Source organism: Neorhizobium sp. JUb45, assembly GCF_004343585.1.
In the GTDB taxonomy this organism is placed as follows: domain Bacteria; phylum Pseudomonadota; class Alphaproteobacteria; order Rhizobiales; family Rhizobiaceae; genus Neorhizobium.
In genome coordinates, this window is the sequence record NZ_SLYW01000008.1 from 57,672 (window position 1) to 115,342 (window position 57,671).

Here is a 57,671-nt window from a genome sequence, read left to right on the forward strand (position 1 = left end):
CTTTGCTTCACTTCTGATGCAGCTTGCGGATATCTCTGTCGATTACCTTGTCGGTCAGTTGGACGCCGGTGCAGACGCAGTGCAGATTTTCGACTCCTGGGCCGGTGTGCTGGGCGAGGAAGAGTTTGCCGCTTTCGCCATCGCACCCGTTGCCCGGATCATCGAGGGTGTCCGTGCTCGCCGACCTGGCGCAAAGATAATCGCTTTCGCCAAGGGTGCTGGGTTCAACCTCAAGACCTATCGCCAGAAAACCGGCGCCGACGCCATTGGCCTTGATTGGTCCGTGCCGCTGAACTTTGCAGCTGAACTGCAAAAGGACGGGCCGGTGCAGGGCAATCTCGATCCGATGCGCGTGGTGGCCGGCGGTCAGTCTTTGGATGACGGAATTGACAGGATCCTTCAGACCCTCGGCAATGGCCCGCTAATTTTCAATCTCGGCCATGGGATCACCCCTGAAGCCAACCCGGATCATGTTACTGCCTTGGTGAAGCGTGTCCGGAGCTTTGGCTGATGAACGAACAGGAGTTACAGACGGACGAGAAGCCCGGTCGACGTGCCAGGCGGCGTGCCGCGGTAGCGCTCGCCATCTTCGTGCTTTTGCTTCTGGCAGTCGTCTCCTGGCGGCCGGATGACCTGTTTCTGTGGATCAAGGCACTGCATGTGATTGCCGTCATCTCCTGGATGGCAGGCTTACTCTATCTGCCGCGTCTTTTCATCTACCATACCGATGCGCCGGTTGGGTCCGTCCAGTCGGAAACCTTCAAGATGATGGAGCAGCGGCTTTACCGGGTGATCATGAACCCGGCGATGATGCTGTCCTGGATTTTGGGTTTGTATCTTGCCTGGACCGTTTATGAGTTTCAGGGCGGCTGGCTGCATGCCAAAATCGCAATGGTATTTTTATTGACGATCGTGCATGTGATGTTTGGACGCAGCATGCGGCGGTTTGCCCAGGACGGGCCACGCAGGACCGCGCGTTACTGGCGTCTGATCAATGAAATCCCGACGGTTTTGATGATTGTGATCGTGATTCTGGTGATCGTGAAACCGTTTTGATATCCGGGATAGAAATATTTGCGCTTGTCCCCCCCTTGCGGTAAGGGGCGGGAATCGCTATTTTCCCGGCCATCTCTTCTCTCGTGCATGTGTGCAGGTTCACAGTCTGCGGATTTTCTCCGCAGGAACGAATTCCACCGACACGGCTTCCCCTCGAAATTGAAATGGTCCTTCCTTCATGGCTGAAATGAAGCTTCAAGAACTCAAGAGCAAATCTCCGACCGATTTGCTTGCCTTCGCGGAAACGATGGAGGTTGAGAACGCCAGCACCATGCGCAAGCAGGAACTGATGTTCGCGATATTGAAGGTTCTTGCCAGCCAGGACGTTGAGATCATCGGTGAAGGCGTGGTCGAAGTTCTTCAAGACGGCTTCGGTTTTCTGCGGTCCGCCAATGCCAACTATTTGCCGGGTCCGGACGACATTTACATTTCGCCTTCTCAGATCCGTCGCTTTTCTCTGAAGACCGGCGATACCGTTGAGGGTCCGATCCGTGGACCGAAGGAAGGAGAGCGTTATTTTGCGCTTCTCAAGGTCAATACGATCAATTTCGACGATCCGGAAAAGATCCGTCACAAGGTCCATTTCGACAATCTGACGCCGCTCTACCCGAATGAGCGCTTCAAAATGGAACTCGACATCCCGACGTCGAAGGATAATTCGGCACGTGTTATCGATCTGGTCGCACCGCTCGGCAAAGGCCAGCGTGGTTTGATCGTGGCACCGCCGCGCACCGGTAAAACGGTTCTTCTCCAGAACATCGCTCATTCGATCACGGCCAATCATCCGGAATGCTATCTGATCGTTCTTCTTATCGATGAACGGCCTGAAGAAGTGACGGACATGCAGCGTTCGGTGAAGGGCGAGGTTGTGTCCTCGACCTTCGACGAGCCGGCCGTTCGTCACGTTCAGGTTGCGGAGATGGTCATCGAAAAGGCCAAGCGCCTCGTGGAACATGGCCGAGATGTCGTCATTCTTCTCGATTCGATCACTCGTCTTGGTCGCGCTTACAACACCGTGGTGCCCTCCTCCGGCAAGGTTCTGACCGGTGGTGTAGATGCCAACGCACTGCAGCGTCCGAAGCGTTTCTTCGGTGCTGCCCGTAATATCGAAGAAGGCGGTTCGCTGACGATCATCGCGACGGCGCTGATCGACACTGGCAGCCGTATGGACGAAGTCATCTTCGAAGAATTCAAGGGCACCGGTAACTCGGAAATCGTTCTTGATCGCAAGGTCGCCGACAAGCGTATCTTCCCTGCCATGGATATCCTCAAGTCCGGCACGCGTAAGGAAGACCTGTTGGTACCACGTCAGGATCTGCAGAAGATCTTTGTTCTACGTCGTATTCTGGCTCCGATGGGTACGACCGATGCGATCGAGTTCCTTATCGACAAGCTCAAGCAGACGAAGAACAACGGCGATTTCTTCGATTCCATGAACACCTGATCCTTAGCCGGATTCAATCACGCGTCCGAGGTTCTGAATAATGCGGGCCGATGATACGATTTTTGCCCTGTCGAGCGGTTCGCTGCCGGCAGGGCTTGCTGTTATTCGGTTGAGCGGATCGAGATCGATCTCCGTACTGCAAAAGCTGGCGGGACCCCTCCCCCAGGCTCGGCACGCGTATTTGCGAACAATCAGGCGAGCAGACGGCAGTGTCATCGACCGTGGCTTGGCAATCACCTTTCCGGGGCCGCATTCCTTCACAGGCGAGGATTGCGTCGAATTGCATCTGCATGGAAGTCGCGCTGTGGTCTCGGCGCTTTACGCCGAATTGCTGTCCGAAAATCTGCGACTTGCGGAGGCTGGTGAGTTTTCCAAACGTGCTTTGGAGAATGGAAAGCTCGATTTGGTCGAGGCTGAAGGATTGTCCGATCTGCTTCGGGCGGAAACTGAAATGCAGCGCCGTCTGGCTTTGGAGCAGAGCGATGGCGGTCTCTCAGCGATCTATGAGGGCTGGGCTCTTGAGTTGACAAGGGCACGCGCTCTTATCGAAGCCGAGCTCGACTTCGCCGATGAAGATGATGTGCCTGGGTCGATTTCCGATACGGTGTGGATGAATGTGAGGCGGCTGAAGGGTGAGATCGACGCCCAACGCGAAGCCACAAGGTCTGGGGAAATCATACGGGATGGTTTTCAGGTCGCTATCGTCGGCGCGCCCAATGTTGGAAAATCCAGTCTTTTAAATGCCTTGGCTAAGCGTGACATTGCCATTGTCACCGAAATTGCGGGCACAACGCGCGATGTTCTTCACGTTGACCTGGACCTGGATGGTTTTCTGGTTCGTTTCTTCGACACTGCAGGAATTCGTGAAACCGAGGATGTCGTTGAAAGAGAAGGGATACGCCGCGCGCATCTGGTTCTTGAACGTGCTGACCTGATACTGCTGCTTTGCGAGGCTGATCAGCCACTGCCGGAAATAGATCTGCCTGACACAATTCCGGTCTGGACGATCAGGACAAAATCCGACCTGCGGCCTGAGGTGGACGCCGACGTCATACGGATTTCCACCAAAACAGGCGACGGGCTCGACGAACTTAAATCGGCGATCGTCAATAGTGTGACGTCTCGTTGGGAGGCTATCGCCTCTTTAAAACCGGGACGCACACGACACGCGCTCCTATTAGAAAATACTTCCAATTTCATCGCGGAAGCATTAGAGGGTTCGCAACTGGATATGCAGGCGGAGTGCCTGCGCCTTGCCGCCGAAGAGCTAGGCCGGATTACCGGAAAGGTAGATGTTGAACATCTGCTGGATATCATTTTCTCGGAATTTTGCATTGGCAAGTGATTCACGTGAAACAATTCGATTCGGTTTCGAAATAAATGGAGCGCAGCGTGACGACCTATGATGTCATCGTTATCGGTGGCGGCCATGCCGGGTGTGAAGCAGCCAGCGCTGCTGCGCGTGCTGGTGCTCGGACGGCTCTTGTTACCCATCAGATCGCGACGATTGGCGCAATGTCATGCAATCCGGCGATTGGCGGTCTTGGAAAAGGTCATCTTGTTCGCGAAGTGGATGCTTTGGACGGATTGATGGGGCGAGTGGCCGACGCTGCCGGCATCCAATTTCGACTTCTGAACCGAAAAAAAGGACCTGCAGTTCGCGGTCCGAGGACGCAGGCTGACCGCAAGCTTTATCGAGCTGCGATGCAGGCCGAAATCTTAAGTCACGCCAATCTTGATGTCATTGAAGGTGATGTTTTCGACCTGGCGGTGATCGAGAACGTTGTCTCGGGCGTGATACTCAAGGACGGTAGGACGTTTGCCACCAAGTCCGTTGTCCTAACGACTGGCACTTTTTTGCGCGGATTGATCCACATCGGTGCGGATAAAACGCCTGCCGGTCGCATGGGTGAAGCACCGTCCTTGGGACTGTCAGATACACTGAACAGGTTCGGACTTGCACTGGGGCGTCTCAAGACGGGCACGCCTGCGAGACTGGATGGAAGAACGATCGATTGGGAAAGCCTCGACAAGCAGGAGGCTGACGAAATCCCAAGTCCTTTCTCCTTCATGACGGATTCGATCAAAAACCCGCAAATAGCTTGTGGTGTCACTCGGACGACCGCAGCAACCCATGCAATCATCGCCGAGAACATCGGCCTTTCAGCCATGTATTCGGGGGAAATTAAGGGTGTCGGCCCGCGTTATTGTCCATCGATCGAGGACAAGATAACCAGGTTTGGCGAGCGCGACGGCCATCAGATTTTCCTGGAGCCAGAGGGTTTGGACGATCCCACCGTCTACCCGAACGGCATTTCCACGTCCCTGCCTGCGTCAGTACAGGACGCCTTTATCCGCACGATACCGGGCTTGGAAAAGGTCGCTATCTTGCAGCCGGGATATGCGATCGAATACGACCACGTAGATCCGCGCGAATTGACACAAAGCCTTGAAGTTAAAAAGCTTCCTGGGTTGTTTCTGGCCGGCCAGATCAACGGAACAACAGGTTATGAAGAGGCCGCCGCACAGGGATTGGTAGCAGGCCTCAATGCAGCTTTGCTGGCAGGTGGCCGCTCATCTGCAGTTTTCAGCAGAACTGAAGCGTATATCGGCGTGATGATTGATGACCTGACATCGCGGGGTATTTCCGAGCCCTATCGAATGTTCACGTCACGGGCTGAATATAGACTATCGCTGCGTGCCGATAACGCCGATCTGCGCCTGACGCCGTTGGCAAACAGCCTGGGCATTACATCAATCCAACGTCGAGATCGTTTTGACAAATTCAAAAGCGAACTGGATGAGGCTCGGACCGGACTGAAGGCCATGAGCCTGACGCCGCAGGAAGCTGCTCGTCACAATATCAAGCTCAATCAGGACGGCCAACGCCGCACTGCTTATGAACTTCTAGCCTATCCTGATATTGATATTGCGGATTTGCGAAGAGTTTGGCCGGATCTGGAAAAGATAGCAGCTCCGGTTTGTGACGCGCTCGAGATCGAGGCGGGATATTCAGTGTATATGGATCGGCAAGAATCCGGTATCACTGCAACGCGCCGAGAAGAACAACGGGTCATTCCCGAAAGTTTCGACTTCAATGCACTCAGCGGATTATCCAACGAGCTCAAGCTGAAGCTATCCGGAAAACGACCCCAGAATATGGCGCAGGCAGCTGCTGTGGATGGCATGACCCCTGCAGCTTTGGCATTGCTTCTCGCAGTGCTACGTAAAACTGACACCCAACGCGTCCAGCGAGTCTCTTGATGCAGATTAACGGCAAAGATGTTTCACGTGAAACATGGCAAAGGCTCGAGCATTTTTGGGAGCTTTTCCGAAAGTGGGCGAAATCAATAAATCTCGTCGCCCCCTCTACTCTACCGGATCTCTGGAGCCGTCATGTTGCGGACAGTGCGCAGATTTTCCAGCTATCGCCAAAGCCACAAGTATGGGCCGATCTCGGCTCCGGTGGCGGCTTCCCCGGTATCATCACCGCGATTTTTCTAAAGGAATTGGGCGGCGGCTGGGTACATCTCGTCGAAAGCAATCAAAAGAAGGCAGCTTTTTTGCGTCAAGCCCTTCTTGAGACGGGCGGATCGGGAAGTGTCCATGTCCTGCGTATCGAAGATGCGCCGCAAATCTTGGACGAAGTCGATGTGATCTCGGCGAGAGCCTTGGCGGACCTGGATCTTCTGCTGACTTTTTCTGAGGCCTGGATGACTAGAAATCCCGAATGTCGCGCTTTTTTCCATAAAGGCCGGGATTACCGTCAGGAAACGGTGAAAGCGAATGGTCGCTGGAACTTTGATCTGATAGAACATCCCAGTGCCGTTGAAAAAGATTCCATCATTCTAGAAATCGCAGGCCTCCGGCGCAAGGTCGACTGATCATCCGGATAGCAGAATGAGCGAGCTCAATCGAATTATCACGATCGCTAACCAAAAAGGTGGCGTCGGCAAAACAACGACAGCAATCAATCTGGCGACAGCCCTAGCGGCCATCGGTGAACGGGTTCTGATTGTTGATCTTGATCCGCAAGGCAATGCCAGTACGGGTTTGGGCATAGATCGCCGTGATCGAAAGCTTTCTTCTTTCGATCTGATGATGGGCAGTCATACAGTAAACGAAACCGTCGTGGCGACGGCCGTTCCCAACCTCTTTATTGTTCCATCGACGATGGATCTTCTGGGGTTGGAAATGGAGATAGGTCAAGCCTCCGATCGCGCCTTTCGCTTGAAAAGAGCGCTGCAGACGGATGGAGCCCAATCCTTCTCCTATATCCTGCTGGATTGCCCGCCTTCGTTCAATCTCCTGACCATCAATGCCATGGCAGCTGCGCATTCGGTGCTTGTTCCGCTGCAATGCGAGTTTTTCGCGCTTGAAGGCCTTAGTCAGTTGCTTGAGACCGTTAATCAGGTCAAGCAGACGGTCAATCCGGCACTTGATATCCAGGGTATCGTGCTTACAATGTTTGATATCCGCAACAACTTGGCACAGCAGGTTGTCAATGATGTGCGAACATATCTTGGTGACAAGGTTTATCACACTCTGATTCCGCGAAATGTCAGGGTTTCAGAGGCGCCTTCTTATGGTAAGCCGGCCATTCTTTACGACTTGAAGTGCGCAGGTAGTCAGGCTTATTTGCAGTTGGCTTCCGAGGTAATTCAGCGTGAACGCCGCCGCAAAGCGGCCTGATCTGCCGTAGTAGGGCATTTGATATGAGTGAAGATATTTCGAAACGCCGCCTCGGACGCGGTTTGGCAGCTCTCATTGGGGAGATGGATCAGGCCACGCCGGTGGGCGAGGCTCCAAAAGCCGTGAGTGCTGACCGCCTGGTTCCCATTGAGCATATCAGCCGCAACCCGCGTAACCCTCGTCGCTATTTTGATGAGAGCGATCTTCAGGACCTCTCAAGCTCAATTCGTCAACACGGTATTGTTCAGCCGGTTGTTGTTCGGACCATTGGTGAAAATTACGAAATCATAGCCGGCGAAAGACGTTGGCGTGCGGCTCAATTGGCTGGCCTGGTCGAAATCCCGGTCATCGTCCGCGACGTGGATGATCGTACTGCGTTGGAGATCGCAATCGTCGAAAATGTGCAACGCGCAGATCTTAATCCGCTTGAAGAAGCATTGGGTTATGAATTGCTGGTGGCTGAGCACGGCTATACGCAGAACGATCTGGGCGATATTATCGGTAAAAGCCGAAGCCATGTTGCTAACAGCTTGAGATTGTTGAAACTTCCTAATCCAGTTCGTGAGATGCTTGCCGCAGGAGACCTCTCCGCCGGTCACGCGCGCGCTCTCGTGTCGACGTCGGATCCTGCAGGCCTGGCACGGACAATCGTGTCGAAGGGCATGTCTGTCCGTGATGCGGAACGTTTGGCGCAGAACGATATAAAGGCGCAGACACAGCCAGCTTCGATGCCGAAGATGGATCAGAAAGATTCCGATACCTTGGCGCTGGAGAGAACATTGTCCGATGCCTTGGGGCTTGATGTGACCATCAACCATCGCGGCAGCGGCGGGCAAGTTCGGATTTCCTATAAAACCCTAGATCAACTCGAGGAAATCTGCCGGCTTTTGGAAAAGCGCCTGTAAGGACTCTTGCCCGTACAGCTATCGACGCGCGGCTGCAGAAGCCTGCCGCGCGGATTGCAATGTAATCGACATCAAAAGATGAAATGCAATACTGTCCTCAAGACCCTGACGTTGGCGGGTCTGCAGGATAGTCGATTGGATACGGGCTGACTCACGCGCAATCGCTTGCGGTGCCCAGCGCCTCAGAGCACGCTCCACGATCGGTTTACGGCGAAAATGGATATGCCGACCCAGCGTCTGCATAACCTGCGCCGGCTCGGTGTTTTTTTCGTCCATTTCCGATCGCATTATATCCAGCATCTGGAACTGCCGCAGGCAGGATTGCAAAATCAGAAAGACCGGTGTCTTGGATGCCACGACTTTTGCGAAGGCAAGGTTGAGACGTTCCACGTCACCTTCCAGGACAGCATCGACCGCATCGTCAGTGGATACGGCGCTGGCATCACCAATGATGTCGATGACATGTTGTTCCTCGATCGTCCCCTGCCCTTTTCTGTAGAGAGCAAGTTTTCGGATCTCTCCTCGTGAAGCAATGCGGTCGCCACCCAGCGCTTCCAGCAATCTCTCGCGGGCATCGGGCGTGATACCAAGGCCTTCGGCCTTCAGTTCATCATCTATGAGGGCATTCATTGCGCGGGTGTCGTCGGCATAACACGGTATGGATGCTACGGTATTGGCGCTTTCGGCCACTTTCCGCACGCCGCTACCCTTTTTCACGTCGCCGGCTTCGATCAGAAGAATGTTATCGGAGGGTGTTCCGCCTGCCAGGGCCTGCAACGCATCGACAAGAGGCTTTTCAGTTCCGCCAGCCCTGACCCAGATCAGCTTCTTGCCGCCAAACAGACCGAAGGCGTGGACTTCATCGGCAATACGGCCCGGATCGCCGCTTAGATCGCTCGAATCGAGCTTGACCATGGCAAAGGGATCGTCGGCCGCAACCCCACTCCTCGCGGCTATGATGGCTGCCCTTTCGGACACCAAGCCACGGTCCGGCCCATAAACCAGAAAAATCCTGTAGCTCTCGACGCTGGATTTCGAAAAACGATCGAAGTCGTGAGATTTGATTTCGACCATAGCCGGCCGCCGTTACTGGCGGCCGAGAGTGGTCGCGATATCGCCCCGGATGAATTCTGCCAGCTGTTTCGCTGCGCGATCTTCCGCGTCGCGATAGGCACGCATTTCCGCAAACTCCTGGGCAGAGATATCGAGCAGTGAAGTCGACTTGCGTTGCGCTGTACGCAGAACCTTGCCATCACTGGCACGGGTCAATGTGTAATCCGCCGTCAAAGTCACGCGACCCGGAATGAGGTTATTGGTCACCTGTTCATCCAGAACATTCTGACGGAACGAGGTTACGTTCATGGTCAGATTGTACTCTGGCTGTCTGCTTTCCCCTGCACCGCCGGAGGTGAGGAAAATAAGTTCGTTGCGAACAGTCTGCTCGATCCGGTCGTCGGCCTGCGAGAACCCGATCGAAGCGAGCTTCTGTCCCGCCGAAGCGCCGCCGGGAGAAGAGACGGCGTAAAGCGGCTTAACCTGGCAGCCGGCCAATGCCACCAGAACCGCAGCTATTGAGGCGACGCGGCCGATACGAAGCAAATCTTTGGTGACGTTAGACAACAATGTTCACGATCCTCTGTGGGACAACGATGATCTTCTTCGGGGACCGCCCTTCGAGCGTGGCCTGAACGGCTTCCAGCTGAAGCACGGCCTGCTCCACGGCACTTTGATCCGCGTCGCGCGAGATTGTCAATTCCGCACGCTTCTTGCCATTGATTTGAACCGGCAGGAGAATCTCGTTATCTGCTACCAGGTCGGCATCAAACGAGGGCCATGCAGCCTCGGCGACCATATCTTTGCCACCCAGAACCTTCCAGCATTCTTCCGAAAGATGGGGTGTCATGGGGGCGACGATCTGCACAAGGATCTCGGTGGCGTTGCGGATGGCGGCGATATAGGCAGCATCCTTGCCGCCGGCGGCAACGGCAGTGAGTGGGCCTGCGAGTGTATTCACGAGCTCATAGATACGCGCGACGGCCTTGTTGAAGGCCAGCTTGTCGAAGTCTCCCTGCACAGCCTGTAAGGTCTTGTGGGCTGCCTGCGAAATCGCCAGCGCTTCACCATCCTTAGCCGGATTCGCCTCGACAGAGGTCAGCACCTCTGCTGCTTCCGACACCAGGCGCCAAACACGTTGCAAGAAACGATGAGCGCCTTCTACACCGGCTTCCGACCAGATGACGTCACGCTCGGGCGGGGAATCCGAAAGCACGAAAAAGCGTGCGGTATCTGCGCCATAGGAGGCGATGATGTCATCCGGGTCCACGACATTCTTCTTGGACTTGGACATCTTCTCGATCGAGCCGATCGCGATCTCTTCATTGCTGGAGAGGAGATAGGCGCGACGCGTGCCATCAACCTCCTCGATCCGAAGGTCAGCGGGAGCTACCCATTCGCCGTTAGGCCCCGAACCTTTGCGATAGGTTTCGTGAACCACCATGCCCTGCGTGAAAAGCCCCTTGAACGGTTCGCTGACACCAACATGCCCTGTCTCCTGCATGGCGCGCGTGAAGAAGCGCGAATAGAGAAGATGCAGGATCGCATGTTCGATACCGCCGATATACTGATCAACCGGCAGCCAGTGATCGGCAATCTTCGGATCGGTTGGGTCGTTTTCCCAAGGCGCGGTAAAGCGCGTGTAATACCAGCTGGAATCGACGAATGTATCCATCGTATCCGTTTCACGGCGCGCATCGTGTCCGCATTGCGGGCACGATACGTGACGCCATGTGGGGTGACGGTCGAGCGGGTTTCCTGGCAGGTCGAAGGTAACGTCGTCGGGCAGCTGTACCGGCAGGTTCTTCTTCGGTACCGGCACAACGCCGCAGACCTCGCAATGGATGACCGGAATCGGGCAGCCCCAGTAACGCTGGCGAGAAATACCCCAGTCGCGCAGACGGAAATTGACCTTGCGGCTTGCCTGCGCCGCACCGCCAAGGTGCTGCTCGGACAATTGTGTCGCCACCGCTTCGAACGCAGCCTCGGTCGTCATGCCATCTAGGAAGCGTGAATTGATCATCACGCCATCGCCGTCATAGGCTTCGTTACCCACTGCGAAGGTTGCGGCGTCTCCGCCAGCCGGCATGACCACCGGAATGACCGGCAGGCCGTATTTGCGCGCGAAATCCAGGTCGCGCTGGTCGCCGGACGGGCAACCGAAAATGGCGCCTGTGCCGTAATCCATCAGCACGAAATTGGCGATATAGACCGGTACTTCCCAGTTCGGGTCGAGTGGATGCCTGACCTTGAGGCCGGTATCGAAGCCCTTCTTCTCGGCTGTTTCCAGTGCTGCCAGCGAAGTACCTGCCTGACGGCATTCTTCACAGAAGTGATGTGCGTCGGCATTCTTTTCGGCAATTGCGCGGGCGACCGGATGATCGGCAGCAATCGCCAGGAAGGAAGCGCCGAACAAGGTGTCTGGGCGCGTAGTGTAAACTTCAATGTCGGCAGCGCCGCTTGCGTCCTTGCTGTCAGCCGTCAGCTCCCAGCGCAGAGCCAAACCCTCGGATCGGCCGATCCAGTTCTTCTGCATCAGCCGGACTTTTTCCGGCCACTGGTCCAGCGTATCGAGGGCGTCCAGCAGGTCCTGGCTGAATTCAGTGATCTTGAAGAACCACTGAACCAGATCACGCTGTTCGACCAGCGCGCCTGACCGCCAACCGCGACCGTCGATTACCTGTTCGTTGGCAAGCACGGTGTTGTCGACCGGGTCCCAGTTGACCTTGGACTGCTTGCGGTAAACGAGGCCCTTTTCCATCATGTCGAGGAAAAGCATCTGCTGGCGGTGATAATAATCGACATCGCAGGTTGCGAACTCGCGCGACCAGTCGAGCGAAAGGCCCATGGCCTTCAGCTGTTTTTTCATCGAGGCGATGTTCTGGTAGGTCCATTCCTTGGGATGAACCTTGTTGTCGCGGGCTGCATTTTCCGCCGGCATGCCGAATGCATCCCAACCCATCGGGTGCAGAACGTTATAACCGCGCGCGCGCTTGTAGCGTGCTACCACGTCGCCCATGGCATAGTTGCGCACATGGCCCATGTGAATGCGTCCCGACGGATAGGGGAACATTTCTAGGACGTAATATTTCTCGCGCGGATCGCTATTGTCCGTCTGAAAGGTTTTGGCTTCATTCCACCGTGCCTGCCAGCGAGGCTCGGCGTCGCGCGGATTGTAACGTTCGGTGGCCATTTTATCGATTTCCGGAATATGATGCGTTTAGGCTGACCTTCACCACGAAACTACCCGAGCGTCAAGTTTTGCCGGGGCCTTGATCGAGCCGGAAGCCCGGTAAGGCTTGGCATCCTGTCCTCTGGCGTTTAATCGCTGATGGGCAAACATGCTGGAGATTCCTATGACTGTTGAACAGAGACTTGCTGAGGTTCAAGGCCGTATCAAGACCGCGGAGAAGACCGCCGGCCGAACTGGGGGCACGGTTCAACTCGTGGCAGTCTCCAAAACATTCGAGATTGAGGATATCCGCCCGGTAATCGCCGTCGGGCAGAGGATATTCGGTGAAAACCGCGTTCAGGAAAGCCAGGCCAAGTGGCCTGTTCTCAAGCAGGAAACGCCGGATATCGAATTGCATCTTATCGGCCCACTGCAGTCGAACAAGGCGGCTGAAGCGGTTGCGCTGTTCGACGTGATCGAAACAGTGGATCGGGAAAAGATTGCCGCAGCTCTTGCGCAAGAGATGAGCAGGCAGGGGCGCAAGCTACGCCTCTATGTTCAGGTCAATATTGGTGTGGAGCCACAAAAAGCAGGCATTGCGCCGAAGGATACAGAAGCTTTCCTGAAATATTGCCGCGAAGACCTGTCTCTGGAAATTGAAGGTTTGATGTGCATCCCACCGGCGGATGATCATCCCGGCCCATATTTCGCCCTGCTTCGGAAGCTTGCGGAAGAAAACGGTATCACAAAGCTGTCGATGGGCATGTCCGGTGATTTCGAAACCGCTATTCAGTTCGGCGCGACCAGTGTGCGTGTCGGTTCTGCGATCTTTGGTGCACGCTAAGCGATCTTCGCCCTTCGTCGGATTTCCCCCTTGATGGCTTGCTTCTAAAATACCTCTGCGAGCATGGTTCGCAGGGGAGGAAAGTTGCATGCCCAATCGCTATACCGATGTCTATGAGCAGTGGAAGCGAGAGCCAGATGTTTTCTGGGCCAAGGCTGCTGAGGACATAGATTGGTTCAAACCACCGCACAGCGTGTTCGATCCACATCAAGGTGTTTATGGACGATGGTTTGATGGTGGCGTTACCAATACCTGCCACAATTGCATTGATCGGCATGTAATTGCCGGAAGAGGGAGAGAGGCTGCCGTCATCTTCGACAGCGCCATGACCGGCGCAAGTCAGATCTATACATTCGATGACCTTCTGCTGGAGGTCACCGCCGTTGCGGCCGTGCTGAAAAATCTCGGTGTGGAAAAGGGAGATCGCGTAGTCATCTACATGCCGATGATCCCTGAGGCAGTCTTTTCGATGCTTGCCTGTGCTCGTCTGGGCGCGATCCATTCGGTCGTATTCGGGGGATTTGCAGCGCAGGAACTTGCATCACGTCTGGACAGTGCGCGGGCGAAGGTGGTCATTGCGGCCAGCTGTGGTCTCGAGCCTGGGCGGATCGTTGCCTATAAGCCGTTGCTGGATGCTGCTATCGATCTTGCCGATGCAAAGCCGGCCTATTGTCTTGTCGTGCAACGCGAACAGCTGCGCGCTGATCTGAGCGAGGAGCGTCACGAACTCGATTTTGCCGAGCTTGTGACTGTTGAGAAGAGCAAGAAGACCGAAATAGCCTGCGTTGCGGTTGCCGCCGTTGATCCGCTTTATATTCTCTACACATCGGGTACGACCGGAAAGCCGAAAGGCGTCGTGCGCGACAGTGGTGGCCACATGGTCGCCCTGCAGTGGTCCATACGTAATATCTACGGGCTGAGGGCCGGAGATGTCTCCTGGACCGCCTCTGATATCGGTTGGGTTGTTGGCCATTCCTATATCGTTTACGGCCCGCTGCTTGCGGGTGTCACAACTATCCTTTTCGAAGGCAAGCCAGTCGGTACACCGGATGCGGGAACATTCTGGCGCGTGGTCGAGCACTATCGTGTCAATGTGCTCTTCACGGCTCCAACGGCATTCCGCGCAATCCGGCGAGATGATCCGGATGGGACATTCGCTTTCAGCCGAGACCTGTCCAGCTTGCGGGCGCTTTTTCTGGCAGGCGAACGAGCCGATCCGGAGACATTACGCTGGGCGGAAAAATTGCTTCATGTCCCGGTTATCGATCATTGGTGGCAGACCGAGACCGGTTGGGCAATCGTCGCAAACCCCATCGGGCTTGAGCCGCTTCCCGTGAAACCCGGATCCCCGACCGTTCCGATGCCGGGTTTTTCCGTGGAGGTTCTCGATGATGCAGGCAAAGCCGTTGAACCAGGAATTCTTGGCAATCTGGTAATCCGCCTGCCCCTGCCTCCCGGCTGCCTGACAACCTTCTGGGAAGCGGATGACCGTTTTCGTGAAACCTGCCTTCAGGAATTTCCCGGCTATTACAAGACGGCAGACGCGGGGTTTGTCGATGACGATGGCTATGTGTTCATCATGGCGCGTACGGACGACATCATCAATTGTGCAGGGCATCGGCTTTCCACCGGGGCATTGGAAGAGGTTTGTGCGACCCATCCCGATGTCGCGGAATGCGCGGTTGTCGGCGTCTCGGATGCCATCAAGGGACAGGTACCCTACGGATTTCTCGTCTTGAAGAACGGTGCCAACCGCGCGGCTTCGATCATCCAGCAGGAAGTCGTCGATCTCGTTCGACAACGTGTTGGTCCCGTTGCGTCGTTTCGCACCGCCCTCATCCTGCCGAAATTGCCAAAAACGCGCTCCGGAAAAATCCTGCGTGGCACGATCCAGAAGATTGCTGATGGTGAAACCTGGACCATGCCGGCGACGATTGATGACCCGTCCGCGCTGGATATGGTCGCAGTCGTCCTGCAAAAGTCCCTTTCATTTCACCCAAGCAATAAAATTGCATATAAGCAATGACTTACGGTATTTTTACCGCGATTTCATCATCCGCGGAAAGCAGCGAAAACAGACGACGTTAACCATTTGTTAACCATGTCGGAGCTAATGATCGACAACGAATTTTTAATGTAGATGACCAAAGTGTTAACAGACGCTCGCTCGATCCGTATCAAGGGCCGCTCCTTCCTGGCGCTCGTTCTATCACCCGACCTGCCACTCGACGACTGGCTTGTCAGGCTGGACGATCTTGCCTCTCGATCCGCTGGCTTCTTTCTTGATCGTCCGGTGGTTCTCGATGTCACCGACCTTGCCATAGACAAGGTCCAACTGAAGGATCTTTTTGAGCAGTTGGCCGAGCGAAACGTCCGTATCATGGGCATTGAAGGCGCACGGCCATCGATGCTGGTGCCGGGTATGCCACCGGCCATGAAGGGTGGAAAACCTGCGGCGGATATCGAGGTCAAAGAGCGGGAGCCTGTGGCTGCGGAAGCTGAAGGCGTGCTGTCCGAAGACGCGGACCACGCAGAATCGCAGCAGATTCGACCTGTCACCCAGTCGCTGGTTATCAATGAACCGGTGCGGTCCGGCCAGTCTGTGATTTTCCCGGAAGGCGATGTGACCATTGTCGGCTCGGTGGCATCCGGTGCCGAGGTCATCGCTGGTGGTTCGATTCACGTCTATGGGGCGCTTCGCGGCCGGGCAATGGCCGGATCCATCGGAAATTCTGCATCCAGAATCTTCTGCCGCAAGCTTGAGGCAGAGTTGGTGGCTATAGATGGCATTTACAAAATGATCGAGGACATGTCGCCGGCGCTTCGGGGACAGCCTGTTCAGCTCTGGCTGGATGGTGATTCGATCATGGCTGCGACAATTATCTAAGCTGGAAAACGGCAGGAAACAGGAGATTAAGATGGGCAAAGTCATCGTGGTGACATCCGGCAAGGGAGGTGTCGGCAAAACGACGTCTACCGCCGCGCTCGGCGCAGCCTTGGCGCAGAACGGCGAACGGGTTGTCGTGGTGGACTTCGATGTCGGCTTGCGGAATCTCGACCTCGTCATGGGTGCCGAGCGCCGGGTCGTTTATGATCTTGTCAATGTCATCCAGGGCGAAGCCAAGCTCACGCAGGCACTGATTCGCGACAAGCGACTCGAAAGCCTGTTTTTGCTGCCGGCCTCGCAGACCCGCGACAAGGACAATCTGACCACTGAGGGTGTGGACCGCGTCATCACCGAACTGAAGCGCGTGTTCGACTGGGTCATCTGCGACAGCCCAGCCGGCATCGAACGTGGCGCTACACTTGCCATGCGTCATGCCGATATGGCGGTTGTCGTCACCAACCCGGAAGTTTCGTCCGTCCGTGACTCGGACCGGATCATCGGTCTTCTTGATTCCAAGACGCTGAAAGCCGAACGCGGCGAGCGGATGGAAAAGCATCTTCTGCTGACCCGCTACGATTCCGTTCGTGCCGAGCGCGGTGACATGCTGAAGGTTGATGACGTTCTTGAAATCCTGTCGATCCCGCTGATCGGCATCATCCCCGAGAGCAGCGATGTGCTGCGCGCATCCAATATGGGTGCTCCAGTGACCTTGGCCGACGCCCGTTGCGCGCCCGCTATGGCTTATTTCGAAGCTGCCCGTCGCCTTCGCGGCGAACAGCTGCCGATCACCATCCCTGGCGATAAGCGAGGTATATTCGGCAAGATTTTTGGAAGGAAGGCCGCATGAGTATCTTTGGTCTTTTCCGCAAGCAAAAATCGGCGCCAATGGCGAGAGAACGCTTGCAGGTCTTGTTGGCTCATGAACGCGCCTCCTCAGGCTCCGATCTCGTAGCGATCCTGCGTGAGGAAATTCTGGCCGTCATCGCCAAGCATGTCGATCTCGATGCCGACCGCGTTCACGTCAAGATGGACCGGGATGAAAACATGTCGATCCTTGAGATCGACGTCGAAATCCCGACGAATTCGGCCCTCAAGGCTGCCTGACTATTGAGAAGCCGATAATATCGGCTTCATCTGACCAAAAACAAAACCCCGCCGGGCGTACCGGCGGGGTTTTGTTTTGGAAGAATTCTGAAAAGGTCAGACAACTTAAAAGTTGTCGTCTTCCTCTTCTTCGGTGCGGGTCGATTTCAGCGAGCTGAGCTTCGCGAATACGGCATCCGCATCGATTTCCTTCTCTTCTTCGCGCTCGCTGCGATAACCGAAATCGAGATTTTCGGTTTCGTTGGCAGGACGCAGCGAAGCGCCGAGTTCGGCAGCTGTCGGCAGAGGGCGGTTCTTTGCGGCGCGTTCGACTTCAAGGTCCAGATCGATCTGGCTGCAGAGGCCAAGCGTCACCGGATCCATCGGCGTCAGGTTGGTTGCGTTCCAGTGGGTGCGATCACGGATCTGCTCGATCGTCGACTTGGTGGTGCCGACGAGACGCGAAATCTGCGTGTCCTTGAGTTCCGGATGATTGCGAACCAGCCAAAGGATGGCGTTCGGGCGGTCCTGACGCTTGGAAACCGGTGTATAACGCGGGCCACGGCGCTTGGATTCCGGAACACGAACCTTCGGCTCGGAAAGCTTCAGCTTGTAATTGATGTCGCCTTCGCCGCGGGCGATTTCATCGCGCGACAGCTGGCCGGTGGAGATGGGGTCGAGACCCTTGATACCCTGAGCGGCTTCACCGTCAGCAATTGCCTTCACCTCAAGCGGGTGAAGTTTGCAGAAGGTGGCAATCTGATCAAAGGAAAGTGCAGTATTGTCGACCAGCCATACTGCGGTCGCCTTTGGCATGAGCAATTGTTGAGCCATGGATATAGTTCCTCTGTCCGTCCGCGCCGGTGTCGCGGGCCGTGGGTATCAACCACCATTTCCGGGAATTAGACGCCGTATAATCGAATTGGGACAGAATTGCAATTCTCAGAAACAGGATCGTTGCGATCGGATTCTCTCTTCTCATCTCCATTTGTCTAATTGCCGCTCCCGCCCCAATTTGTATGAATGCCAAAATGTCGCACGTTGATAGATGCAAGGTGCCGACTCGCAAATGAGGGAGGAGTTTCATGTCCGAAAAAATCTATCCGGTTCTCAAGTCGACGAGGGCAAAAGCACTGATCGACAAGGAAAAATATGAAAAGTGGTACGAGGAGAGCATCGAGGATCCGGATAAGTTCTGGGGCAAGCACGGCCGACGCATCGACTGGTTCAAGCCCTATACAAAGGTCAAGAATACCTCCTTCAAAGGCAAGGTTTCCATCAAGTGGTTCGAGGATGGCCTGACCAATGTCTCCTATAACTGCATCGACAGACACCTGAAGACGCATGGGGAGCGCACCGCCATCATCTGGGAAGGCGACAATCCCTACATCGACAAAAAGATCACCTATAACCAGCTTTATGATCAGGTCTGCCGCATGGCGAACGTGCTGAAGAAGCACGGCGTGAAGAAGGGCGATCGGGTCACGATCTATATGCCGATGATCCCGGAAGCCGCTTACGCGATGTTGGCCTGCGCGCGCATCGGCGCTGTGCATTCGGTGGTTTTCGGTGGTTTTTCGCCGGAAGCCTTGGCCGGCCGCATCATTGATTGTGAATCGACGTTCGTGATTACCTGTGACGAGGGCGTGCGCGGCGGAAAGCCGGTGCCGCTGAAAGAAAACACCGACAAGGCCATTCACATTGCCGCCCGCCAGTATGTCACGGTCAATAAGGTGCTGGTCGTGCGCCGGACCGGCGGCAAGACCAATTGGGCGCCGGGCCGCGACCTCTGGTATCATCAGGAAATCGCCACGGTTAAACCGCATTGCGAACCGGTGAAGATGAAGGCGGAAGATCCGCTTTTCATCCTCTACACGTCCGGCTCCACCGGCAAGCCGAAAGGCGTATTGCACACGACTGGTGGTTATCTCGTCTACGCGGCGATGACGCACGAATACACGTTCGACTACCAGGATGGCGATATCTACTGGTGCACGGCGGATGTCGGCTGGGTGACGGGACATTCCTATCTGGTTTATGGCCCCATGGCGAACTGTGCGACGACGCTGATGTTCGAAGGTGTGCCGAATTTCCCTGACAGCGGGCGTTTCTGGGAAATTGTCGACAAGCACAAGGTCAACATTTTTTATACCGCACCGACAGCGATCCGCTCGCTGATGAGTGTCGGAGACGATTTTGTCACCCGCTCCTCACGCTCCAGCCTGCGTCTGCTTGGTACGGTCGGCGAGCCGATCAATCCGGAAGCCTGGGAATGGTATTACAACGTGGTGGGCGACAAACGGTGCCCGGTGGTCGATACCTGGTGGCAAACCGAAACAGGCGGTCACATGATAACGCCTCTGCCCGGTGTTACCGACCTCAAGCCGGGTTCTGCGACAAAACCATTCTTTGGTGTCCAGCCGCAGCTCGTCGATAATGAAGGCAATGTTCTTGAAGGCGCTGCCGACGGAAATCTCTGCATCATTGACAGCTGGCCAGGTCAGATGCGCAGCGTTTACGGCGATCACGAACGCTTCATTCAAACCTATTTCTCCACCTACAAGGGGAAATATTTTACCGGCGACGGCTGCCGTCGTGATGAGGACGGATATTACTGGATCACCGGCCGTGTCGATGATGTTCTCAACGTTTCCGGTCACCGTCTTGGTACTGCCGAAGTCGAGTCAGCTCTGGTCTCCCACAATCTCGTGTCGGAGGCCGCTGTTGTTGGTTACCCGCACGGCCTCAAGGGACAGGGCATCTACTGCTATGTCACGCTGATGGCCGGCAATGAGGGTACGGACACGCTGCGACAGGAACTGGTAAAACACGTCCGTAACGAGATCGGACCCATCGCCACCCCGGACAAGATCCAGTTCGCTCCCGGCCTGCCGAAAACACGATCCGGCAAGATCATGCGCCGCATCCTGCGCAAGATTGCCGAGGATGATTTTGGCGCTCTTGGCGATACGTCAACACTTGCAGATCCGGCGGTTGTCGACGATCTGATCGCCAATCGTCAGAACAAGATTGACGCCTGACTTGCGAAAGGAAGGGGTGAAAGCCCCTTACTTATTGCGCAAATTTCAAATCGGCCGCCGCCGGATTTTTTCAGCTATTGCAAACCTCTGTTGGCTTGCGGCCGCCATCATATGCCCGAACCAAGCCCATGCGTTGCATGCTGTCGGCGGCACTTCGGCCGTCTGGCAACATGACGTCCGCAACGATCCGGCCAAAATATTTGTCGCCGGAGATGTGGATGAGCTGAACTCTTTCGGATGGCGCCATCAGCCCTTCCAGGGCCTTTCGGGCTTCGCTGCCTGCTTCACGAATGCGCGGGCATTTCGATTTCATTTCCGGTGCATCGATTCCGCGGATGCGAACATAGACTTCCATGCGTTGCTGCGGCCAGGGTCTTGCCTCGACCAGCAAAGTATCGCCATCGATGATCCGCAATATCTCGGCTTCGACAGGTCCCGCGATTTCGTCTCGTGCCAACGCTTCGGTCATGAAGACCGACAGGAAGGCGGAGATGACGATAACTATTTTCGACATAAAAGGAATAAATTCCAATTCATGCCGAAAATCAATAGGAATATTTACTTAGAAATCGATTGCTCGACCGTTGATTTCCCAATCTCCAAAACGGGCGGGATCGGCCCCGCCGCGGCCGCCAAACTCTTCGGGCATTTCCGCCTGAGCAATCGCCTGGCGGCGTTCCTCGGCTTCCTGCAGGGCACGTTGTGCGGCTGGCGATAGCGGCTTGTGTGTAACGTTTGGCTCTATCATGGATTCGGCATTATCATTGTCGGCAGTTTGCATTCACGTCACCGGATGGTTCATTGAAATGTCAGGCTGAATTTCCCACATCATAAGCCGTTCAAGCCAATTGGAAAACCCTTCGGTTAACTGGCAACGGGAGAGATGACGATGAATATGATGCGCACCGCCATGCTTCTGGCCTTCATGACGGCCTTGTTCATGGGGGTAGGCCTTTTGATCGGCGGCAAGGGCGGTATGATGATCGCGCTTGTGATCGCAGCCGGCATGAACCTGTTTTCCTACTGGAATTCGGACAGGATGGTACTGTCCACCTACCATGCACAGGAAGTGGACGAGCGTAACGCCCCGGAATTTTTCCATATGATTCGTGACTTGTCGGCCAATGCAGGGCTGCCGATGCCGCGCGTCTACGTTTACGACAACCCGCAGCCGAACGCCTTTGCCACCGGCCGCAATCCCGAGAACGCGGCCGTTGCTGCCTCTACCGGTCTTGTGGAAAGTCTCACACCGGAGGAAGTGGCGGGTGTGATGGCGCACGAACTGGCCCATATCCAGAACCGCGACACGCTCATCATGACAATCACCGCGACGTTTGCCGGTGCCATTTCCATGCTTGCGAATTTTGGCATGTTCTTCAGTGGCAATCGCAATAACCCTCTTGGCATTGTCGGCACTATCGTTGCCATGATCGTGGCTCCCTTTGCAGCCATGCTGGTGCAGATGGCGGTCAGCCGCACCCGCGAATATTCCGCCGATCGCAGAGGTGCTGAAATCTGCGGCAATCCGATGTGGCTTGCCTCGGCACTCGCGAAAATTTCCGGCGCGGCACATTCCATTCCGAATTACGATGCCGAGCGTAATCCGGCGACCGCGCATATGTTCATCATCAATCCGTTGTCCGGCGAGCGCATGGACAATCTGTTTTCCACCCACCCAAATACCGATAACCGGATCGCTGCCCTGCAACAGATGGCCGGTTCTTTCGATGGTGCCACCTCGACTGGCGGCTTTCAGGCTGCTAAACCCCAGCGCGCCGCACGTTCCGTACCCAATACCGGCTGGGGCCGCGGCTCTGATGAACCGCGCAAAGGTCCCTGGTCTTGAACGAGAACAAAAACAAGAAATCTTCGACATCAGGAAATGGTCAGCGGCCCCCTCGCCCGGTCTTTTCCGATAAGCCGGGCCTGGAAGTGCGCATGACCGCCGCCAAGTTTCTTGGGGCGGTGATTGATCGCAAGATTTCTCTCGATGGGATGCTTGATCTCAATCAGGGCAATGCAGCCTACAAAGCGCTGAGCGATGCCGACCGTGCATTGACGCGCGCAATTCTGACGACCGCTCTGCGCCATCTTCTGCGTCTGGAGGCGGCCATCAACTCTCTTCTCGAGACGCCACTTCCCGAAGGCGCTCGTGCGCTCCATCACGTATTTATCGTTGCTGCTGCCCAGATCCTGCATCTGGATGTGCCCGCTCATGCGGTTGTTGATCTTGCAGTCGAGCAGGCCAATCGCGATCCGCGAAACCGCCGTTTTGCCAAACTGGTGAATGCCGTGCTGCGTCGTATGGTGCGGGAGAAGGACGATATTCTCGCGAGAACTGCGGAAATTTCGCCGGTGCCGTCCTGGTTCCACGCACGGCTTGTCAAAGCCTATGGCGTTGAAGATGCCATGCGCATTGCCGAGGCCCAGCTGTGGCCGCCGGCTATTGATCTCACCGTCAAGTCCGATGTCGAGGGCTGGGCTGATAAGCTGCATGGCTGGATACTTCCGACTGGAAGCATACGGCTTCCGGCTTTCGAAGGTTCGGTCGGTGGCATTGAAGGATATGCAGACGGTGTTTGGTGGGTGCAGGACGCTGCTGCTGCGATCCCGGCCAAGCTTTTTGGCGATCTGAAGGGCAAACGGATCGCGGATCTGTGTGCCGCGCCCGGAGGCAAGACGGCTCAGCTTGCTGCAGCTGGTGCCGATGTGATTGCGATCGAGCAATCCGCCAATCGTGTGCGCAGATTGCAGGAAAATCTTGATCGCCTGAAGCTGTCCGTCGAGGTGCGGCAGGCCGATCTTTTCGACTTCAAGCCGGATGAGTTGCTTGACGGTGTACTGCTTGATGCGCCCTGCTCGTCCACCGGTACGACCCGGCGCCATCCTGATGTGCTCTGGACGAAAGGCCCAGACGATATCGGCAAGCTGGCGGTGCTACAGGAGCGTATGCTTCGTCATGCGATCACATTGGTGAAGCCGGGCGGGCTTGTCGTTTTTTCGAACTGCTCGCTCGATCCTCTCGAGGGCGAAGCCTTGGTCGCCAAGGTTCTTGCGGATAATCCCAACATTGTCCGCGTGCCGGTCGATCCAGCCGCTTGGCCCGGATTGGAAGCAGCCATCACGCCGCTCGGCGAGTTCCGCACCACTCCGGCGCTTCTTCAGCCAACGGACGGCTTTGCCGGCGGCATGGATGGCTTCTTTGCGGCAGTGCTTTCTCCGCGCTAACCGTTTCTTCATCATAAAAGACAATACTTTTTTAGGTTTGGAGGATGATTCCGTCGCCGGATAACGGCTGGCGCATCATGCTCGTGGGAGTTTTGCATTGTCGACACGCGTGGCAGATCGCCGGGGATCGTTTTCCGCCGGCCTGCAGCAGGCTCGTTACAGGTTTTGCCTGGCGTGGCTGGCCTTGCGCATGCCGCTGACCCGGCCGTCTCTGCGCGTACCGGACAGATTGATCGTCGCGCCTACCGATTTGCGCGCGACCGATCCCTACATTGCCGAGGAAATTCTCGAAGGGCGTTTTCCCCTTGCCGGACGTGTTCTGGTCACCGATGGGGAATCGCCGTTCACGCTGCAATTGCCGTCGCGCGGGTTTGCCGAAAGGCTGCATTCCTTCTCCTGGCTGCGTCATATCCGGACAGCAAAAACCGATACTGCCTGCGCGAACGCGCGTTCGATCACGGCCAACTGGATTGCCCTGCACGGCAAGAGAATTTCGGGTATCGCCTGGGAACCGCATGTCACGGCCGAGCGGCTGATTGCCTGGCTGTCGCACTCGACGGTCGTGCTGCAGGGCAGTGACAGCGTCTTTTATCGTCGCTTTATGAAGAGCCTCGCCTACCAGGCCAAATATCTCCGCAAGATAGCCGATTACTTGCCCGAAACGGAGACGCGTCTGCGCCTGCAGATAGCACTTGCCATGGCTGCAATCGCCATGCCGTCCTCGCCTTCTGCCCTGCGCCGCCAGGGACTAAAACTAGACCGTGAACTGGAACGTCAGATTCTCGCTGATGGTGGCCACGCATCACGCAACCCGCGGCTGGTTCTTGACCTGCTGCTTGATCTTTTGCCTTTGCGCCAGACCTATATCAATCTTGGCCATGATGTGCCGCAGAAGCTCATACCGACGATAGACCGGATGTACCCGGCATTGCGCTTCTTCCGTCATCAGGATGGTGATCTCGCGCTGTTCAACGGCGCAAGTGCAACGCCTGCGACGGAACTCCTGTCTGTGCTCAGATATGACGAGACATCGGGTAAACCGTTCAAGGCCCTACCGCATATCCACTACCATCGGCTGGCAGCGGACGACACGACTGTCATCGTCGATACCGGAGCGCCTGAAACCGCCCAGGCTGCTCATGCGGCGCATGCGGGCTGCCTTGCCTTTGAAATGTCGGCGGGTCGGCATCGCTACATCATCAATGCCGGCATGCCGAAATTTGCCGGCCGCAGCTACAGAATGCTTGCCCGCGCCACGGCTACGCATTCCACTATCACCTTGAATGAAACCTCGTCCTCAAAACTGTCCAAAACACCGTTTGGCCTGTCCGTGATGGAGCCGTTTCAGGTGACGCATTGCGATCGTTCGGACGATGCGCAGGGCAATGACTGGCTGAGCGCCACGCATGATGGATATCTGGCCCAATTCGGTTACCTGCATTCCCGCGAAATCGGCATGAATGTCAAAGGGTCCAAGATCAAGGGCCATGATCGCTTTTATATGCCGGATGGCGCAACGCGTACTGGAACCAAGGATCTCGTTGCCGTTGCCCGTTTCCATATCCATCCGTCGATTTCCCTGTCGAGGATCGATGCCGAAACGGTGCTGATGGATGCGCCTGACGGAGATGCATGGCTTTTCACGGCGCCCGGGCTTGAGGTCGAAATCGAGGAAGACATCTTTTTTGCCGATGTTTCCGGTGTGCGCGAAACGGAGCAGTTGACGATTACCTTTACGCTTCCGATGATCACCGAAATCCGCTGGATGCTGAAACGATCGGAATAGCGCGGTTTCTTCTCTCTCAAACCTGTGCTAACGCGGCGCCTTAAGGCGCCCGATCGTCTACGGGCGCGACCAGATGGAGAAGCCCGATGGCCGTCGTGTCCAAAAAAATCCCTGCTCCCGACAAGGTGAAAATCCGTACCGCGCTTTTGTCGGTATCGGACAAGACCGGCATCATCGAGCTTGCCCAAGCGCTGGTTGAACAGGGTGTACGCCTTCTGTCGACCGGTGGAACGCATAAGGCCATTGCCGCAGCAGGCCTTGCGGTCACCGATGTTTCGGAAGTGACCGGCTTTCCGGAAATTATGGATGGTCGCGTCAAGACGCTGCATCCAAGCGTGCATGGCGGCCTGCTTGCCATCCGTGACGACGAAGACCATGTGGCGGCGATGAAGGAGCACGGCATCGATGGCATCGATCTTGCCGTCATCAATCTTTACCCGTTCGAAGAAGTTCGCGCTGCCGGCGGTGATTACCCGACCACGGTTGAAAACATCGATATCGGCGGCCCGGCGATGATCCGCGCTTCTGCCAAGAACCATGCCTATGTGACCATTGTTACCGATCCGTCCGATTATCCGGCATTGATCGAAGCGTTGCGCAGCAATGATGGCCAGACCGCCTACGTCTTCCGTCAGAAGCTGGCGGCAAAAGCCTATGCCCGCACCGCGGCCTATGACACGACTATCTCCAACTGGTTTGCCGAAGCGCTCGACATCGAAATCCCGCGCTACCGCACCATCGGTGGCGTGTTGAAGGAAGAGATGCGTTACGGCGAAAACCCGCACCAGAGCGCTGGCTTTTATGTCACCGGCGAAAACCGTCCGGGCGTCGCAACCGCCACGCTTCTGCAGGGCAAGCAGCTTTCCTACAACAACATCAACGACACCGATGGTGCGTTTGAGCTGATCGGCGAATTTTCGGCCGATAACGGCCCGGCTTGTGCCATCATCAAGCACGCCAACCCGTGTGGTGTAGCTACCGGCCCGACGCTGAAAGATGCCTATATGCGCGCACTTGCCTGCGACAGCACTTCTGCCTTTGGCGGCATTATCGCGCTTAACCAGTTGCTGGATGGCGAGACGGCGGAAGAGATCGTCAAGCTGTTCACCGAGGTCATCATCGCGCCGGAAGTGTCTGAAGAGGCCAAGGCCATCATTGCCAAAAAGCCGAACCTTCGCCTGCTCGTCACCGGCGGTCTGCCTGATCCCCGCTCGCGCGGGATTACCGCCAAGACTGTCGCTGGCGGCGTACTTGTCCAGACCCGCGACAATGGCATGATCGAGGACATCGACCTGCGCGTTGTCACCAAGCGCGCTCCGACACCGACGGAATTGGAAGATCTGAAATTCGCTTACAAGGTTGCCAAGCACGTCAAATCCAACGCGATCGTTTACGCGAAGCAGGGCCAGACAGCCGGCATCGGTGCCGGCCAGATGAGCCGCATCGATTCCGCTCGGATTGCCGGTCTCAAGGCTGAGGAAGCTGCCAAGACCATGGGTTGGGCTGAGCCGATGACGAAGGGTTCAGCCGTTGCATCGGAAGCGTTTTTCCCGTTCGCGGATGGCCTGCTTTCGGCCATTTCAGCTGGCGCTACATCGGTTATCCAGCCGGGTGGCTCGATGCGAGATGCGGAAGTGATTGCCGCTGCCGATGAACACGGTATTGCAATGGTCTTCACCGGCATGCGCCATTTCCGGCACTAAAGTCGGAATTTATTGCGCCGGAGGTTCTTCCGGCGTTCTGGCCTGATCGGGCGTTGTGACCAGCAATGCAAGGCCGGCCGATAGAAAGATGACGAGCGTCGCCATGCCGATATGGGCCGAACCCGTGGCATAGGTGGCGATGGAGAAAAACAGGGTGGCGAGAAAACTCGTCGCCCTGCCTGACAGGGCATAGATGCCGAAATAGCGACCCGATTCCGATAGGCTCACGCTGCGTGCCATGTAGGAGCGCGACGACGCCTGAACTGGCCCGAAGGCAATGCCGATCAGCATTCCGAACAGGATGTAAGCCTTTTCCGCCGCGGTGCCGAACAGGCCGCCACCATCTTCCATCGACAGAGGCAGCAGCCCGAAAAGAACGCTGCCCGGATTGGTCGATATGATGCCCGCCGTTGCCACCAGCAAAAGGGCAAGGCTGATGATCACGACTTTTCTGGAACCCAGTGAGCGGTCGATCCATCCGGCGGCGATACAGCTGAAAACCGCGACGACGTTCAGAATGATGCCATAAATGCCGATCTCGATTGTCGCCCAGCCGAACATCCCGGCAGCAAAGGCGCCACCGAGGATCAGCAGGCCGTTGACCCCATCCTGATAAAGCATGCGGGCAATCAGAAAGCGCATGAGGTTCGGGCGATGTCGCAATTCGCCGATCGTGCCGCGCAGTTCGCTCAAGCCCGACACGACTGCCTGACGCAGCGGCAGGCCCTTGGCGGCATCCGGGGTGAAAAAGAACATCGGCAGGATGAAGAGAAAATACCAGATGGCCGAGAGTGGGCCTGTCACGCGTGCATCGTCACCCGTTGACGGATCGAGACCAAACAGCGGTTCCATGCCGATGATGGTCAAGCCGCTGCGAGGATCGCCGGCCAGAAACGCCACGACCAGTATGAGCACCAGCATGCCACCGAGATAACCCAGCCCCCAGGCGATATTGGATATACGCCCGACCTCCTTCTCGCTGACCAGCCGCGGCATCATTGAATCGTTGAAGACCACCGAAAATTCGGCGGCAAGCGAGGCCAGTACCATGAAAAGTAGCGGCCAGATGATCGGCGATCCGGGCGCTGCAAACCACAGCATCCCCAGGCTGGCGATCTTTATGACGGCAAAGAAGGCGATCCATGGCTTTCGTGCGCCGGATTGATCGGCAATGGATCCCAGCACGGGCGAAAGGATGGCGATCAACAGTGCCGAGATGGTCGCCATGTTGCTCCATGCGGCCTGAGCGGCCACTGGATCTTCGGTCATCCGGGCCACAAGATATGGCCCGAAGATGAAGGTCGTTACCACCGTGAAGAATGGCTGGGCCGCCCAGTCGAACAACATCCAGCCCCAGATACCAAGGCGCGATGTCCTTGGCTCCGGAGCGGGATTGCTGGTCGAGTTGGGCGCCGTTCCCATTAGCCGGCGACTAGGCGCTGCGATGGGCGAGATCGCCCAACAGGCCGGCAGCCACGGTCACCTTGGCCAGCGTCACATCCGCACCATCGCTCAGCGCGATCAACTCGGCGCTGATGCGGTTGACGCGCTGGCGGTCACCTGCATACCAAGCTTCCACCGGCTTCTTGTCGCGGGCGTGTGTCGAAAGCGCTGCAATAACGATATCGCGGCGGGCGACCGTGATCTGCTGCAGGCTGCGGGTCAGGGCCAGGCTTTCGTAATGATCCGTGGTCGTCACCCGTTCGCCGGAGTCCAGCAGACGTCCGATACGGAAGATTTCGCTGACGGCAAAATAGGCTTCCGTTGCGCGCGCCAGGGATTCGCCGGTGCGTTCGGCAACGACCATGATCTCCGGGGCCAACACGAGTGTCGGCAGAGCGCGCAGTTTGTGCGAAAGTTCCTCCGAGATGCCGGCTGTTTCCAGTTCGGCATCGGCCGGCAGATCCTTCAGGGATGCGCGCATTCCCTTGATCGCTGTGGCCAGACGACGGCCTGCTGTTTCCAGAAGGCCATCGGCAGTCTTGGTCTGCAGGATCAGGCGGGTTGCATCGGCGAAAATATCCTCGACGCGTGCGTAGAGCATGTTCTGGATCGTGCCCGGAAGCTGATTATCGAGAGCATCGATTTCCTGCCAAAGCTGCGGCAGGCCAAAGCTTTCGCGTGCCAGGAAGGCTGCCTTGACGACATCTGCCGGTGTGCTGCCGGTAATGTCGACCATCTGCTGCACAAAACCGGGACCACCGCGATTGATCGTTTCGTTGGCGAGCAAGGTCGCCACGATTTCGCGATGTAGACGATGGCCAGCTATATCGGCGGCGTAGGCCTTCTTCATGCCGGCCGGGAAATAGTCGGCCAATGTGACCGCCATAAACGGATCGTCCGGCAGCGCGCTTTCGAGAATATCATCGAACAGGACAATCTTGGCATAGGAAAGAAGCACGCCAATTTCCGGCCGGGTCAAAGGTTTGCCGGCAATATAACGATCCGCCATGGTCGGGTCGTCGGGCAGGGTCTCCACCTTGCGGTTCAACTGGCCGCGCGATTCGAGAACCGACATCAGGCGCGACAGCACTTCACGGTCCCGCAAGCCCTTGCGTTCGGAAAGCGAGATTGCCAGCGACTGAAGATAGTTGTTGCGTAGGACGAGGGCTGCGACTTCTTCCGTCATCGATGTGAGCAGGCGATTGCGCTTTTCACGCGGCAGGCGGCCTTCCTTCATCGCGGGGCTGAGAGCAATCTTGATATTGACCTCAACGTCGGAAGAATTGACGCCTGCCGAGTTATCTATTGCGTCGGAATTGCAGCGACCGCCAGCCAAGGCATAGGCGATGCGTCCCTTCTGGGTGACGCCAAGATTTGCGCCCTCCCCGATCACCTTGGCGCGGATTTCGCCTGCCGTCACACGGATCGGGTCGTTGGCACGGTCTCCCACTTCAGCATCGGTTTCGGAGGTTGCCTTGATGTAGGTGCCGATGCCACCGAACCACAGGAGATCGACCGGGCTTTTCAGGATTGCCGTGAGAATTTCGAAGGGTGTGGCCGTGGTTTTGCCAAGGTCGATTGCGGCCGCCGCTTCCGGCGTCAACTTCACCGACTTTTCCGACCGCGAAATGATCATCGCACCCTTGGACATGACGGAGCGGTCATAGTCCTGCCAGCTCGAACGCGGCAGCGCGAACATACGTTCGCGCTCGGCAAAGCTTTTTACCGTATCCGGATTGGGATCGATGAAGATGTCGCGATGGTCGAAGGCCGCGATCAGGCGGATTTCGCGTGACAGCAGCATACCGTTGCCGAAAACGTCACCCGACATGTCACCGACACCGGCGACGGTGAAAGGCGTGGTTTGAATGTCGATATCCTGCTCGCGGAAATGCCGTTTTACGGTTTCCCAGGCGCCGCGCGCGGTGATGCCCATCTTCTTGTGATCGTAACCGGCCGAGCCGCCCGAGGCAAAGGCGTCGTCCAGCCAGAAGCCGGCTTCCTGGGCAAGGCCGTTGGCCGTATCGGAGAAGGTGGCTGTGCCCTTGTCGGCGGCAACGACGAAATAGGGATCATCGTCATCGACGCGTACCGTATCTGCCGGGGCGACGACTTCGCCGTCGACGATATTGTCGGTGATCGACAACAGCGTGCGGATATAGGTCATATAAGCAGCGCGACCGGCGTTGAAGATTTCGTCGCGGTTACCGCCGACCGGAAGCTTCTTGGGGAAGAAGCCACCCTTGGCGCCAACCGGCACGATGACGGCATTCTTGACCTGCTGTGCCTTCACGAGGCCCAACACCTCCGTTCGATAATCTTCGCCGCGATCAGACCAGCGCAGACCGCCGCGGGCAACCTTGCCGAAACGAAGGTGCACGCCTTCGACCTCAGTGCCATAGACGAACATTTCACGAAATGGACGCGGCTCTGGCAGATTGTCGAGCTGTTTCGGGTCAAGTTTGAAGGCAAGCATGGCATTGGGCTTGCCGTTTTCGTCGCGCTGGAAATAGTTCGTTCTCAGAGTCGAATCGATGGCATTGGCGAAACGACGAAACGTGCGGTCGTCGTCGAGATTGGGAACATCGGCAAGCGCTGCTTCGATCTTGTCATGGCGCTCGGACAGTTTTTTGTGGCGCTTCTTGTCGCTCAGTTCTGGATCAAAGCCATCGTGGAAAAGCTTCAGCAGATCGGTGGCGATTTTCGGATATCGCGCCATCGTGTCGGCGATATGGTTCTGTGAATAGACGATGCCGGTCTGGCGCAGATAGCGGGCATAGGCCCGCAGAACCGTCACTTCGCGCGCTGAAACACCGCAAAGCAGGACGAGGCGATTGAAGCTGTCATTGTCGATCAGGCCGAAATAGGCATCGAGAAATGCTTCCTCGAGCTGCGGCGCCTGACGGACGAAGTCGATCTTGCTGTCGGCATTGACGCGCAGTTCCATGTCATGCACGACGACGAGCGTTTTTGCGCCCTGTTGTTCGACTTCAAGCTCAAACGTCTGTTCGCTCAAGACCTGGAAGCCCAGGTTTTCCAGAAGCGGCACGCGGCGTGACAGCGAAAGCTGGCCGGCCTGGTGGAATAGCTTCAGCGAAAGCGTTGTCTCATCGTCGGCACCGCTTCGATAAAACTCGATGCGGATCGGCTCACCATTGGCGCAGGCGTTGATGTCGTCCAGATCGCCAAACACGTCTTCAGGCGTAAAGGCTTCCTGATAGGCCTGGGTTGTGTGCAGCACGGGTTGATGCGGCCCTGCCAATGTCGCAAAACGCTCGCTCCATGGGGTCGCGATATCGCGAATGGTTGCTTCCAGCTTTGGCTGCGGAATGCGCGGCGTCTTGCCGCCTGTTCGTCCGATGATGAAATGGACGCGGGCTATGCCGCCTTCGGGGAAAGCCGGATAATAGGCGGAAACATGTCCTTCGTATGTAGCGGAAAGGTACTCCCCAACCTTTTCGCGCACGTAAGAATTGTAGTTTTCACGTGGAACATAAATGATCACGGATACGAAACGATCGAACTGGTCAATGCGTGGCAGAACCCGTACTCTCGGCCGCTCCGCCAGTTCCATGATCTGTTCGCAGAACCTGATCAGCACATCCGCGTGAATCTGGAAAAGATCGTCACGCGGATAGGATTCGAGCGTGTTCTTGAGCATACGGCCGGAATGGCTCAGCCGATCGAAGCCGAAATGCTCCTTGATGCGTTTGGCTTTAGCGCGAATAAGCGGGATCTCGCTGACCGAATGGGTATAGGCGGTTGCCGTGAACAGGCCGACGACACGCAGCTCACCGATGACCTTGCCAGCCTCATCGAAGCGCTTGATGCCGACATAGTCCATATAGGCGCGACGATGGACGACGGATTTGACATTGGCTTTGGTGACAATCAGGAAATCCGGTCCCTCGAGGAATTCGAGAATTTCCGGCGTGGTCATCACGGCGCTCTTGCCCTGGCGCAACACAAGCACGTCCGGATCGGACAGAATGCCGAGGCCACGTTCGCTGGCGCGCTCGAACTGGGCATTCTTGCCACTGCCCGAATAGGTGTATTCGCGCATGCCGAGGAAGGTGAAATTGTCGTCACGCAGCCATTCGAGGAAGGCGAGTGCCTCATCGCGCTCGGCTTTTTTGCGCGCCACCGCCGTCAGGTCGGTGATCGTCGTATCGAGCCGGGCAAGCATGGCCTGCCAATCATGGATCGCGAGGTGAACCTGGCCGAGAACCTTGTCTATGCGCTGTTTGAGGTCGCTTACCTGCTCCGGCGTCAACAGCGGGATGTGCAGCTGGATCAGGCTGACGGTATGCTCCGAATCGACCGGCGCCTCGCCGGGGTGGAAAACAGGTTCCTTGCCGTCTTCGACATGCAGGATGGGATGAACGGCAAGAGTCAGATCGCGATAGCTGCTGGTCACTTCGCCCATGACCGAGTCGTAGAGGAAGGGCTGATTGTGATCGACGATCGTCAGCACGGACACTGCAGTACCCGCCGGTTCGATTCCGGCCACCGCCTCGATTTGTACGCGAGCGTCCTTGTGGTCCCAGCCGGCCAGCGCCTTTCGAGCCTGCTCGGCAGAAAGCGCGAGCATTTCGGGCGTATAATTCGCAAGGTCGTCCTTGCTTGCCCGGCTGAAGAGGAGATGCGGATCAAGCGCATTCTTGGTTGCGATGCGGCGTGCCGCGTCGATCTGCTTGTCTTTTTTCGGATTGCGCTTCGTTTCCATGGGCATTCCTCTCCCAGATCATTTTATGGCGTCTGCGGCAGACAAACCGAAGCAGACGGTTATCTTATGTTAGCCGATTGCTATCCGGTTATTCCACCGATCAACGAAGACTTGTTGACATAAACCGCTGAAAAACTGATCAACGAACCATTCGATCGAAAGTCTTTTTTCATGTCTGAAAACCCAAGCGCCGTCATCGTCATTTCCAGCCACGTCATACGTGGCTCGGTGGGCAACCGTGCCGCGGTCTTTGCACTCGAAACGCTTGGTTTTCCTGTGTGGGCATTGCCGACTGTGGTTCTTCCCTGGCATCCGGGACATGGTCGCTCGACCCGCATCGTGTTTTCCGAAGAGGAATTCGACAAGGTTATCGACGATTTGATCGCAGCGCCATGGATCGGTGAAGTTAAAGCCGTTTTGACCGGTTATTTCGGTCATCCGGGGCAACCGAAGGCGGTTGCCCGTCTCATACAGGCTTTACGTCAGAAAAATCCTGATGTTTTTTACGTCTGCGATCCCGTGATGGGGGATCTCGGTGGCCTCTACATTCCGCAGGCCACTGCCGAGGCGATCCGCGACGACCTTATTCCGCTTGCTTCTCTTGCTACGCCGAACCGGTACGAGCTGGCCTGGCTTTCGGGTGCGGAACTTGGCAGCAACGCAGAAATCATGGATGCGGCCGTCGCCCTCGGGCCTGCTCGCATGCTGGTAACCTCGGCCGTGCCGATGATGGCTGGTGGAACCGGAAATCTCTATCTGACGGGCAAGCTTGCACTTCTTGCCGAACATCGCCTGATCGAAAACCCGCCGAATGGCCTGGGTGATCTGCTTGCGGCTGTTTTTCTTGCACGGCTTCTTTCGGGGATGGATGAAGAGAAAGCGCTGCAACTGGCAACCGCCAGTGTTTATGAAGTGCTCGCCCGCACAGCCAAGCGCGGTGGCGACGAACTGGCGCTCGAAACCGATTCCGCAAGCCTTTCCACCCCTATGGCAATGGTCCAGCTGCGTCGATTGATCCACCCTTTGCAGAACGTTCGCCGATAAGGCGATATCGTGACCGTTGATTCTCGTCAGCGTGCACGATAAGCGTCTCGTCATGGACGCTTTTCCCGAACCTTTGCTTGCGGGCTACCGCAGCTTCATGAACGGTCGTTACGCAGATGCCAGCGAACGTTATCGCGTGCTGGCCGAGCACGGCCAGACCCCTCACACACTGCTCATCGCCTGTTGCGATTCGCGTGCGGCGCCGGAAGTCATTTTTGACTGCGGTCCGGGCGAGCTGTTCGTCGTGCGGAACGTCGCCAACATGGTGCCGCCATACGAGCCTGACAGCCAGTATCACGCAACGTCCGCAGCCGTCGAATATGCGGTACAGGTCCTGAAGATCGGCGATATCGTCATCATGGGGCATGGTCGTTGCGGCGGCATACAGGCGGCACTTGATCCCGCCATGGAGCCATTATCCGCAGGTGACTTCATCGGCCGATGGATGCAGCTTGTGAAACCCGCTGCCGAGCAGATCCAGAACAACGATCTGATGACGCAGGCTGAGCGGCAGACAGCGCTGGAGCGCGTCTCGATCCGCAATTCGATCAGCAACCTGATGAGTTTTCCGTTCGTGAAAAAGCTTCACGATGAAGGTGCGCTTAGGATCCATGGCGCCTGGTTCGACATATCGACCGGCGAACTCTGGATCATGAACGAGACGGGCGATTTCATCCGCCCGACTCTATGACATGAGTGACGAATAAGGATCGACGGCTTACTTGCCGTCGATCTGCGCGCCGATATGGGCAATTGCCTTCTGATACACAGAGGCGGCATTCCATCCCTGAATAGCGACAAAATTCGGTTCGCCAGGCTGATAGCCTGCACCGGCACGCCAGCCGTGGCCGCGCAGGAAGTTCGCGGTCGATGCCAGTGCATCGGCACGTGAGCGAACCATGTCGATATGGCCGTCGCCATCACCATCTGCACCAAAACGAATGACGTTCAATGGCAGGAACTGTGTCTGGCCGATTTCACCGTGGGCAGCACCCTTGGCGGTGACGCTCAGGTCACCGCGGGCAACGAGCTGCAGCGCAGCATAAAGCTGTTCAGTGAAAAACTCAGAGCGGCGGCAGTCATAGGCGAGCGTGGCGACTGCCGACAGCGTGTGCTGATTGCCAAGGTAGCTGCCGAAACCGGTTTCCATGCCCCAGATGGCGAGGAGCGGGCCGGCCGGAACGCCGTAACGGCGCTCGATCGAGGCAAACAGCGATGCGTTGCTGTTCTTCATGGTGCGGCCACGTGAAATGATCGTCTGGCCACCACGCTTCTTCATGAATTCTTCGAAAGAAAGCTTGAAGCTGCGCTGACCGCGGTCGGCGCGGATGGTGTCGCGATTATAGATGACGTTGGCGAATGAGCGATCCAGCACGGCCGGCGAAATGCCCTTGGAGGGCGCGATCTGCTTGAAATCCTGAACCCAGTTGGCAAAGCCGCTGCTGTCGTTTCCGCATGCCGCTGCCAGGGCAGGTGCCGCGGAAAAACCGAAGCCGATTGCAAGTATTCCGGAGAGGAAAAGCTTTTTCATGCGTGTCAGGTCCATCGTTCCGTTAGAGCAGCGGATAAGTCTATTCGCCGCAGGGCCATCGATATTCAGCTTATGGCAGAGTTTTCAACGCTCGCAACGCAAGGAAGAATGAACAGTTCGTGATCCTGCAGCGATTCGCATTTAAAAACCCCGCTTTTCAGCGGGGTTTTAGTATTACATGCTTACCAAAAGGTTCAGGCGGCCTGCTTGCGCGGCTTGATCAGGCCACGATTGACGAGAAGTTCGGCAATCTGGATCGCGTTCAATGCCGCACCCTTGCGCAGGTTGTCGGAAACAACCCAGATGTTGAGGCCGTTTTCGACTGTGGCATCTTCGCGGATACGGGAAATGTAGGTCGCGTCTTCGCCGGCCGATTCAAGCGGCGTGATGTAGCCACCGTTCTCGTGCTTGTCGATGACGAGGCAACCCGGTGCTTCGCGCAGGATGTCACGCGCCTGGTCGGCAGTGATCTCGTTTTCGAACTCGATATTGACCGATTCCGAGTGGCCGATGAAGACCGGTACGCGCACGGCAGTGCAGGTGACCTTGATCTTGGGATCGAGCATCTTCTTGGTTTCGGCCAGAACCTTCCACTCTTCCTTCGTATAGCCGTCTTCCATGAAGCTATCGATATGAGGAATGACGTTAAAGGCGATGCGCTTTGTGAACTTCTTGGCTTCGACCGGATCGGCGACGAAGACGGCGCGGGTCTGGGTGAAAAGTTCGTCCATGCCTTCCTTGCCGGCGCCGGAGACCGACTGGTAGGTGGAAACGACAACGCGCTTGATCTTGGCAAAATCATGCAGCGGCTTCAGGGCAACCACTAGCTGGGCCGTCGAGCAATTCGGATTGGCGATGATGTTCTTCTTGGCGAAGCCGACAATCGCGTCTGGGTTCACTTCCGGGACGATCAGCGGCACTTCGGAATCGTAACGCCAGGCGGACGAGTTGTCGATCACGACGCAGCCCTGCGCGCCGATCTTCGGCGACCACTTCTTGGAAGCATCGCCGCCAGCGGACATCAGGCAGATGTCGGTGTCGGAGAAATCGTAATGTTCGAGGTTGGAAACCTTCAGCGTCTTGTCGCCGTAGGAAACTTCTGTGCCCTGGCTGCGGGCGGAGGCGAGTGCCACCACTTCATCCGCCGGAAAGCCACGCTCGGAAAGAATGTTCAGCATTTCCCGGCCAACATTGCCGGTAGCGCCTGCGACTGCGATCTTGAAACCCATGATATGCTCTCTTTCTCTTCTCTCCTCGGCTGTGAGGGGAACCGGACATGTCGCCGGATCCTGATCCCCGGCCATACCGGGGAGAGAGCGGTGGGCCAGAGACGTCAGACGATTTTCGTCGTGGTTTTGGCCTTGGTTTTGGAAACAAAGAAGCATCCTCCGGCAGGTTGTGCCGGTTGATCATGGGCAGCGATGTCGAACCGCATATGGGCCATGGTGCTTCCTTTTCGCGCGAATTCATTAAAAGATTTGTGGAGGGAGTCAAGAGCGGTATGGGCGAACCGGTTACGCTGGACAAGCTTGCAGCCTTGGCCTTACACCGGAGCAATGCTTCTTAAGACAGGATCCCAATATCCGTCATGATGACGAATGTGCTTCTTTGCATCACCTCTGCTGCAGTGAGTTGGCTGGTCATATGGCTGATGATTGTCAATGCGGTGCGATTAGGAATGGTGCAGGCGCCTGTCGCACGTTCATCGCACAAGAAGCCCACTCCGACCGGTGGTGGAATAGGCATTGTCGTTGGCGCGGTGCCTGCCTGCCTGTTTTTTGCCGGCAGTGATCCCGTTGCAATGGGGGTATGCGGACTGGGTGTCGTTATCGCTCTCCTGGGGTTGATTGATGACAGAACGCCCCTGCCCGCTTCTGTTCGTTTTCTCGTTCAGGCAAGTGCGGTGGCAGCTGCCATCTATCTTTCGAGCGCTGCTGCTGATTTTTTCGGATCCGAATATGGTGCTCTCTGGCCGCTGGCATTCACATTGCTCCTGCTGGCCGGAGTCTGGTGGATCAATCTTTTCAATTTCATGGATGGTATTGATGGGATAGCCGGCCAACAGTCGGTCATGATGCTGGGCGCGGCCATGCTGGTGATCTGGAGCGATGGCATTCCATTATCGTCGTTCTGGTGGATGATGGCTGCCATTGTCGTCTCGACACTATCGTTTCTCGCTCTCAATTGGCCGCCTGCGCGCATATTCATGGGCGATGCCGGCAGTACATTTCTCGCTTTCATGCTGTTCGCTTTTGCGCTTGTCAGCATGTCTTCGGGATGGCTGACCGTTCCGCAATGGCTGCTTCTCGCCTCGCTGTTTGCAGTCGATGCGACGGTCACTCTGCTGGTGCGATTTATCCGGGGTGAAAATGTCACGCAGGCGCACCGCTCCCATGCCTATCAGCGCTTGTCCCGAAAGGTGGGAGGAGCCCTGCCGGTAACCGGGGCAGCCATTATCTTCAACCTGGTGTTCGTTCTGCCGGTGACCGCTTTCCTCCCTGCATCGCCGATTGTCGCTTATGGTGCCGTGGCGGTTGTTTATGTTCTGCTTGCCGTTGGTTGCCTCTGGGTCGGCGCGGGTCTCAGGGACGACGAGACGGGCGGACATTTTGGGCGTGGACTGCATTAGCCCGGCATAGCCGGCAAAAAGGAGATCTGGCCCTTGATCCTGATCACTGGCGGAAATGGTTTTATCGGTCGTTCCTTGATCGCTTTTATGGAAAAGCGCGCAATGCCTTTCCGCGCGGTTAGCCGCAATCCTGCGCCTGGATGTATGGCTCTTGGAGACATGACGAAGGATCCCGACTGGTCTGTTGCGTTGCGTGATGTGGATGTCGTGATTCATCTCGCTGGTCGTGCACATGTCCTCAAGGAGGAAGCTGATCCGGCGCAGGCATTCCAATCGGTCAATGTCGATGCGACACTGGCACTTGCGCGCCAGGCCGCCGCAACCGGTGTCCGGCGTTTCGTTTTCGTAAGTTCTATCAAGGCAAGTGGGGGCCAGAGCGCCACACGAAAACCTTTCCTCGCGGACGACATGCCGAGACCTGCCGATGAATACGGGCGATCGAAGCTCGAGGCTGAACGACAACTGTTCCAGCTTGGCCGCGACACCGGCATGGAGATCACGGTTGTTCGCCCTCCCCTTGTTTATGGGCCCGGCGTGCCTGCCAATTTCGCGCTGATGCTGAAATGGGCGGGCAGCGGGTTGCCTTCGCCATTCGGTGCCATCAACAATTGCCGGTCGTTGGTTTATGTTGAAAATCTGTGTGACCTGCTGGCGCGGTTATCAGATCATCCCCACGCCGCAGGTCAGGTGTTTCTGGTCAGCGATGGCGTCGATTTTTCGACCGCAGAGCTGTTTTCAAAACTCGCGAAACTGCAGGGAAAGAAACCGATCAACCTGCCCATCCCTGTCGCATTGCTAACCGGCCTTCTACAACTTATGGGAAAGTCAGGTTATCAAGATCGCTTGCTAGCTAACCTTCAGGTAGATATAGGCAAGACCTGCCGCCTGCTGCAGTGGGTTCCGCCGATTTCATCCGAGGAAGGTATGCGCGTGACGGTCGAAAATTTCAGAAACCGGCCGGAAGCGCGGAACTGACCCGATGAAAAAAGATTGTGCCCGGAATATCGGTCGAATTTAGGTGAAATGAGCGTGATCGAATTCTTGCGCTGGATTATTGTCGCAACGCCGCGGTTCTGGAAACGCGCCCTGCTCATCAGCTTTGACTTCTGTGCACTGATGTTTGCGCTTTGGGCTAGCTATGCGCTTCGTTACGCTGAATGGACCCCTCAGATCACCGATGAACGCCTGTTGCTTGGGTTGTTGGCGCCGGTGATTGCGGTTCCCGTCTTCATCAGAATGGGGCTATATCGCGCCGTCCTGAGATACCTGCCGGATACGGCGATCTGGACAATTCTTCACTCCATGGTGATTTCCACCATAATCTGGGTGATTTTTGTTTTCCTGACAGCGATGGCTGGCAGGGATATCGTCCCCCGCTCCGTTCCATTCTTTTATTTTGCCATTGGCGTACTGCTTGTCGGCGGCAGCCGGTTTGCTGCCAAATTCATATTGAGCAGCGGTACAGGCATCCGCCGCGACGAACATCCGATGCTGATCTACGGCGCGGGTCCATCCAGCGTACAGCTGGCGACCGTCTTGCGCGGTCATGGCAAGCGTTATGTTGTTGGTCTGGTCGATGATGATCCCCAGCACCATGGTCGGGACGTCGGCGGTTATCGTGTTTTTCCACCCAACCAGTTGCCGCGACTGATCGAGAAATACGGCATACAGGAAATCATCCTGTCCATGTCTTCGATTCCCGCGAACAGACGCCAGGCGGTTATCAGCCTGGTCAGCGGGCTTGGCGTGAAAATCCGTACTTTGCCCGACATCACTGACCTCGTCGACGGTCGATATCTGGTCAACCAGATCCGAGAGATCGAGATCGACGAGTTGTTGGGCCGCTCCTTCGTTCCGCCGGACCAGACGCTCTTGCGGAGTGTCCTGCATGACAGGGTCGTCATGGTGACGGGTGCCGGTGGCTCTATCGGGTCAGAACTGTGTCGCCTGATCGTGCAGTGGAAGCCGAAGTGTCTCGTGCTTTTCGAGGCTAACGAATTTGCCCTTTACAAAATCGATCGCGAATTGCGCAGCGGCGGTCATTGCGATGTCGTTCCTGTTTTGGCTTCGGTTCGAGATGCGGCACAGGTACGCGCAGCAATAAGTGGCAACGGCGTTGAAGTCGTCTATCATGCCGCGGCTCACAAGCATGTGCCGCTTGTAGAGGCGAATGTGCTTGAAGGCATCAGCAACAACGTTTTTGGAACATTGACCGTTGCTGATGTCGCCTTGTCTTCTGGTGTGGAAAAATTCGTCCTTATCTCGTCGGACAAGGCTGTACGCCCGACCAATGTCATGGGCGCGACCAAGCGTTGGGCAGAACTGATCATTCGCGCCAAGGCGGCGGAAGCAACCAAGGACGGTAATCAGCAGTTTTGCGCTGTTCGTTTCGGCAATGTTCTTGGCTCCAACGGATCGGTCGTGCCGCTGTTTCGCGAGCAGATCGCCAATGGCGGTCCGGTCACGGTGACGGATCCAGACATGACGCGTTATTTCATGTCCATACAGGAAGCCTCCGAACTGATCGTTCAGGCAAGCGCGATGTCGATGGGAGGCGATACTTTTCTGCTCGATATGGGAGAGCCGGTGCGGATAGGTGATCTGGCAGAAAACATGATCCGTCTTGCCGGTTTCACTGTTCGCAATCACCAGAACCTGCCTGGCAGCATTCAAATACAGGTGACGGGCATCAGGCCGGGAGAGAAGCTTTTCGAAGAGCTTTTTTATGACGTTACAAATGCTTTGAAAACCGAGCATCCGAAAATCATGCGGGCCCAGGCAAGCCATTCCGCGCAAGACGTCACGCAAGCGCTACGAGAGCTGCAGACTGCGGTGGATCAGGGCGATGAAACACTTGCCCGCAGCATTCTCTTCGATTTCATCAGAATTCCGTAAAAACCAGAGGCGCTGAACCTCCTGTAAGCCTGTTCTCACTTCAATGTCTTTGGTTGGCGCAAGCGAAGCGGCCGACGCAGGCGTGGAAAGCGTCCCGGCGTGAAGTTGAACAGCAGGCCGTAGCGCGAGAAGGCGATCGCCGTCGCAAATGCGATCCAGGCCCCGAAAGACAGCCCAGCGATGACATCGCTTGGATAATGCACGCCGATAATGACACGTGCCATACCGAGCCAGAGGCCGGCAATCAGGAAGAAGATACGGTAACGTGGCATGAGCAGCGCCAAGGCTGCCATGAAAGCGCCCGCGACCGTGGAATGACCCGACGGGAAGCTTTCAAAATCGAACGCGCCATGGAAAGGCGAAAAACCAAAAATTCCCCATTCCTCGTACTGGGTCGGTCGGGCACGACCAATGGCGATCTTCAGAATATTGGCGATCAGGCTGGATATGGCGACCGACAGGAAAACATAGGCAGCTATATGGGTCGTATAGATGACCTGAAACCGCTGGCGATGCGGCATAGGTCGGCGTGAATAGGCGAATGCGCCGAGAAATGCGAGACCTGCAACAACGAGTATCCATCCCGAACGGGCAAAGTCGGTGACTTTTTCGCCAATGGGAAGAAGTAAGTTCGGTGTATGCGTCGCATATGCACCCATCGGTGCATCAAGTGTGAAGAATGCAATCAGGATAAGATTGACGGCCACAAGGGCATAAGGCCACCAGGCTGGAGAAGCGGAGCCACCGCCATGGCGTTGTCTGCGTTGTCTTAGCTTGGAGAATGTCGACGTCATATTCACCTGTTCTTCAATAAGCACTAGTGGCATGCAGGAACAGGCATATGGGAAACCCGGCGGGCGAAAGCCAGCCGGGCCGATATGCGAAACGGGTCAAGTTCAACACATTTGTGTCAGACGCTGACGTAATCAGGCCGATGCAGCGGCGAATTCGGCAAGGATGGCATCGCCCATTTCGGTCGTGCCGACCTGGCGGCAGCCCTCACCCATAATGTCGCCGGTACGAATGCCCTTGTCGAGCACGGTCGCGATCGCCTTTTCAAGGCGGTCAGCTTCGGCCACCATGTTGAACGAATAGCGTAGGCACATCGCAAACGATGCAATCATGGCGATCGGGTTGGCAATGCCCTTGCCGGCAATATCCGGTGCCGAGCCATGTACAGGCTCGTAAAGTGCCTTGCGATTGCCTGTGTGGGCATCGGGTGCGCCGAGCGAAGCGGACGGAAGCATGCCGAGCGATCCTGTCAGCATGGCGGCAACGTCGGACAACATGTCGCCGAACAGGTTGTCGGTGACGATCACGTCGAACTGTTTTGGGGCGCGAACGAGCTGCATGCCGCCGGCATCGGCCAGCATGTGCTCAAGCTTGACGTCGGAATAGGAGCGCTTGTGAACCTCGGTGACGACCTGGTTCCAGAGCACACCGGACTTCATGACGTTGCGCTTTTCCATCGAGCAGACGGCGTTGTTGCGCGTACGTGCCAGTTCGAAGGCGACGCCGGCAATGCGCTCGATCTCGTAAGTGTCGTAGATTTGCGTATCGATGCCGCGCTTCTGGCCATTGCCGAGATCGATGATTTCCTTCGGCTCACCGAAGTAAACGCCGCCCGTCAGTTCGCGGACGATCAGAATGTCGAGGCCTTCAACCAGTTCCGGCTTCAGTGACGATGCGGAGGCCAGTGCCGGATAGCAGATTGCCGGGCGCAGATTGGCGAACAGCTGCATGTCCTTGCGCAGGCGCAGCAGGCCGGCTTCGGGGCGAACCTCATAAGGCACGCTATCCCATTTCGGGCCGCCGACGGCGCCGAAAAGGACGGCGTCTGCCGCCATCGCCTTGGCCATGTCTTCTTCGGAAATAGCGACACCATGGGCGTCATAGGCGCATCCACCGACAAGGCCTTCATCGAGCACGAAGCCCGTGCCCATCGTGTCGTTCATATGCGCGATGATCTTGCGCACTTCGCCCATCGCCTCAGGGCCAATGCCGTCGCCAGGAAGAAGGAAGATGTTATTGGACATGATATTCCCTTGCATTCGCAGGCTCACCCTCCTTGCCTCGCATTTTGCGATGCCTGGAACTCCGCCCGAACCTGCCGAGGGCGGAGCCGGATATGACGTTCTGATCAGGCCGAGATGGGATGTTGAAAGGCGCCTGAAGAAATCCGCTTCACGAAGATGATGCTAAGGCCGCGGTCAGAGCCAAGGGCGATCGGCCTGCATCTTGTTTTCGAAACTACCGATACTGGCATCGTTCTTCAGGGTCGTGCCGATATCGTCCAGGCCCTCAAGCATGATGTGCTTGCGCGCCGCATCGATGTCGAAGGTAATCGAACCGCCATCCGGGCCGGAAATCGTCTGTGCTTCCAGATCGATCGACAGAATGGCGTTGGAACCGCGTGAAGCGTCGTCCATCAGCTTGTCGAGATTGTCCTGGGAAACGACGATCGGCAAGATGCCGTTCTTGAAACAGTTATTATAGAAGATGTCGGCGAAGGACGTGGAGATCACGCAGCGGATTCCGAAGTCGAGCAGAGCCCATGGCGCATGTTCGCGCGACGAGCCGCAGCCAAAGTTGTCGCCGGCAACGATGATTTTTGCGTTCTGGTAGGCGGACTTGTTGAGCACGAAATCGGGGTTCGGGCTGCCGTCCTCGTTATAACGGGCTTCCGCAAAAAGGCCCTTGCCGAGACCGGTCCGCTTGATCGTCTTCAGGTAATCCTTCGGAATGATCATGTCGGTGTCGATGTTGACGACCGGCAGCGGTGCGGCAACGCCTGTCAGGGTGGTGAACTTTTCCATGGCAAACCTTCAATGGTCTTCTTGTGCAGAAGATCATGCCAATAGAGCAAAATCGGCGGGATTTGAAGGTCGATTCGTCTTCAACCGGTACGGTACCCGTTGGTACGCTCTACCTTAAAGATCAATGATCGTTCCGCGACCGTCGTTCCAGACGCGCATGTTTTCCGGCTTGGCAGTTGTGGCACGTACCGGAACAGGCTTCAGGCGCGACGAAAGCAGGCGGATGCCCGTGAAGATTGCCAGCATGCCGGCAAAGGCGGCTGTCAGAGACGCGGTGAGGACAGCCACAAGTGCGATGACGGCAATACCGGACACAGCAAGGAAGAAGGCGCGGATGTTCTGCATGATTGTTTAAATCCCTTTGTATGCAGGCAATGTGGGGCTTTCACATCTTACTTGCAAGAGGGTTGAGGAGTTGGAAATGATCAAGGCGTGATCACGATATTGCGTGCAGGCTGAAAGCTTGGCACAAAGTGGCATGCCTGATCCTTCCGACATTGTTCGCCTGCGCCGATCCGTTCTCAGTGTTCCTGCCATCAACCAGCGGGCTCTGGAAAAGACCCATATGCTTGATTGCGATGCGGTGATCTTTGATCTTGAGGATTCAGTTGCTCCGGAAAAGAAGGCCGAGGCGCGAGATAACCTTCGCCGATTTTTTGCGGAAACGCCCTTGCAGGGCCGAGAAACGATAATCCGCATCAACGCGTTGGATTCCTGTTTCGGTTTGGAAGACATCGAACTTGTACGCGATCTGGCTCCTGATGCTGTCGCGCTGCCCAAGGTGGACGATGCCGCATCCATCGCATGGCTTGAAGAGCGCCTTTTAGGCCTATCATCGCAAGTACGGATCTGGGCGATGATGGAAACCGCGCGCGGTATTGCCAATGCGGTCGATATCGCCCGCACGGCACGGGATGCCGGAAGCAGGCTCGATTGTTTTGTGATCGGTCTCAACGATCTTCGCAAGGATACCGGCGTTCCGGCCCGGCCAGGACGCACGTATCTCGTGCCCTGGATGATGCAGGTGGTGCTGGCTGCACGCGCCTATGGTCTGGATGTGATCGATAGCGTCTTCAACGATTTTCGAGATCATGCTGCGTTCGATGAGGAATGTATCCAGGGCCGCGACATGGGGTTTGACGGCAAGATGCTGATCCACCCGCTCCAGATCGAAACCGCCAATCGCGCTTTTGGGCCCTCATGTGAAGCGGTGGAGGAGGCGCAGGCGATCATTGCCAGCTTTGCCCGGCCCGAGGCCCAAAATTTCAATGTCATCACCATGAATGGCCGCATGGTTGAACGCCTGCATCTGATGCAGGCGGAAAAACTGGTCGCACAAGCAAACCGCATCGCAGAGCGAAGGAAAAACGCATGAAGCTTTACCGTCTTCTCACCGGGCCGGATGACGCCGCATTTTGTCACAGAGTGACGTTGGCCCTGAACAAGGGCTGGGAACTGGCAGGTTCTCCGGCCTATGCCTTTAATGCCAAGACCGGCGAAATGCAGTGCGCCCAGCCTGTTACCAAGACGGTAGAGGGCAAGGATTACCATCCCGACATGAAGCTCGGCGAACAGTAAGTCCTTATCGTTCGGCAGAAGCGGCGGCGTCTGCGCTTTCCTCGATGCGCTCCATGTCGTCGTCGCTGAGGCCGAAATGATGGCCGATTTCGTGGATCAGCACATGGGTGATAATATCGCCCAGTGTTTCCTCGTTTTCCGCCCAGTAATCCAGGATCGGGCGGCGATAGAGCCTGATCCGGTTCGGCAGCTCACCTGTCTCGACGGTGAAACGCTCCGAAATGCCGCGTCCTTCGAAAAGGCCGAGCAGATCGAAGGGCGTTTCCAAAGCCATGTCTTCAAAAACGTCGTCATCGGGAAAATCCTCGATTTCGATCGTCAGGTTGCTTGTCAGTGCTCGGAATTCTGCAGGCAAGACACCATAGGCTTCGATCGCAAGCGATTCAAAGGCACTGATGGTGGGCGCATGGCGATCACGCCAATCGTCGGTCTGGTCGATACGGGCCATGGGTACTCCTTATGGCCATGCATATATGCTTTTTGAGAAAATTTTTCGAGTGCGGATTCAATGCTCAGCGCAATCGTAATGGGAATCATTTCACATTGCGGTTGACTCCTCAAGCCAGCTCTGGAATCCATAAGAACATAAAGTGAACATATCTGGACGGGAGCTGACGTCATGGCTGGGAAAGCTATGGCGCAGGAGGCAGTCTTTGCCCTGCGTGAAACCATTGCCCGTATGGAGGGCAAAAATATCCGGGCGTTCGATACTTCGGGCGACAGGGCTGAAGAGATCGTTAGCACGCAGGAAAAGCGGGAGCGGCTTCCGTTTGAGGTTGATGCTCTCGATCAGGTGCTCGATGGCGGTTTGCCTTTGGATGGGCTGACTGAAATCCGCACCGGGGCCATGAAGGATGCCGGTGCGGCCAGCGGTTTTACATTGGCCATTGCAGCGCTTGTGCAAAATGAGCGTAACGGCATTTCGGTCGGCCAAGGCGTGGGAAATGGACTGCCGATCCTCTGGATCGCTGACCGTCTCGCCGTTCTGGAAGCCGGCATGCCCTATGCGCTGGGTCTGATGGATTTTGGAATTTCACCACAGACCTTTCTGCATGCGCGGCCTCGCAAGCTTGAGGATGCGCTGTGGCTGGCGGAAGCGGCGGCGGCAAGCGGCGCTTTTGCCGTGACGATTTTGGAAGTGAGCGGCAATCTTCGGCATTTCGGCCTCACCGAAAGCCGCAGGTTGAGCCTTCGCGCCAAAACAGCAGGGCGTCCCCTGCTGATCTTGCGGCAGGCCGGAGAGGAAGAGGCAAGCAGCGCCACTTTCCGTTTTCTGGTCGAAACTGCACCGGCAGCAAACCGGTATCTCGCCGATGGAACCATGCTTGGCGGCAGCATCGGGCATTCCGTCTTTCGTCTCACCCTGGAAAGGAGCCGCAACCCGACTCCATTCTCTCTGCTTCTGGAATGGAATTCCCATGACCGCCGCCTCTCAATTGTTCACACCCCAGCAAAATCTGTCCTTGCGAACGGGACAGCAGCGTATTCTGGCTCTGACCTTTCCAAGATTGTCGATCGATCGGGTGCTGCGGCGGCAATGGGGACACGGCTGGCGTTCGAGCGGGCGTCCTGAAACGGGACCAGTCGTTTGTGTCGCTTTTGCCGACAACACCTTGCGTCTTGTCGGCTGCGATGAAGAGGCGGGCCGGCTGGGCCTTCGGCTCGGGCAGGGGCTGGCCGAAGCACGGGCCATTTGCCCCAATGTGATTGTCATCGACGAAGATCAGGCCGCCGATCACCGGCTCCTCGAAGGCATTGCCGATTGGTGCGACCGTTATACGCCTCTGGTGGCGCTGGAAGGACGCAACGGCCTTTTTCTGGACATTACCGGCTGCGCTCATCTCATGGGTGGCGAAGCCGCCTTGCTGGAAGACATTCTCAATCGCCTTTCCCAGATGGGATTGGAAGTGCGTGGCGCGATTTCTTCGTCTCCGGGCCTGTCATGGGCGGTGTGCCATTATGGCGACAATCGTGTCGTCAGAGATGAAAATCGCGAGGAAGCGCTGGCGCCGCTTCCGGTGGCCGCGCTGCGGCTTGGTCCGAATACGGTTGCGGCTTTACAGAAACTCGGGCTGAAACGTGTTGCCGATCTCATGCGGACGCCACGGGCGCCCCTTGTGCGGCGTTTTGGCGCAGAGGTTATGCTGCGGCTCGATCAGGCCTGCGGCGACGATGAGGAGCCCATCTCTCCACGTCGGCCGGTTGCCAGCCTGTCGGCCGAACGCCGTCTCGCCGATCCGATCAAGTCGGAAGATGACATTCTTTTTGTCACACGGCAGATCGCGCAATGCCTGCTTTCCGGGTTTGAAGCGCGGGGTGCCGGTGGGCGGCTGTTCGAACTGGTGCTGTTTCGCATCGATGGGCAGGTGTCGCGCATTTCGGCTGGTGCCTCACGCCCCTTGCGAGATGCGGACAGGATTACTGCATTGTTCACGGAAAGGCTCGCCTCCTTGCAGAGCCATCTCGATATCGGTTTCGGTTACGAGATCCTGCGTCTCAACGTGCTGCATCATGAGCCATTCGAGAGTGTGCAATCCGACCTGGCTGCCACGGATCGCAGACATTTGTCGCTCTCCACGTTCGTGGATCAGGTGGCGGCTCGGCTTGGGCCGGATTGCCTGCAGACATATCAGTTGCGTGAAAGCCATATCCCCGAGAGAGCGGAGATTTTCGTACCCGCCATAGAGGCTTTGCCGCTCGGCAAACAGATGCCCGAGACCCCTGCGGTTCTTTCGCGTAGTGAACGGCCTCTCCGTCTTTTCCGGGTGCCGGAGCCTCTGGAAAGCTTTGCCGCCGAAATCCCCGATGGGCCGCCGACGCGTTTTCGCTGGCGCCGCCTCACTCACCAGGTGGCGCGGGCGGAAGGGCCTGAGCGACTAAGCCCCGAATGGTGGCTGGATGACGAAGAGGCGGCGACACGGGATTATTTTCGACTGGAATCCACAGCCGGCTATCGGTTCTGGATCTTTCGAAAAGGCCTTTATGATCGCGATCCAACGCAGCGCTGGTTCATGCATGGTCTTTTCGCATGAGGTCCGAACAACGCTTTTTTGAGATCGGCGCGCGCACCAATTTTTCTTTTCTCGAAGGCGCTGCCCGGCCGGAGGAAATGGTGTTTGCTGCGGGCGCGCTCAATCTGTCCGGCATCGGTATTGCGGATCGCAATACCGTGGCTGGTGTCGTGCGTGCCCATAACTATCTGCGTGAAATGCACGAAATCCATGCTCGCCAGACGAAGCAGGGCGTGAAAGCGGATGAGAAGGAGATGCCGGCACCGTGTCGATTCCAACCCGGTGCCCGGTTGGTGTTTTCCGATGAAACGCCGGATATTTTGGCTTATCCCTGCAATCGCCAGGGTTGGGCCAATCTTTGCCGGCTGCTCAGTCGCGGCAATCTGAGAACGACGAAGGGCAGTTGCATTCTGGAAGAGTGGGATATTCTGGAATGGGGAGCGAATATGATGCTCGCCGTTGTCGTCGATCCCGTCCGCATGAGCGACAACAAGGATATCGAGAAGATCGAGCATGTCCTTGGTCTTTTGCGGGGGCGGTTTGGCGATGCAGTCTATCTCGTCCTGTCGCCAATCTATGATGGCAGGGATGCGGTGACGTTGGCGACGCTTGCAGGCATCGCAACCCGTACCGACATTCCGCTCATCGCGACCAATCAGCCACTTTATCACGTTCCCGATCGAAAGCCGCTTTCGGATGTGGTGACGGCGATACGCGAACATGTGACGGTGGCGACAGCCGGTTTTCACCTTGCTCCCAATGCCGAGCGCCATCTGAAGCATGGACGAGAGATGGCGCGTGTTCTTCGGAATTATCCGGAGGCAGTTGCCAATACGGAGCGATTTTTCGAAACGTTGAAATTTTCGCTGGATGAGCTTCAGCACAATTATCCGGACGAAAGTGTTTCCGGTGAAACCCCGGCCAGAACTTTGGAAAGACTGACATGGGAGGGAGCCGAAGAGCGTTTTACTGATGGTATTCCGCCGAAGGTGGAAGAGGCGATCGGCAAGGAACTCGCATTGATTCAGGAGATGGAATACGAGCCATATTTCCTGACTGTTCGCCATATCGTCTGGCATGCCCGCAAAGTCCTGAAAATTCTTTGCCAGGGGCGCGGCTCGGCCGCCAATTCCACTGTGTGTTATTGCCTCGGTATTACCGAGGTGAACCCTGAAAATTCGACGCTTCTGTTCGAGCGCTTTATTTCGACGGAACGCAACGAGCCGCCGGATATCGATGTCGATTTCGAACATGAACGGCGTGAAGAAGTCATCCAGTATATCTACAGCCATTACGGTTTCCGGCATGCCGGCCTGACGGCGGCGGTTACAAGCTATCGGACACGTATGGCCGGGCGTGAGGTCGCCAAGGCGTTCGGACTGTCGGAAGATGTGCAGGCGGCATTGTCCAGCACGGTCTGGGGCTGGTCGGACGAAGGGGTAACCGAGCGCGATGCGAAGGCCGCTGGTCTTGATCTGGAAGACAAGACGACGCGCAAGGTTATGCATTATGCCAGGGAGTTGATGGGGTTTCCGCGCCATCTGACCCAGCACGTTGGCGGCTTTCTCATTACCCGCGACCGTCTTGATGAGGTCGTGCCGATCATGCCGACGGCCATGCCCGGCCGCTACATGATCGAATGGGACAAGGATGATCTCGATACGCTGAAACTGCTGAAAATCGACATTCTGGCGCTCGGCATGCTGACTTGCCTGCGCAAGGCATTCGATTTGATGCGCCAGCATTATGGACGAGACGAGACGCTTGCAGGACTGAACCTGGGCAATCGTCCGGAAGTTTACGACATGATCTGCCGCGCCGATACGATTGGCGTGTTCCAGATCGAAAGTCGGGCGCAGATGAGCATGCTGCCGAGGCTGCGGCCGCGAGAGTTTTACGATCTGGTTGTCGAAGTTGCGATCGTCCGGCCCGGCCCGATCCAGGGAAACATGGTGCATCCCTATCTGAAGCGTCGTGAAGATGAGCGGCACCAGAGGCCGATCACTTATCCGAGCCCGGCACTTGAGGAGGTTTTGAAACGGACACTTGGCATACCTCTGTTTCAAGAGCAGGCGATGCAGATCGCGATTACTGCGGCTGGTTTCACGGCTGCCAAAGCCGATGCATTGCGCCGATCAATGGCAACCTTCAAACGCTCGGGCCGTGTCAATTCCTTCAGGCAGGACATGATCGATGGGATGCTTGAAAATGGATACAAGCTCGATTTTGCCGAAAGCTGCTTCAAGCAGATCGAAGGTTTTGCCGAATACGGTTTTCCGGAAAGCCATGCCGCCTCGTTTGCTCTGCTTGTCTACGTATCGTCCTGGATCAAGACCTTTTATCCCGACGTCTTCTGTACGGCGATCCTCAACTCCCAGCCCATGGGCTTCTATGCGCCATCGCAACTGGTGCGGGATGCGCGCGAGCACGGCGTCGAGGTTCTTCCCGTGGATATCAATGATTCCGGCTGGGATAGCAGCCTGCATGAGGCGCAATTCGATAGGTGGCGGATCGATCGTCGGCATGCCGAAATGCGCGATGTCATCCTGACCAAGCACGCCGTTCGGCTCGGCTTCCGTCAGGTCAAAGGTCTGTCGGAAAAGCCCATGCGCGAAAAACTCGTCGCCAACCGGGGGGAGGGTTATCGTTCGGTGCGAGACTTATGGCTGCGATCCGGCCTCGAAAAGGCTGATATCGAGAAACTGGCAGATGCGGATGCCTTTGGTTCGATCGGCCTGTCGCGCCGCGAAGCGCTGTGGGCTGTGCGTGCCCTCGACGTCAAAAGCACCGTCGAAAAGCTGCCTCTGTTCGATCAGGTCGCTCATCTCGATTTGCAGGTAGAACCGAAAACCCAGTTGCCGAACATGCTGCCGGGAGAGGAAGTGATCGAGGATTATCGTGCGCTTTCCCTCTCACTCAAGGCACATCCGGTGTCTTTCCTAAGGGAGCGGTTTCAGGCGATGGGTGTCCGCCGCAGTGTCGATCTTCTCAATATCCCGAACGGCAGAAAGGTCACGATTGCCGGCCTCGTCCTGGTGCGCCAGCGGCCGGGCTCTGCAAAGGGCGTTATCTTCATGACGCTGGAAGACGAAACAGGCGTGGCCAATGCGATTGTCTGGCCAAAGGTTTTCGAGAAATACCGGCCAGTCGTCATGGGGTCGCGGCTGGTCAAGATCTTTGGCCGCCTGCAAAGTCAGAGTGGCGTCATCCATACGGTGGTCGAACATATCGAAGACATGACCCCGATGCTGGGGCTGCTGCAGACGGAGGTGCGTCGCTTCGCCGTTCTTCCGCGCGCCGATGAAGCTCTGAATGGGTCGCGCCCGGATCCAAGGCAATCGCAGCAACGTCGAAATTCCTATGGAGAGGGACCGATATCAAATGTTCAGCGCGGTTCTGAACCGGCGCAGGTTATGCCGAAAGGCAGAAATTTTCATTGATCCTGCCGGATCTCCATTCGCACCGGAATGGCAAAACAGGAGTTTTGCAAAGCGTGCATATTAGAGAGATGATTCATTTTCTTGACATTCGGCCCCTTGTTTGGGAAAGAAAGCGGATAAGCTATGTCATGTTTATGGACGGCCTGAAGGATGCTAGTCTGCAGCTGCAATTACATCACCGCCAACGAAATTCGCGACGCTATCGTCACGATGCTCGATGAGGACTGTTGGCAGCTCATCGTCCCTGCCAAGGTCTATCATTCCATGGCCAAGCGCGGCCGCTGTTGCGGCTGCTTCCCCAATGTCGTCGATCTGATCATTCGCACCACCGAAGACTATCACGCTCACCGCCACTCGACGGAAGCTGAAGTAGTTGATTATATGTCCCGCCTGAAACAACTCCACGAAGATAACAGGAGAGCGGACATTGAAAGGCGACAAAAAGGTCATCGAGCGGCTTAACGAGGCTCTTTTCCTCGAACTCGGCGCCGTCAACCAATACTGGGTGCATTACCGTCTTCTAGAGGATTGGGGTTATACCAAGCTCGCCAAGAAGGAACGTGCCGAGTCGATCGAGGAAATGGGGCATGCCGACAAGCTGGTCGCCCGCATCATCTTCCTCGAAGGTCATCCCAATCTGCAAACGCTTGCGCCATTGCGCATTGGCCAGAACGTCAAGGAAGTTCTGGAAGCGGATCTTGCCGGCGAACACGATGCTCGCAAGGCCTACAAGGAATCCCGAGACATCTGTCACACCGCCGGGGATTATGTCTCCATGAAGCTTTTCGAAGAACTGTTGATGGACGAAGAAGGCCATATCGACTTCCTCGAAACGCAGCTGGAGCTCCTCGGCAAAATCGGTGAAGAAAAGTACGGCCAGCTCAACGCCGATTCCGCTGACGTGGCGGAATAACAGAGAGCACCATTTATCAAAAAAACGCCGGCAGTTTAAAACTGCCGGCGTTTTCTATTCGCAATCTGGCTTACCGTTCAGGCCGGCCTCTTCGAGAGATGGCTGAACTCGGCGACCACTTTCTGGTAGACTTCGCGTTTGAAAGAGACGATCAGGTTTGGCAGTTCCGCCATCGGCTTCCAATCCCAGGCGTCAAATTCCTGATGCTGGCCGGATGGTGGTTCCTCGATATTGATTTCGCTGTCGTCGCCATCGAAGCGAAACGCAAACCAGCGCTGCGCCTGTCCGCGATATTTTCCCTTCAGCCCGATGCCGATCAGATGGGCCGGAAGATCGTAATTGATCCAGTCCTTGCACTCACCAAGCAGCGTCACCGAACGCATGCCGGTTTCTTCGAAAAGTTCGCGCCGGGCGGCGACAAGCGCGTCCTCATCCTTATCGATGCCGCCCTGCGGCATTTGCCAAAGCTGGGGTGAGCCATCGGATTCGGAATTGTTCTCAGACAAACGGCGGCCGACCCAGACGAGACCCTCGGAGTTCAAGACCATCACGCCGACACAGGGGCGATAGGGCAGACTGTCTGCAGATACGGGCTCTTTTGTCTTGCTCATTTCTTTTCCGTTCATGGATGTGCGGGATCATCGACGACAGCGGAAACGCCAACGATCTCGATGCCACGGTTGCTGACTTCGCCAACCCATTGCTGAATCGCGTCTATGCTTTCGTCGAAAGCGGATGCGGAACCGATCGCAAAACCCTTGCGTTGGGCGATACGCTCAAGCTCATCGAGCTTTTTCAGGATTTCCTGCTTGTCGAGTTGTGCATCCAGGGTCAGATCGGCGAAACCGTGCGGAAGCTGTAGGGGCTTGGCTATTTTCTCGCTCAGCGATTGCGCCGACGAACCATCATCAAGGAACAGCAGGCCTCTCCCCGCGATATCGCGCAAGACAGGTTCCAGCGCATCGGCATCGGATAGAAAACGGCCACCGAGATAGTTCATCACCCCGGTGTAATTGGTGATCTTGCCCATCGCTTCATGCAGGTTTGCAATGTTTTCCTTCACATTCGCTTCCGTGACCAGGGTTGAACCGCCCGGATTGTTGCTCGGATAGTCGAATGGCTCCATGGGAAGCTGAACGAGGATTTCGTGGCCATTGCGGCGGGCCTCCTGCATCCAGCGAGGCAGGCTGTTGCCGGTTGCGGCAAAGGCAAGCGTCACTTGAGCCGGAAGCGTGCGGATGGCGTTCTGTGTTCCGGTCTGGCTGAGGCCGAGCCCACCAACAACGATGGCAATACGCGCGCCGCGTGCGCCTGACCATGGACGTGCATATTGTTCCATCGGCCGCAGTCCGTCCGGGCCGATGATCGGCAGGCGTCCCTCCGGTGTCTCTTCGACAAGATCCTCATTCGGCGTGGCCGCCATGCGCGGGTCCTGGCCTATGCGTTGAGCCTCGACGATCAGAGGACCGTCGCCATCGCGTTGTCGCGGAGAATAGGTGGTGACGACCTGTCCGTTATCGGTCTGCGTTCGCTGGACATTTGCGCCGCTGTTGGGGCCGGATCGCGGCACGCCCACCTTGGCGGAAGAAGGTGCGGTTGCGGTGCGATCTTCTTCGGAAGAAGCGGCAGGGGCGACATTTGAGGCCATCTCGGTCTTCTGAAGGGCCGGGTCAGACCGCATGGCATAAAAGGAGAAGCCGAGAACGCCGGCGCCAACCAGCATTCCGAAAATGACACCGATCGAGGTTCGTCGTGAACGTCGCAGCCGCGCCGCGCGGTCCCGCCCAAGCGGTGCGTGAAGATCGGTCCCCAAAGATCGTCCGCCTTGATGTTTTGACTTAATAAAGAAAACCGGCCCGAAAACGGGCCGGTTTCATCAAATGTTGTGGCTCTTACGGCTTCACGGCAGCGGCAGCCTTGTCAGGATGCGCCGGGAAGGATGGGTCCGTCTTGTTCCCACGCAGAAGGTCGAGCGCGTAGTTCAGCTGGAGATCGTCCTTCGCTTCCGGCGGCACATAGGCAGCCGAACCGGAACCTTCTTCCGTCTCGCTCTGGCCGGTAATGTGGCCACGCAGGCTGGATTCGCCCTCCGCCTTCACCTTGCCCTGCAATTCCGGCGGCAATGGCTGCTCGACCTTGATGTCGGGCTCAATGCCGGTGCCCTGGATCGATTTGCCGGACGGCGTGTAATAGAGCGCGGTGGTCAGGCGCAGTGCGCCGGCTTCACCAAGCGGGATGATCGTCTGGACGGAGCCCTTGCCGAAGGAACGCGTGCCGACCACCGTGGCGCGCTTCAGATCCTGCAGGGCGCCGGCAACGATTTCCGAAGCGGACGCAGAGCCGCCATTGACGAGAACGATGACGGGCTTTCCATCCGTCAGGTCGCCTGCGCTGGCATTGAAGCGGCGGGTTTCCTCGGCATTGCGGCCGCGGGTCGAAACCACTTCGCCACGCTCCAGGAAAGCGTCGGATACGTTGATTGCCTGATCCAGAAGACCGCCCGGATTGAGGCGAAGATCGAGCACATAGCCCTTCAGCTTGTCGGCTGGAACGTCGGCCTTGATCTTCTTGATCGCCTTTTCGAGGCCTTCATAGGTCTTTTCGGTAAACGAGATGACGCGAACATAACCGACATCGCCCTCAACGCGAGACTTGACGGCCTGAACCGCAATCGTGTCGCGTACGACCGTGATGTCGAGCGGCTTGTCAGCGCCCTGGCGGATGATCGTCAGTTTGATCGGCGTGTTGATCGGCCCGCGCATCTTTTCGACGGCATCTTCGAGCTTCAGGCCGCGCACCGGCGCGCCATCGATCTCGGAAATGAAGTCGCCGGCCAGAACGCCTGCCTTGGAAGCAGGGGTGTCATCGATCGGGGTGATGACCTTGACCAGTTCGTTTTCCATCGTGACTTCGATGCCGAGACCGCCAAACTCACCCCTTGTCTGGGTGCGCATGTCGTCGGCATCCTTGGCATTCATGAAGCTCGAATGCGGATCGAGAGAGGTCAGCATGCCGTTGATGGCGTTCTCGACCAGCTTCTCTTCGTCTGGCGGCGTCACGTACTGGGCACGGACGCGCTCGAAGACATCGCCGAAAACCGACAGTTCACGATAGGTCGAGGAACCGGCTGCCTGAGCCGGAACGCCGGCCGAATAGATCACGCTCATCGCTGTGGCACCCATGAGTGCGCCGACGATGACAAGAGAAGCCCTACGAATCATTGCGTGCCCTTCCAGTGTCCTTTTTGACCCACCACGGTGCCGAATCGACCGGGCTGCCATCTTTCCTGAATTCAATGTAAAGCGTTGGGCGATCTGTTTCCAGCGCCAACGCAGTCGCGCTTGCTACTCTTTTTTCGCCCATCAAGGCGATTGGTTCACCAGCAAAGACGAACTTGCCTTGTCGCACATTCACGCTGTTCATGCCGGTCATAACAACGTGATAGCCATCGCCGGCATTGAGAATCACCATCTGACCATAGCTGCGAAATGCGCCGGCGAATACAACCAAGCCATCTGCCGGGGCGGTCACCACTGCTTTCGGTCCTGATGCCAAGGTCATGCCTCGAGCAGGATGTCCGGTACCATCGGGATCGCCCCATGAACGCAGGATATCGCCAGCCACAGGCAGTTCAAGCTTTTGCCGCAAGCTTGAAAACGGATATGCGGGCGCAATGCGGTTTTTGTCGGGCACGCCATTCTCGGCCAACTGGCGTGCTTTTTCGCGCTCTTCGGCGCTCATCATCTTCTGGCGCTCCTCTTCGAGACGCGCCCTTTCCGCAGCTTCGCGGATGGAAGTGATGTCATTTTCCAGTGTCTCGATCAGTCCGCTCAGGCTTTCTGCCCTTGCGGCCAGTTCATCCGAGCGCTGCTGTTCGGCGATAAGGTCCGTGGCGCTGCTCTGGCTCTGCTTGTCATTCTCGACAAGCAGAAGCCCCATACGCCTGTCTTCTTCCAGGCTGGAGGAAATCGTTTCTGCAACACGTGACTTCTCAGTCGTTGCATCTTTCTGAAGCGAGGACAGCTGTTCCAGATCGTCAACGAGCGCCGTTGCCTGCTTGCGCATGCCGGGCACGACGGCGCCCAGCAGAATGGCGCTGCGCACCGACCCGAGTGCATCCTCCGGAGTGACGAGGAGGGCTGGCGGAGGGCTGCGCCCCATGCGCTGCAAAGCCGCCAAGACCTCCGCCAGAATGGCGCGACGGTCATGCAGGGACTTCTTGAGAGCGTCCTGACGTACGCCCAGTTGTGCAATTTTCTCTTCGCTTGCGAGGATCTTTTCCTCGAGATCCTTTCGCCGCTTGGCGGAATCGATCAAGGCCTGCCGCAGATTGGCGGTGCTCTTTTCAAGCGTTGCGATATTCTCTTCGATCTGCCGTGCTTTTTCGGAGGAAACGTCGATCGAGCTTGTCAGGGCTTCCAGTTCGGCGCGTGTTTCATCGCGTTTGCGCTGCAATTCCGCTGAAGCGCTATCGGCTGTTGCAGGCGTTTCGGGCGGTGTCACCGGTGGCGGCGACAAATCGATGTCTTCCTGCGCCTGTGCCGCTGCCAGGTTTATCAATGGAAAGGGACCGGCGACCACGCCAAAAAACACCGCCGTTGCCGGCAGTGCTGCAGTCCAGCCAATCCATGTCGATCTCTTCATTCCGTCCCGCGAATCTCTGCCGGATCGCTTGATACTAAGCAGATTCGGGCACTCACGCTACTGCCAAGATCACGTGTGGCAATTCGGTCGAAAACCGTCATCAGACG

At 56.7% G+C, this 57,671-nt stretch carries 51 protein-coding genes (2 of these 51 cut by a window edge); 31 read left to right on the forward strand and 20 right to left on the reverse strand.

Annotated elements, in window-relative coordinates:
- The 8 genes from hemE to EDF70_RS23655 all read left to right on the forward strand — a co-directional run.
- On the forward strand, nucleotides 1-511 hold the 3' end of the coding sequence (gene hemE / locus EDF70_RS23620) for a uroporphyrinogen decarboxylase (protein ID WP_132278585.1). Its footprint begins 521 nt before the window's first position; 511 of the gene's 1,032 nt are visible here — the last part of the coding sequence; its start codon lies off the left edge, out of view; the stop codon is at nucleotides 509-511.
- Nucleotides 511-1,056 (forward strand): protoporphyrinogen oxidase HemJ, encoded by a 546-nt coding sequence (gene hemJ, locus EDF70_RS23625; RefSeq protein WP_132278587.1) that lies wholly within the window; start codon nucleotides 511-513, stop codon nucleotides 1,054-1,056. Before hemE ends, hemJ begins: the two co-directional genes overlap by 1 nt.
- A gap of 178 nt (nucleotides 1,057-1,234) precedes the next feature.
- Entirely contained in the window at nucleotides 1,235-2,500 is a 1,266-nt protein-coding gene (gene rho, locus EDF70_RS23630) for a transcription termination factor Rho (RefSeq protein WP_132278589.1), read from the forward strand.
- 40 nt (nucleotides 2,501-2,540) lie between these two features.
- Nucleotides 2,541-3,845: a tRNA uridine-5-carboxymethylaminomethyl(34) synthesis GTPase MnmE gene (gene mnmE, locus EDF70_RS23635; RefSeq protein WP_132278591.1), complete on the forward strand. Its 1,305-nt coding sequence runs from the start codon at nucleotides 2,541-2,543 to the stop codon at nucleotides 3,843-3,845.
- A 47-nt stretch (nucleotides 3,846-3,892) separates the two neighbouring features.
- A complete protein-coding gene (mnmG, locus tag EDF70_RS23640) occupies nucleotides 3,893-5,764 on the forward strand; it encodes a tRNA uridine-5-carboxymethylaminomethyl(34) synthesis enzyme MnmG (RefSeq protein WP_207908308.1) in 1,872 nt (623 codons plus the stop codon).
- Complete coding sequence (gene rsmG, locus EDF70_RS23645; RefSeq protein ID WP_132278593.1) at nucleotides 5,764-6,384, forward strand: 16S rRNA (guanine(527)-N(7))-methyltransferase RsmG; 621 nt, start codon at nucleotides 5,764-5,766, stop codon at nucleotides 6,382-6,384. Before mnmG ends, rsmG begins: the two co-directional genes overlap by 1 nt.
- Nucleotides 6,385-6,400: 16 nt before the next feature.
- Nucleotides 6,401-7,192 (forward strand): ParA family protein, encoded by a 792-nt coding sequence (locus EDF70_RS23650; RefSeq protein WP_132278594.1) that lies wholly within the window; start codon nucleotides 6,401-6,403, stop codon nucleotides 7,190-7,192.
- A 23-nt stretch (nucleotides 7,193-7,215) separates the two neighbouring features.
- Nucleotides 7,216-8,097 (forward strand): ParB/RepB/Spo0J family partition protein, encoded by an 882-nt coding sequence (locus EDF70_RS23655; protein WP_132278595.1) that lies wholly within the window; start codon nucleotides 7,216-7,218, stop codon nucleotides 8,095-8,097.
- 18 nt (nucleotides 8,098-8,115) lie between these two features.
- On the opposite strand, the gene holA is transcribed toward EDF70_RS23655, so the two are convergent.
- From holA to leuS, 3 genes are read right to left on the reverse strand one after another with little or no spacing between them, the layout of a single operon-like run.
- Complete coding sequence (holA, locus tag EDF70_RS23660; RefSeq protein WP_132278596.1) at nucleotides 8,116-9,171, reverse strand: DNA polymerase III subunit delta; 1,056 nt, start codon at nucleotides 9,169-9,171, stop codon at nucleotides 8,116-8,118.
- A gap of 12 nt (nucleotides 9,172-9,183) precedes the next feature.
- Complete coding sequence (gene lptE, locus EDF70_RS23665; protein ID WP_245519308.1) at nucleotides 9,184-9,717, reverse strand: LPS assembly lipoprotein LptE; 534 nt, start codon at nucleotides 9,715-9,717, stop codon at nucleotides 9,184-9,186.
- Nucleotides 9,710-12,343, reverse strand: a complete 2,634-nt coding sequence (gene leuS, locus EDF70_RS23670; protein WP_132278598.1) for a leucine--tRNA ligase — start codon at nucleotides 12,341-12,343, stop codon at nucleotides 9,710-9,712. The genes lptE and leuS overlap by 8 nt, the downstream gene beginning before the upstream one ends.
- Before the next feature lie 163 nt (nucleotides 12,344-12,506).
- Between leuS and EDF70_RS23675 the strand changes: the two genes are divergently transcribed.
- The 5 genes from EDF70_RS23675 (at nucleotide 12,507) to minE (ending at nucleotide 17,157) form a co-directional block, all read left to right on the forward strand.
- Nucleotides 12,507-13,166, forward strand: coding sequence for a YggS family pyridoxal phosphate-dependent enzyme (locus tag EDF70_RS23675; RefSeq protein ID WP_132278599.1), 660 nt, complete (start codon nucleotides 12,507-12,509; stop codon nucleotides 13,164-13,166).
- Between the two features lie 88 nt (nucleotides 13,167-13,254).
- Nucleotides 13,255-15,192 (forward strand): AMP-binding protein, encoded by a 1,938-nt coding sequence (locus EDF70_RS23680; protein WP_132278600.1) that lies wholly within the window; start codon nucleotides 13,255-13,257, stop codon nucleotides 15,190-15,192.
- 114 nt (nucleotides 15,193-15,306) lie between these two features.
- Complete coding sequence (gene minC, locus EDF70_RS23685; RefSeq protein ID WP_132278601.1) at nucleotides 15,307-16,053, forward strand: septum site-determining protein MinC; 747 nt, start codon at nucleotides 15,307-15,309, stop codon at nucleotides 16,051-16,053.
- A gap of 31 nt (nucleotides 16,054-16,084) precedes the next feature.
- Complete coding sequence (gene minD, locus EDF70_RS23690) at nucleotides 16,085-16,900, forward strand: septum site-determining protein MinD (protein WP_132278603.1); 816 nt, start codon at nucleotides 16,085-16,087, stop codon at nucleotides 16,898-16,900.
- Nucleotides 16,897-17,157, forward strand: a complete 261-nt coding sequence (gene minE, locus EDF70_RS23695) for a cell division topological specificity factor MinE (protein ID WP_132278605.1) — start codon at nucleotides 16,897-16,899, stop codon at nucleotides 17,155-17,157. Before minD ends, minE begins: the two co-directional genes overlap by 4 nt.
- Before the next feature lie 105 nt (nucleotides 17,158-17,262).
- Here the strand turns inward: minE and EDF70_RS23700 are convergent, their stop codons facing one another.
- Nucleotides 17,263-17,970, reverse strand: a complete 708-nt coding sequence (locus EDF70_RS23700) for a DUF1013 domain-containing protein (RefSeq protein WP_112730583.1) — start codon at nucleotides 17,968-17,970, stop codon at nucleotides 17,263-17,265.
- 251 nt (nucleotides 17,971-18,221) lie between these two features.
- Here EDF70_RS23700 and acs point away from each other — a divergent pair, with 251 nt between their 5' ends.
- Nucleotides 18,222-20,177, forward strand: a complete 1,956-nt coding sequence (gene acs, locus EDF70_RS23705) for an acetate--CoA ligase (protein ID WP_132278607.1) — start codon at nucleotides 18,222-18,224, stop codon at nucleotides 20,175-20,177.
- Between the two features lie 70 nt (nucleotides 20,178-20,247).
- On the opposite strand, the gene EDF70_RS23710 is transcribed toward acs, so the two are convergent.
- A complete protein-coding gene (locus tag EDF70_RS23710) occupies nucleotides 20,248-20,646 on the reverse strand; it encodes a thermonuclease family protein (RefSeq protein WP_245519309.1) in 399 nt (132 codons plus the stop codon).
- Nucleotides 20,647-20,739: 93 nt separating this feature from the next.
- Complete coding sequence (locus tag EDF70_RS23715) at nucleotides 20,740-20,958, reverse strand: DUF1674 domain-containing protein (RefSeq protein WP_132278611.1); 219 nt, start codon at nucleotides 20,956-20,958, stop codon at nucleotides 20,740-20,742.
- Between the two features lie 108 nt (nucleotides 20,959-21,066).
- Here EDF70_RS23715 and htpX point away from each other — a divergent pair, with 108 nt between their 5' ends.
- The 4 genes from htpX (at nucleotide 21,067) to purH (ending at nucleotide 26,894) form a co-directional block, all read left to right on the forward strand.
- Entirely contained in the window at nucleotides 21,067-22,023 is a 957-nt protein-coding gene (gene htpX / locus EDF70_RS23720) for a zinc metalloprotease HtpX (RefSeq protein WP_132278613.1), read from the forward strand.
- Complete coding sequence (locus EDF70_RS23725; RefSeq protein ID WP_245519318.1) at nucleotides 22,014-23,405, forward strand: transcription antitermination factor NusB; 1,392 nt, start codon at nucleotides 22,014-22,016, stop codon at nucleotides 23,403-23,405. Before htpX ends, EDF70_RS23725 begins: the two co-directional genes overlap by 10 nt.
- A gap of 97 nt (nucleotides 23,406-23,502) precedes the next feature.
- Nucleotides 23,503-25,191, forward strand: a complete 1,689-nt coding sequence (locus tag EDF70_RS23730) for a heparinase II/III family protein (protein ID WP_348639732.1) — start codon at nucleotides 23,503-23,505, stop codon at nucleotides 25,189-25,191.
- Between the two features lie 86 nt (nucleotides 25,192-25,277).
- On the forward strand, nucleotides 25,278-26,894 hold the full coding sequence (gene purH / locus EDF70_RS23735) for a bifunctional phosphoribosylaminoimidazolecarboxamide formyltransferase/IMP cyclohydrolase (RefSeq protein WP_132278617.1): 1,617 nt from the start codon (nucleotides 25,278-25,280) through the stop codon (nucleotides 26,892-26,894).
- Nucleotides 26,895-26,903: 9 nt separating this feature from the next.
- Here the strand turns inward: purH and EDF70_RS23740 are convergent, their stop codons facing one another.
- Both EDF70_RS23740 and EDF70_RS23745 read right to left on the reverse strand, forming a co-directional pair.
- Nucleotides 26,904-28,316 (reverse strand): MFS transporter, encoded by a 1,413-nt coding sequence (locus EDF70_RS23740; protein WP_245519310.1) that lies wholly within the window; start codon nucleotides 28,314-28,316, stop codon nucleotides 26,904-26,906.
- A gap of 10 nt (nucleotides 28,317-28,326) precedes the next feature.
- Nucleotides 28,327-33,063 carry an NAD-glutamate dehydrogenase gene (locus tag EDF70_RS23745; RefSeq protein WP_132278619.1) on the reverse strand — a complete coding sequence of 1,579 codons (4,737 nt, stop codon included), beginning with the start codon at nucleotides 33,061-33,063 and terminating at the stop codon, nucleotides 28,327-28,329.
- Nucleotides 33,064-33,234: 171 nt separating this feature from the next.
- Between EDF70_RS23745 and pdxY the strand changes: the two genes are divergently transcribed.
- Nucleotides 33,235-34,107, forward strand: a complete 873-nt coding sequence (gene pdxY, locus EDF70_RS23750; protein ID WP_132278621.1) for a pyridoxal kinase PdxY — start codon at nucleotides 33,235-33,237, stop codon at nucleotides 34,105-34,107.
- Between the two features lie 52 nt (nucleotides 34,108-34,159).
- The gene (locus tag EDF70_RS23755) at nucleotides 34,160-34,798 is read left to right on the forward strand and encodes a carbonic anhydrase (RefSeq protein ID WP_132278623.1); all 639 of its coding nucleotides are present in this window, start codon (nucleotides 34,160-34,162) and stop codon (nucleotides 34,796-34,798) included.
- 27 nt (nucleotides 34,799-34,825) lie between these two features.
- Here the strand turns inward: EDF70_RS23755 and EDF70_RS23760 are convergent, their stop codons facing one another.
- Together EDF70_RS23760 and EDF70_RS23765 are read right to left on the reverse strand one after the other, a co-directional pair.
- Nucleotides 34,826-35,638 (reverse strand): lytic transglycosylase domain-containing protein, encoded by an 813-nt coding sequence (locus tag EDF70_RS23760; protein WP_245519311.1) that lies wholly within the window; start codon nucleotides 35,636-35,638, stop codon nucleotides 34,826-34,828.
- Nucleotides 35,639-35,832: 194 nt separating this feature from the next.
- Nucleotides 35,833-36,867 (reverse strand): aspartate-semialdehyde dehydrogenase, encoded by a 1,035-nt coding sequence (locus tag EDF70_RS23765; protein ID WP_132278627.1) that lies wholly within the window; start codon nucleotides 36,865-36,867, stop codon nucleotides 35,833-35,835.
- 47 nt (nucleotides 36,868-36,914) lie between these two features.
- On the opposite strand from EDF70_RS23765, the gene EDF70_RS30060 reads away from it, so the two are divergent.
- The 4 genes from EDF70_RS30060 to EDF70_RS23785 are packed head-to-tail and all read left to right on the forward strand — an operon-like array spanning nucleotide 36,915 to nucleotide 41,162.
- The gene (locus EDF70_RS30060; RefSeq protein ID WP_165932113.1) at nucleotides 36,915-37,205 is read left to right on the forward strand and encodes a hypothetical protein; all 291 of its coding nucleotides are present in this window, start codon (nucleotides 36,915-36,917) and stop codon (nucleotides 37,203-37,205) included.
- Between the two features lie 21 nt (nucleotides 37,206-37,226).
- Nucleotides 37,227-38,267, forward strand: coding sequence for a glycosyltransferase family 4 protein (locus tag EDF70_RS23775; protein WP_132278629.1), 1,041 nt, complete (start codon nucleotides 37,227-37,229; stop codon nucleotides 38,265-38,267).
- A 33-nt stretch (nucleotides 38,268-38,300) separates the two neighbouring features.
- Complete coding sequence (locus EDF70_RS23780; RefSeq protein ID WP_132278631.1) at nucleotides 38,301-39,242, forward strand: NAD-dependent epimerase/dehydratase family protein; 942 nt, start codon at nucleotides 38,301-38,303, stop codon at nucleotides 39,240-39,242.
- 48 nt (nucleotides 39,243-39,290) lie between these two features.
- Nucleotides 39,291-41,162 carry a nucleoside-diphosphate sugar epimerase/dehydratase gene (locus EDF70_RS23785; RefSeq protein ID WP_132278633.1) on the forward strand — a complete coding sequence of 624 codons (1,872 nt, stop codon included), beginning with the start codon at nucleotides 39,291-39,293 and terminating at the stop codon, nucleotides 41,160-41,162.
- Between the two features lie 35 nt (nucleotides 41,163-41,197).
- Here the strand turns inward: EDF70_RS23785 and EDF70_RS23790 are convergent, their stop codons facing one another.
- The 4 genes from EDF70_RS23790 to EDF70_RS23805 form a co-directional block, all read right to left on the reverse strand.
- Complete coding sequence (locus tag EDF70_RS23790) at nucleotides 41,198-41,956, reverse strand: phosphatase PAP2 family protein (protein WP_132278635.1); 759 nt, start codon at nucleotides 41,954-41,956, stop codon at nucleotides 41,198-41,200.
- 132 nt (nucleotides 41,957-42,088) lie between these two features.
- Nucleotides 42,089-43,201 carry a 3-isopropylmalate dehydrogenase gene (gene leuB / locus EDF70_RS23795; RefSeq protein WP_132278888.1) on the reverse strand — a complete coding sequence of 371 codons (1,113 nt, stop codon included), beginning with the start codon at nucleotides 43,199-43,201 and terminating at the stop codon, nucleotides 42,089-42,091.
- A gap of 171 nt (nucleotides 43,202-43,372) precedes the next feature.
- Complete coding sequence (leuD, locus tag EDF70_RS23800; RefSeq protein WP_132278637.1) at nucleotides 43,373-43,978, reverse strand: 3-isopropylmalate dehydratase small subunit; 606 nt, start codon at nucleotides 43,976-43,978, stop codon at nucleotides 43,373-43,375.
- Between the two features lie 114 nt (nucleotides 43,979-44,092).
- On the reverse strand, nucleotides 44,093-44,323 hold the full coding sequence (locus EDF70_RS23805) for a hypothetical protein (RefSeq protein ID WP_132278639.1): 231 nt from the start codon (nucleotides 44,321-44,323) through the stop codon (nucleotides 44,093-44,095).
- Between the two features lie 133 nt (nucleotides 44,324-44,456).
- Between EDF70_RS23805 and EDF70_RS23810 the strand changes: the two genes are divergently transcribed.
- Nucleotides 44,457-45,353 (forward strand): CoA ester lyase, encoded by an 897-nt coding sequence (locus EDF70_RS23810; RefSeq protein WP_132278641.1) that lies wholly within the window; start codon nucleotides 44,457-44,459, stop codon nucleotides 45,351-45,353.
- The gene (locus EDF70_RS23815; protein WP_132278643.1) at nucleotides 45,350-45,556 is read left to right on the forward strand and encodes a DUF1737 domain-containing protein; all 207 of its coding nucleotides are present in this window, start codon (nucleotides 45,350-45,352) and stop codon (nucleotides 45,554-45,556) included. The genes EDF70_RS23810 and EDF70_RS23815 overlap by 4 nt, the downstream gene beginning before the upstream one ends.
- Before the next feature lie 4 nt (nucleotides 45,557-45,560).
- Here the strand turns inward: EDF70_RS23815 and EDF70_RS23820 are convergent, their stop codons facing one another.
- On the reverse strand, nucleotides 45,561-46,004 hold the full coding sequence (locus tag EDF70_RS23820) for a metallopeptidase family protein (protein WP_132278645.1): 444 nt from the start codon (nucleotides 46,002-46,004) through the stop codon (nucleotides 45,561-45,563).
- A gap of 171 nt (nucleotides 46,005-46,175) precedes the next feature.
- Between EDF70_RS23820 and EDF70_RS30400 the strand changes: the two genes are divergently transcribed.
- The 5 genes from EDF70_RS30400 (at nucleotide 46,176) to bfr (ending at nucleotide 52,920) form a co-directional block, all read left to right on the forward strand.
- Nucleotides 46,176-47,129 carry a hypothetical protein gene (locus EDF70_RS30400; RefSeq protein WP_245519312.1) on the forward strand — a complete coding sequence of 318 codons (954 nt, stop codon included), beginning with the start codon at nucleotides 46,176-46,178 and terminating at the stop codon, nucleotides 47,127-47,129.
- A complete protein-coding gene (locus tag EDF70_RS23825) occupies nucleotides 47,020-48,588 on the forward strand; it encodes a DNA polymerase Y family protein (RefSeq protein WP_281033632.1) in 1,569 nt (522 codons plus the stop codon). Before EDF70_RS30400 ends, EDF70_RS23825 begins: the two co-directional genes overlap by 110 nt.
- Nucleotides 48,585-52,007 carry an error-prone DNA polymerase gene (locus tag EDF70_RS23830; RefSeq protein WP_132278649.1) on the forward strand — a complete coding sequence of 1,141 codons (3,423 nt, stop codon included), beginning with the start codon at nucleotides 48,585-48,587 and terminating at the stop codon, nucleotides 52,005-52,007. Before EDF70_RS23825 ends, EDF70_RS23830 begins: the two co-directional genes overlap by 4 nt.
- Before the next feature lie 150 nt (nucleotides 52,008-52,157).
- Nucleotides 52,158-52,469, forward strand: coding sequence for a (2Fe-2S)-binding protein (locus EDF70_RS30405; protein WP_132278650.1), 312 nt, complete (start codon nucleotides 52,158-52,160; stop codon nucleotides 52,467-52,469).
- Nucleotides 52,435-52,920 (forward strand): bacterioferritin, encoded by a 486-nt coding sequence (gene bfr / locus EDF70_RS23840; RefSeq protein ID WP_132278651.1) that lies wholly within the window; start codon nucleotides 52,435-52,437, stop codon nucleotides 52,918-52,920. The genes EDF70_RS30405 and bfr overlap by 35 nt, the downstream gene beginning before the upstream one ends.
- A gap of 77 nt (nucleotides 52,921-52,997) precedes the next feature.
- On the opposite strand, the gene EDF70_RS23845 is transcribed toward bfr, so the two are convergent.
- The 5 genes from EDF70_RS23845 to rlmH form a co-directional block, all read right to left on the reverse strand.
- On the reverse strand, nucleotides 52,998-53,531 hold the full coding sequence (locus EDF70_RS23845) for an RNA pyrophosphohydrolase (protein WP_132278652.1): 534 nt from the start codon (nucleotides 53,529-53,531) through the stop codon (nucleotides 52,998-53,000).
- Nucleotides 53,532-53,542: 11 nt separating this feature from the next.
- Nucleotides 53,543-54,733 (reverse strand): divergent polysaccharide deacetylase family protein, encoded by a 1,191-nt coding sequence (locus EDF70_RS23850; protein WP_245519313.1) that lies wholly within the window; start codon nucleotides 54,731-54,733, stop codon nucleotides 53,543-53,545.
- 79 nt (nucleotides 54,734-54,812) lie between these two features.
- The gene (locus tag EDF70_RS23855; RefSeq protein ID WP_132278654.1) at nucleotides 54,813-56,141 is read right to left on the reverse strand and encodes a S41 family peptidase; all 1,329 of its coding nucleotides are present in this window, start codon (nucleotides 56,139-56,141) and stop codon (nucleotides 54,813-54,815) included.
- Nucleotides 56,131-57,564, reverse strand: coding sequence for a murein hydrolase activator EnvC (locus EDF70_RS23860; protein ID WP_132278656.1), 1,434 nt, complete (start codon nucleotides 57,562-57,564; stop codon nucleotides 56,131-56,133). The genes EDF70_RS23855 and EDF70_RS23860 overlap by 11 nt, the downstream gene beginning before the upstream one ends.
- Nucleotides 57,565-57,664: 100 nt before the next feature.
- Nucleotides 57,665-57,671 carry the 3' end of a 23S rRNA (pseudouridine(1915)-N(3))-methyltransferase RlmH gene (gene rlmH, locus EDF70_RS23865; RefSeq protein WP_132278658.1) on the reverse strand. Its footprint extends 476 nt past the window's final position, so 7 of the gene's 483 nt are visible here — the last part of the coding sequence; its start codon lies beyond the right edge, outside the window — the gene reads right to left on this strand; the stop codon is at nucleotides 57,665-57,667.

Coding starts and splice junctions, on each gene's coding strand:
- hemJ (WP_132278587.1), top strand. CDS start 511: ATGAACGAACAGGAGTTACAGACGGACGAGAAGCCCGGTCGACGTGCC.
- rho (WP_132278589.1), top strand. CDS start 1,235: ATGGCTGAAATGAAGCTTCAAGAACTCAAGAGCAAATCTCCGACCGAT.
- mnmE (WP_132278591.1), top strand. CDS start 2,541: ATGCGGGCCGATGATACGATTTTTGCCCTGTCGAGCGGTTCGCTGCCG.
- rsmG (WP_132278593.1), top strand. CDS start 5,764: ATGCAGATTAACGGCAAAGATGTTTCACGTGAAACATGGCAAAGGCTC.
- EDF70_RS23650 (WP_132278594.1), top strand. CDS start 6,401: ATGAGCGAGCTCAATCGAATTATCACGATCGCTAACCAAAAAGGTGGC.
- EDF70_RS23655 (WP_132278595.1), top strand. CDS start 7,216: ATGAGTGAAGATATTTCGAAACGCCGCCTCGGACGCGGTTTGGCAGCT.
- holA (WP_132278596.1), bottom strand. CDS start 9,171: ATGGTCGAAATCAAATCTCACGACTTCGATCGTTTTTCGAAATCCAGC.
- leuS (WP_132278598.1), bottom strand. CDS start 12,343: ATGGCCACCGAACGTTACAATCCGCGCGACGCCGAGCCTCGCTGGCAG.
- EDF70_RS23675 (WP_132278599.1), top strand. CDS start 12,507: ATGACTGTTGAACAGAGACTTGCTGAGGTTCAAGGCCGTATCAAGACC.
- EDF70_RS23680 (WP_132278600.1), top strand. CDS start 13,255: ATGCCCAATCGCTATACCGATGTCTATGAGCAGTGGAAGCGAGAGCCA.
- minC (WP_132278601.1), top strand. CDS start 15,307: ATGACCAAAGTGTTAACAGACGCTCGCTCGATCCGTATCAAGGGCCGC.
- minD (WP_132278603.1), top strand. CDS start 16,085: ATGGGCAAAGTCATCGTGGTGACATCCGGCAAGGGAGGTGTCGGCAAA.
- minE (WP_132278605.1), top strand. CDS start 16,897: ATGAGTATCTTTGGTCTTTTCCGCAAGCAAAAATCGGCGCCAATGGCG.
- EDF70_RS23700 (WP_112730583.1), bottom strand. CDS start 17,970: ATGGCTCAACAATTGCTCATGCCAAAGGCGACCGCAGTATGGCTGGTC.
- acs (WP_132278607.1), top strand. CDS start 18,222: ATGTCCGAAAAAATCTATCCGGTTCTCAAGTCGACGAGGGCAAAAGCA.
- EDF70_RS23710 (WP_245519309.1), bottom strand. CDS start 20,646: ATGACCGAAGCGTTGGCACGAGACGAAATCGCGGGACCTGTCGAAGCC.
- EDF70_RS23715 (WP_132278611.1), bottom strand. CDS start 20,958: ATGCAAACTGCCGACAATGATAATGCCGAATCCATGATAGAGCCAAAC.
- htpX (WP_132278613.1), top strand. CDS start 21,067: ATGAATATGATGCGCACCGCCATGCTTCTGGCCTTCATGACGGCCTTG.
- purH (WP_132278617.1), top strand. CDS start 25,278: ATGGCCGTCGTGTCCAAAAAAATCCCTGCTCCCGACAAGGTGAAAATC.
- EDF70_RS23740 (WP_245519310.1), bottom strand. CDS start 28,316: ATGGGAACGGCGCCCAACTCGACCAGCAATCCCGCTCCGGAGCCAAGG.
- EDF70_RS23745 (WP_132278619.1), bottom strand. CDS start 33,063: ATGGAAACGAAGCGCAATCCGAAAAAAGACAAGCAGATCGACGCGGCA.
- pdxY (WP_132278621.1), top strand. CDS start 33,235: ATGTCTGAAAACCCAAGCGCCGTCATCGTCATTTCCAGCCACGTCATA.
- EDF70_RS23755 (WP_132278623.1), top strand. CDS start 34,160: ATGGACGCTTTTCCCGAACCTTTGCTTGCGGGCTACCGCAGCTTCATG.
- EDF70_RS23760 (WP_245519311.1), bottom strand. CDS start 35,638: ATGAAAAAGCTTTTCCTCTCCGGAATACTTGCAATCGGCTTCGGTTTT.
- EDF70_RS23765 (WP_132278627.1), bottom strand. CDS start 36,867: ATGGGTTTCAAGATCGCAGTCGCAGGCGCTACCGGCAATGTTGGCCGG.
- EDF70_RS30060 (WP_165932113.1), top strand. CDS start 36,915: ATGTCGCCGGATCCTGATCCCCGGCCATACCGGGGAGAGAGCGGTGGG.
- EDF70_RS23775 (WP_132278629.1), top strand. CDS start 37,227: ATGATGACGAATGTGCTTCTTTGCATCACCTCTGCTGCAGTGAGTTGG.
- EDF70_RS23785 (WP_132278633.1), top strand. CDS start 39,291: ATGAGCGTGATCGAATTCTTGCGCTGGATTATTGTCGCAACGCCGCGG.
- EDF70_RS23790 (WP_132278635.1), bottom strand. CDS start 41,956: ATGACGTCGACATTCTCCAAGCTAAGACAACGCAGACAACGCCATGGC.
- leuD (WP_132278637.1), bottom strand. CDS start 43,978: ATGGAAAAGTTCACCACCCTGACAGGCGTTGCCGCACCGCTGCCGGTC.
- EDF70_RS23805 (WP_132278639.1), bottom strand. CDS start 44,323: ATGCAGAACATCCGCGCCTTCTTCCTTGCTGTGTCCGGTATTGCCGTC.
- EDF70_RS23810 (WP_132278641.1), top strand. CDS start 44,457: ATGCCTGATCCTTCCGACATTGTTCGCCTGCGCCGATCCGTTCTCAGT.
- EDF70_RS23815 (WP_132278643.1), top strand. CDS start 45,350: ATGAAGCTTTACCGTCTTCTCACCGGGCCGGATGACGCCGCATTTTGT.
- EDF70_RS23820 (WP_132278645.1), bottom strand. CDS start 46,004: ATGGCCCGTATCGACCAGACCGACGATTGGCGTGATCGCCATGCGCCC.
- EDF70_RS30400 (WP_245519312.1), top strand. CDS start 46,176: ATGGCTGGGAAAGCTATGGCGCAGGAGGCAGTCTTTGCCCTGCGTGAA.
- EDF70_RS23830 (WP_132278649.1), top strand. CDS start 48,585: ATGAGGTCCGAACAACGCTTTTTTGAGATCGGCGCGCGCACCAATTTT.
- EDF70_RS30405 (WP_132278650.1), top strand. CDS start 52,158: ATGCTAGTCTGCAGCTGCAATTACATCACCGCCAACGAAATTCGCGAC.
- EDF70_RS23845 (WP_132278652.1), bottom strand. CDS start 53,531: ATGAGCAAGACAAAAGAGCCCGTATCTGCAGACAGTCTGCCCTATCGC.
- EDF70_RS23855 (WP_132278654.1), bottom strand. CDS start 56,141: ATGATTCGTAGGGCTTCTCTTGTCATCGTCGGCGCACTCATGGGTGCC.
- EDF70_RS23860 (WP_132278656.1), bottom strand. CDS start 57,564: ATGAAGAGATCGACATGGATTGGCTGGACTGCAGCACTGCCGGCAACG.